Genomic DNA, 57671 nt, shown 5'->3' with positions numbered 1-57671 from the left:
GCCCGCCAACACCTCCCGGCACGCGTTCGCGGCCAGCTCCGCTGCCGTCGCATTCTCGAACAGCCCCACCGTCGACACCCCACTGCCACGGACGAACTCCGCCTCCTCATGGCCGAGGGTGGGGAACTCCGGCAGGTCGATGGCGTTCTGCTGTGTGTCGGGCAGCAGGCAGTGCACAGCCCCGATGCCGATGGCGGTCATGGCGTCACCGCCAGCGCGTGTTCGGCGAGCAGCAGCTGACTGATCTCGTTACTGCCCTCGATGATCTCCATGAGCTTCGCATCGCGATACGCCCGCGCGGTCGGGGTGCCGTCCACCGCGCCGGCGGAGGCGAGCACCTGCACGGCCGTCGCGGCACCCCGCGCGGCGCCGCGGGCGGCGACCTGCTTGGCGGCGACCACGGTGGCGGCGAGATCCAGCGAGTTGGTGTCCCAGCACAGGCTGGCGTGTTCGCACATACGGGTCGCCACCTGCTCGGCCACGAACAGCTCAGCGAGGTGCCGGGCGACCAGCTGGTGCTGGGCGAGCGGCTTGCCGAACTGTTCCCGGACCCGGGCGTGCCCGGTCGCGGCGACCAGGCAGGCACGCAGGATTCCCACGCACCCCCACGCCACCGACAGGCGGCCGTAGCTCAGTGCGGACGTGACGAGCCAGCTCAGCGGCTGACCCGCACCGCGCAGCACGTTCGCCGCGGGCAGCACGACCTCGTCGAGGGTCACCATCGCGTGCCCGGCCGCGCGACAGCCGAGCGGTTGGGCGATGCGTTCGACCCGCACGCCGGGCGAGGTGGTCGGCACCACCACGGCGGCGCCGCCGTCACCGTACCGACCGACAACCACCAGCAGATCGGCGTAGGCGGCACCGGTCACCCACACCTTCTGCCCGGTCACCACCGCACGGTCACCCTCGACGGTGACCCGGGTGCGCATGCCGGTCAGGTCACTTCCCGCGCCGGCCTCGCTGAACGCGACCGCCGCGGTGTCCCCGCCGGCCAGTCGGGTGAGGTACTCGCTGCGCTGCCCCTGGTCACCGAAGCGCTGGATGACCCAGGCGGCCATCCCCTGCGAGGTCATCAGGCTGCGCAGGGAGCTGCAGATGGCACCGACCCCTGCGGTGTACTCGCCGTTGTCCCGGCTGGAGAGCCCCAGCCCGCCGTAGGCGACGTCCACCTCGGCGCAGAGCCGCCCCTGCCCGGCCAGCTCCCGGATCACCGATCGGGGAATCTCACCGTCCCGGTCCCAATCGTCGGCGCGGCCGGCGACAAGGTCGGCGACGGTGCGGGTCAGGTCGTCACCCACCTGCCGCCTCCGAGCGCAGTCGCCGCACCAGTGCGGTGATCCGATCGACCGTGCGGAAGGTGTCCAGCCGCAGGTCGTCTCCACCGACCACCACGCCGAAGTGGTCCTCGACGTACGCCACAAGTTCCATCGCGAACAGCGACGACACCAATCCGGAGGCGAACAGGTCGCGGTCCGGCTCCAGGTCTGTCTTCGTCCGGGCCGACAAGAAGGCCAGCAGTTCCGACTGCACCCAGGCGTCGGTGCTCTGGTCGATTGACGCGGTCATGACGGGGTGCCTCCGTACTCGAAGAAGCCCTGGCCGCTCTTTCGGCCGAGCTTGCCTTCCCGAACCATGCGTTGCAGCAGCTCCGCCGGCTGGTACCCGGCGTCGCCCGTGCGTTCCTGTAGGACCCAGAGGGAGTCCACTACGTTGTCCAGGCCGATGAGGTCGGCGGTCGCCAGCGGGCCGGTGCGGTGACCCAGGCAGCCGACGAAGAGCGCGTCGACGTCGGCTGGGGTACTCACCCCCTCCTCCACGAGGTGCGCCGCCCGGTTGATGCTCCACTGGAGGATGCGGTTGATGACGAAGCCGGGCGCGTCACCGACCACGATCGGTTCCCGGGTGACGCTGGTCAGCAGGTCCAGGCCGCGTTCCAGCGCGGTGGGACTGGTGCGCCGGCCCCGAATCACCTCGACCGCCCGGATGATGTACGGCGGGTTCATGAAGTGCGCACCGAGGACGTCGGCCGGCCGGGCCGCCGCCTCAGCGAGTTCGTCGACCGGGATCCCCGAGGTGTTGCTCAGCACCGGAGTGCCGGGTGCCACGACCTTGGTGACCTCGGCCAACACCTCAGCCTTCAGGTCGGCCCGTTCGGTGACGCACTCCACGACGGCGGTGGCCTCGGCCAGGTCACCGACCAGCCCGGTCGTCACCAGCTCGCCGGCCTGCGCACCGCGCGGCAGGCCGCCCATCATCTGGCCCAACCGCGTCAGGCGGAAGACCTCCGACCGTGCCCGGTCCAGCTGAGCCTCGTCGATGTCGATCAGCACAGTGGGTATGCCGTGGCCGACCGCCAACGCGGCGATGCCGGTACCCATGGTCCCGGCACCGACCACGGCGAGCCGGTGTGCGAATGCGGTGCTGGTCACGGCGCCCCCACTTCGATCTTCTCGGCGGACTCGACGTCCTCGGCGATCAGCTCGCCGAACTTGGTGGTGGTGCGGGCGAGGAAGGTCAGGCAGCGGCGCAGCAGGTCACCGGTCGGTGCCGGGTCGAGACCGCGGGCGGCGAGCCACCGCCGCCACGCGACCGCCTCCAGGCCGCGCTCGCCGAGGGCGTGGCCTTCCAATTCGTAGAGGGCCATGGTGGCTAGGAGTTCGTTGCCGGTGGCCAGGGAGCGGTCGGCGACCCGCCGCTGCCACTCCTCAGGCGTGACCGCAGTGGTGGGAAGCCCGACCTCGGTGAGCAGCGCGAAGAGGCGTTGTGGGCTAACCGCGACCTCGTCGGTCAAGTGGTACACCCGACCTGCGGAGCCCGGGTCGAGGGAGAGCTCGGCGATCGCCCGGGAGACCAGGTCGACCGGGGCCATGGGCATGGCCCGGTCGTCCATCGGGTGCGCCCCCACCGCCAGGCCGCTGGCGGCGATGTGCCACACCAGGTCCTTGTGGTTGCAGGCGCCGGTCTCGGTGGAACCGAGGATGAATCCGGGACGGAAGATGCGGACCCGCATGCCGTCGGTCTCGCTCCGTTCGAGGATCCGCTCGCACACCCACTTGCCCACGCCGTACCCGCCCTGCTGGGGGTCCAGCGGCTGCTCCCGGGTCTCCAGGATCCGGCCGTCCGCGCCCAGCGCGTGATGGGTCGCGGCCACAGTGGAGACGAAGCCGAAGTCCGCGATGCCATGCCGGCGCATCCAGCGCAGCAGTTCCACCATCGTCAGCACGTTGTCGGTACGCAGCACCCGGTAAGGCTCGGTGAACACCACCTTCGCGGCGCAGTGCACGACCGTGCCGACGCGTCGAGCCAACTCGCCGTCCCGGTACGTCTCACACAGGGTGCCCACGTCACTGAGGTCGCCGAGGACCAGGTGGACCCGGGACCGGTCCGGCGCCGGCAGGAGAAGGGAGGTGGCAGCAGCGTCAAGCCGGGCCCACGCCTGATCCTCGTCCTCGGCACGCACGATGCAGTAGATCCGGCCGGCACTCGCCTTGAGCAGCTCGTGCAGCAGGAACGTACCGAGGAAACCGGTAGCGCCGGTGAGGAGCACATCGGTGCCGGCGGCCGGGCGCGGGTTGACCTCGCCCAGGGGCAGTTGCAGATCGAGGTCGATCAGCTCCCCGTCGCCGTCCGCGATCGGATCGATGTCGTCGGCCCCCCGTGCGGCACCGGCCCGGACCCCCCGGACGATCTCGCCGATGCGACGGACCGTCGCTCGGCTGCCGCCGGCGCGGTGCAGGTTCACCAGCACCCCCAAGCGTCGCTGCACCTCCAGCGCCATCTGCACCGAAAGCAGGGAAGAGCCGCCCAACGCACCGAATTCGTGGTCGACGCCGATGCCCTCGACGCCGAACAGCTCACGCCAGATCGCCAGCAGTTCGTCCTCGACCTCACCGGAGCCCGGGCTGGCCGGCATCGCCGGAGCGGGTCCGGTGGCCGGGGCGGAGGCCTCCGCAGCAGACGGGTACCGGTCGAGGATCCAGTGCCGCCGACGGGTGAACGGGTACGTCGGCAGCGCCACCCGCCGTCCGGTGCCGCGACTCAGTGGCTCCCAGTCCACCCGTACGCCGTGCAGCCAGGCGGCGGTGACAGCCGCTTCGATCTGTTCGTCGTCCGCGTCAGCAGGCAGGACGTATCGATCGGTACCGGCTTCCCCGGCCCCGACCTGGATGAGGAACCGACCGGGCGGTACCACGTCGGGAACCCTGTCGGTGACCTCGCAGTCGGCGCCGAAGACCTGCCGGAGCCGCTCCACGACAGCGCTCGACGATCCGCCAGCCACCACGGTGACCGCTCGTTCGGTCGAGGTAACGGTACGTGCGGCCGGCGGCCGGGGCAGCCGTAGCGTGGCCGCCAACCGCTCCGGTGGCGCGACGACGGCGCGGCGCACATCGAAGTCGTGGCGTCCCACCCGCAACGTGTGCGCGACGTCGGCCGGAGGCAGCTCACCCTGTTCCAGCCGGTCAGCGAGATTACGGGACATGGCGTCCAGTTCGCTGCGGTTGCGGGCGGAGAGCACCAGCGTGATCGTCGGCCGGACGGGCGCGCTGGGCCGCACCGGCGCGGGGGGCGGCGCCAGGACCACGGCGGCGTTGGTACCACCGAGGCCCATCGAGTTGACCAGGACGAGTCGCGCCGGGTCGGCGGTGTGCCCTGCCTCGGTGCTGACGAAGAACGGACTTTCGGCGAGCATGCCCGGGTGGCGCGGATGCCGGAACAACGGGTGCGGGGGAAGGTTGCCGGTCCGCACGACATGCACGGCCTTGATGAGGCCCGCGATGCCGGCAGCCGGCCCCGGGTGGCCGATGTTCACCTTCACCGAACCCAGCCCGCAGTAACCGGTGTCGGCACCGTAATGACGCAGGCCATCGCTGAGCCCGCGCAGTTCGATCTGGTCACCGAGCGCGGTGCCCGAGCCGTGGGCCTCGACGTAGCGTAAATCGCGGCCAGAGGCGTCGGCGACCCGCAGCGCCCCGCTGACCACGTCGGCGACCCCGGACGGGCTCGGCGCGGTGAAGCCGGAACGGGCGGACCCGTCGTTGCCCACCGCGGAGCCGCGAACCACCGCCAGAACGTTGTCGCCGTCGGCGAGCGCGTCCGTCAGCCGCCGCAGCACCACGACCCCTACCCCGGAGCTGAACGACGTGCCGGTGGCCCGGGAGTCGAAGGCGCGGCAGAAGCCGTCCTCCGACATCAGCCCACCGGCCTGGTAGCGGTAGCCCATCACCGGCTCCAACACGGTGGCACCACCGGCCAACGCGATGTCGCACTCGCCGGACAGCAGGCTGAGCACTGCGTAGTGCAGGGCGTACAGCGACGACGAACAGGCCGTCTGGACGCCGACGCTCGGCCCCCGCAAGCCCAGCTTGTACGCCACTCGGGAGCTGAGGAAGTCGCCGAGGCCACCGAGGTGCAGCCCCATGTCGTCCACTGCGGCAGCCAAGCCCGACTCGCGCACCTTCGCGGCGAACACGGCCGAGGAGTACGTGCTCGACGCGCCCCCGGCGAAGACGCCGGTCACCGGCCCGTCGGGACGGGCGGGATGCCCGGCGGACTCGAGCGCCTCCCAGCATGCCTCGAGGAACAGTCGCTGCTGGGGGTCGATCAACTCCGCCTCGGCGGGCGGATAGTTGAAGAACTCCGAGGCGAAGTCCGCCGCATCCGGCAGGGTGGCGGCGACCCGGACGAACGCCGGATCCCGCAGGCTGTCGTCGCTGACCCCGGCCGTCCGAAGAGTCTCCTCGTTCAGCGGCCGGGTGGACACCACCCCGCTGTCCAGGTTGCGCCAGAACGTCTCCGGTGTGGTTGCGTCGGGAAACCGGCAACCGACTGCCACGATCGCGATGTCGGTGCTGCTCACTGGCTGTCCTTCGGGTCACGGCGGGCGCGATTGAACAGGGCTGAGCGCTCGCCGGGCCCCACCTTCGCCCGGGTCACCGGAGCACGGCCACCGCAGATGAGGTCGGCCTGCGCCACGACGGTGGTGTGCTGGAACAGGTCGGCGGCGTCGAGCCGGCCGTCCGCGAGCGGATTGAGCTGATCGAGCAGCAGGATCAGCAGCAGCGAGTCGCCGCCGGCCTCGAAGAAGGACACGTCCAGTGGCACGTGCGCCACGTCGAGGACCTGTTCCCAGGCGCGCCGCACCTTCTCGACGATCTCTGATTCGACGATTACCACGAGCTCTCCTTCGTGACTCCAGCGTTCAGATCGGTGGTGAGGTCTGTGACGCAGCGCTCGAGGCTGTCGAGCAGGGCGTCGATGGTCGCGGCGTCGAACAGGCCGGTCGCATAGGTCGCGGTGTACGAGACGCTGTCCGGTAGGTCGGTTGCGACAAGCTCCAGCTCGTACTTCAGGTGCAGCGGGACGAGCTGGCGGAACCGCACGGTGGCGTCCGGCCCGAAGTCGGGGACGGCCGGAGGGGCATCCAGAGCGGCGAGGTACACCGGTGTGACAGGTGGGCGGCTCAGATCCCGCCCGGGGTGGATGGCGGCGGCCACCACGTCGAACGGCACCGCAGAGGCGCGGTAGGCGGTCATCGCGCTGTCCCGCACCCGGCCCAGCAGCTCTCGCCAGCTGGGCTCGCCCCGCAGGTCGACCCGCAGCACGAGGGTGTTGACGAACATCCCGACCGCGTGCGCGGTCTCGCCCGTCTCGCGGCCCAGCCACGGGAACGCGAACAGGAAGTCCCGCTGCCCGCTGGACCTGGCCAGCACCGCCCCCAGGAGGGCCGCGGTCGTCATGAAGGTGGTGACGCCCAGGTCGTTCATGGTTTCGCGCAGCCGCGCCGCGAGCCCCTCATCGAGGGTGCGAATCCGGGTCGCGGCGGCAGTCGATTGAACGGCGGGTCGTGGCCGGTCATGCCGCAGCTCGATGTCGGTGGGCGCGCCGCGCAGGTGAGCCACCACCGACTCCACCGCCGGCACCGGGCGACCGGTTAGCACTGCGCCGGGATGAATCGCCGGCGGCAGGTCAGCGGTGGCCCCGCCTCGGCGGGCCCGGTAGACCGCCGCGATCTGGTCGAGCAACTCGGCTTGGCCCCAGCCGTCGATCACGATGTGGTGGATGGCCAGGATGAGCAGCACCCGCTCCTCGCCGACGATGAAATCGGCGCGGGCCGGTGCCTGCTCCGCCAGGTCGAACGGGCTCCAACAGGCGGTCGCGAGGTGCGCGGCCAGCCGCTGCTCGTCCCAGCCCCGCGCGGAGGTGATCTGTAGCGGTGGAGGCGGGCCGTCGGTGGTGTAGACCACCGCGCGTGCTGTGGTGTCGAGCCTGAACCGGGAACGCAGCGCCGGATGCCGTGCGAGCACGTGCCGGGTGGCCTCGGCGAGCAGTTCCACGTCGCGGTCACCGAATCCGGCGGAGTCGAACTCGAGCACGGTCGGTGCGAGGTACGCAGAACGCAGTTGCTCCACCCGGTCGATCAGCCAGAACCGGCGCTGCGCCGAGGAGGCCGGGTACACCCCGTCGGACGCCGGGGCTGCGGCTGCCACGGATCGCCCGCCGGCGAGGAGCCGGCCGAGACCGGCGACCGTGGGTTCGGCGAGGAACTCCCCGAGCGACAGCGGGTGGCCCACCTCCCGTTCGGCGGCGGCGAGCATGTTGACGGCCAGCAGCGAGTGGCCACCGAGCACGAAGAAGTCCGTGTCCGACGCGAGCGCCGGGGCGTCGACCGGACGCCGGCTCTGTCCGGTGCCGGCCAGTGCGGTGGCGAAGATCCGCGCAGCGCGCAGTTCGTCCCCGTGCAGTTGCACGCTGGTTGCGGCCGCGTGGGGCAGTCGCACATCCCGCATCCCACGCAGCGCCGTCAGGTCGGCCTTGTCGTTGACGGTCATGGGGATCGCCGGCACGGCGTACACGTCGGTCGGCAGCACGGCCGGCGGCAGCCAGCGCTGCAGGGGGCGCAGGACATCCTCCCGGCTCGACGGCGCGTCGACGTCGTCGAGTTCGACAAATGCCACGAGTCGACGAGGTTCCCCCTCGGCGAGGACCACCGCGCCGCGGATGCCGGGTTGCTCCTCGATGAGCCGCGCGACCTCGTTCGGCTCCACCCGGTGGCCCAGAATCTTCACCTGGTCGTCCACCCGCCCGAGGCAGAGGATGGCGCCGTCCTGGCGCAGCACCGCGCGGTCGCCGGTGGCGTACATCCGGGCGCCCGGCTCGTCGCAGTACGGGTCGGGCCGGAACGCCGCCGCCGTCAGCTCCGGCTGCCCGAGGTAGCCCAGGGCGATGCCGGTACCCGCCAGATACAGCTCACCGGGGACTTCCCTGGGCAGTTCCTCCCCATACGGCCCGAGCACGTACGCGCGGGTGTTGGGCAGCGGACCGCCGATCGGCGGCCGTTCCTCGGCGAGGTCGACCGGTGCGAACGTGCCGATGCAGGACGCCTCCGTGGGGCCGTAGATGTTGCGGACCTCGACCCCCCACGCCTCGCTGCAGTCCCTGGCGAGCTGACGGGTGACCGCCTCACCGCCGAGGTAGAGCGTGCGCAGCGTGGTCGGGCCACCTTCGTCACTGTCCAACATCGCCCTGGCCAGGCTGGGGGTCATCGAGGTCACGGTCGCCCCGAGCGGGCCGCGTATCAGGCGGGTGAGTGCCCTCGGGTCGCGCCGCTCGAGGTCGTCGGCGTAGACCAGGGTGGCACCGCTGACCAGGGTGCGGAACGCTTCGAAGGTCGCCCCGTCGAACGCCGTCGACCAGGTGCACAGCACCCGGTCCTCCACGGTCAGCGTGGTGTCGGCGGCCCACCACAGCGCCGTGTTGAGCAACCCGCGATGCGGTACGAGCACCCCCTTGGGCCGACCGGTGGTGCCGGAGGTGTAGATGACGACCGCCGGGTCGTCAGGTTCGGTGCCCACGGCCGCCGGCAACCCGTCCGCCCCCCGCAGGTCCTCCAGAAGCGTGCGGTCCACGGCCAGTTCGTCGAGCATCGACCGGCCCGCCTCGTCGGTGAGCACCACTCGTGCGTCGAGCTCGCTGAGGATGTGGCGCAGCCGATGCTTCGGGGTGTCCAGGCTCAACGGGGCGAATGCCGCGCCACTGCGCAGAACGCCCAGGCAGCCGGCCACGAGGGCGCCGCCGCGCGCGGCGAGCACCGGCACGAAGTGACCCCGACCGGTCCCCCGGCCCTGCAGGTGGGACGCGACCGCGCCGGACCAGGCGTCGAGGCCAGCCGACGAGAGACTGGTCTGGCCGACGCGCACGGCGGTCATGTCGCGGGAGCGCAGTTGCGCTACGACCAGGTCCGCGATGGTGGTCACGCCACTCCCCCGATCATGGCCGCACGGGCTCCAGCGAGGTCGCTGACCGGGCCGACCAGCACGCAGGGCGGCACGAGGTCTGGCTCCCGTCTGGTGAGGGGCAGATGGCACACCCGTTGGTCGGGGTCGGCCACCGCGGCGGCGAGCAACACCTGAAAGTGCCCGGCGAACTCGACGGCGAGATCGGAGGAGTACATGTCGTCGGCATATTCGACGGTGCCGACGATGGCGTCCGGCCGTTCCTCGAGGATGAGGAGCAGGTCGAACTTCGCCGTCCCGGTGGGAAGCTGGACCGGCGCCCGCCAACGCGGTCGGACGGAGTCCCAGGCCGGCATGTTCTGCAGCGCGAAGCCGACCTGCACCAGCGGGCCGTTGCCGCCGATCTCCGCACTGAGCTGGTCGAACGGGATCAACTGATGGGTCAGCGACCGGAAGGCCTCCTTGCGGACCTCGCCGCAGAGGGCACTGAACGAATCCTCCGCCTGAGGCGCGCAGCGCAGCGGAACCGTGTTGACGAAGAAGCCGACCAGCTTCTCCGTGGCCGGATGGGGCCGGTTGGCCGTGACCGTACCGACGAGGAACTCGCCTCGTCCCGACCAGCGCCGCAGCACCTCCTGGTAGGCCGCGAGCAGAACGACGAAGGGGGTCACGCGCAGCCGGGCCGCGAGGCGGTGGACGTCGGCGCGCAGCGGGTCGCCGACCTCGAACACCACCTGCCCGCCCGGACGGGTCTGGGCCCCGCCCCGGCGTGCCTCCCCCAGCCCGAGCACCAGCGGACTGGCGTACGGGCGCAACTCGGCGGCGCGGGCGGTGAGCCGCTTGCGGGCGGCGTCGCCCCCGGTGACCTCACCGTCCCAGACGGCGAAGTCGATGTACCGAATCTCCGGCTCGGCCAACTCGACGGGACGCCCGGCGAGCACCGCGCCGTACGCATCCTCCAAATCGGCGAAGAACACCGACAGCGACCAACCGTCGATGGCGATGTGGTGGAAGGTGATCAGCGCGGCGTCTCCCCCGGGTACGCCCTGCCACACCCGGCAGCGCACCAGAGTTCCACCCGCGAGGTCGAATGGCTCGCACGCCGCTGCGGCGGCCTCGGCGTGCAGTCGGTCTTCGGGGTTGGGGTCCCCCGTCAGATCCACCACGTCCAGACGAGGAGTCACGCTCTGCGTCACTTCCTGGACGGGCTGACCCTCGACGAGGTGATACCGGGTTCGCAGCACCGCGTGTCGGTCGACCACCGCGGTCAGCGCGGCAGACAGCGCCGCCGGATCGAGCGGCTCGAGCCAACGCAGGAGAAGCGGCACGTGGTACGTGGCGGCGCCGGGGTCGGCTGCGTCGATGAACCACAGGCGCTGCTGGGCGTGCGACAGCGGGGCCTGGGACAGACCGGTGCGTCGCAGGACTGGTTCGACATTCGCTGTGATCACGATGATTCCCGCTGAAGATCGAGGTGACTGGTGAGGGGCGTCCTCGCCCCGGATCGAAGGGACCTGGCCAGGTCGGCCATGGAATCCGCCAGCAGTACGTCCGCCGCCTCGACCTCGACCGACAGTTGTTGCTGAAGTCGCGACATCACCTGTACGGCCAGGATCGAGTTGCCGCCGAGGTCGATGAAGTTGTCCCCGGGGGATACGCCGGGCCGGCCGAGAACCTCGCGCCAAATCGCCCGCACCTGTTGGAGTACCGGGTCGTCCGTGTCCGGCGTCGGCTCCAACTCCCGGGCCTCGGCGTCGAGCAGTGCCCGTAGGTAGTCACGGTCGACCTTCCCGGTGGCACCGACTGGCAGGTGGGTCAGCTCGATCCACCGCGCCGGCACCATGTAATCCGGCAACCGCCGGCCGAGTGCCTCGTTCAACGCGGGCATGTCGACGGACGCATTGGCCGGGGGCAGCACGAAGCCGACGAGCATGGCCGAGGCCCCCTCCCCCACCCGCTCGACAAAAGCTGCGGCGGCCAGGCCGGTGCCGGTCGCGGCTCGCTCGATCTCCTCCAGTTCAATGCGGTAACCCCGCATCTTGATTTGGCGGTCGCGCCGGCCGAGCAGCTCTACTGCCCCGTCGGATCGCCGACGAGCAAGGTCACCGGTGCGGTACATGATTCGTCCGGTCCGTGGGTCCGGAACGAAGCGCTGAGCGGTCAGGTCGTCCTGGCCCAGGTATCCGGTGGCGACGCCGGGGCCACCGATCCACAGTTCGCCGACCTCGTCGTCGCCCACCCCATGCCCATCCTCATCCACGATGGACAGGTCGGTGTTCTCCAGTGCGAAGCCCACCGGGACCCGATCGAGGCCGTCCAGGGTGGCGGGCGTACAGGTGAAGAAACTGGCGAAAGTTGTCGTCTCGGTGGGCCCGTAAACGTTGATCAACCGCTTCGGCGGATCGGCGGCCAGCACGGCGCGTGCCGCGCCGATCTCCAGTTGCTCGCCACCCACCAACAGATCCCGCACCGACCGGAACGCGTCCGGCCGCTCGCGGGCGACCGCATGGAACAGCGATGTGGTCAGGAACATCGTCGTGATCTGGAGCCGCCGGGTCTCCTCGACCCAGCTCTCGATCCCAAGGTCGGTAAGGGCGGGCAGCACCACGACGGTGGCACCAGCGCACCAGGTGCTCCAGATCTCGAAGGTCGTCGCGTCGAACGCCGGGTTGGAGGAGTTGGCCACCCGGTCGCCGGGGGCCAGCGGGCAGTAAGGCTGGTCCTGCACCAGTCGGCGCACCGCCCGGTGCGGGATGACGACACCCTTTGGCCGGCCGGTGGACCCCGAGGTGTACGCCACGTAGATCGGATCGTCAGCGCTTCGCGTGCGTGATGCACCGGCCTCGCCGACCTGCCCAGTCCGCCGGGTCCACTCGACGGTCAGCGCCCCGTTCTGCACGTCGACCACCGCGCGGGCGGCCGTCTCGTCGAGAATCGCGCTGATCCGCTCGGCCGGCGCGTGCGCGTCCAGCGGTACGTACACGGCGCCGGCCCGGACGATGCCCAGGACAGCGACAAGCAGATCGAGCGAACGGGGCCCCCGTACAGCGACGTACTCACCGGCAGCGACACCGCCGCCGGCCAGCCGGTCGGCGACCCCACCGGCGCGCTCCCACAACTGCGCATAGGTCAGGACCGTTGATGTGCCGTCGCATGCGGCAGGCGCGGCGGGTTGGACGGCGGCCCACTGCTGCACCAGGCATGCGACATTCTGATCTGCGACATCGTTGTCTCGATTCACCTCGGCGCCCCCATCCGCTCGGTCAACCCGACGCCCAATGGTGGAATCGACGTGCACCGTTCAGGCACCGTTCACGCATCGATCGTGCACGGTTCAACACGTTGGGGTAATGCACTCAGGCGAAGGAGCACCTATGATCTGACCGATACCCAGGCAGGTCAGGTTGATCAATTCACGTGTCGCCAGGTTAGGTTGGTCATGTCACGTATAGCGCTTCTCGGCCTCGGCCGTATGGGCAGCCAGATGGCTCTCCGGTTACTCGACGAGGGCCATCAGCTGACCTTGTGGAATCGAAGCGGGGTTCCCGACGTTCTGCGAGGAACCGACGCCACCGCGGCGCCGACGCCAAGTGAGGCGGTGCGAGGGGCCGAAATCGTCATCACGATGCTGACCGACGGGGCGGCGGTCAGCGACGTGCTCTTCGGCTCGAACGGGGCTGTCAACGGGCTGAGTCCGGAGGCGGTGCTGGTCGACATGTCCACCATCGGTCCCGCCGCCGTCGCTGAGTTGCGCGCGCGACTCGCACCACAGCTGCGGTTCATCGACGCACCCGTGCAGGGCAGTACGCCCAAGGCCCGCGCCGGCGAGTTGGTCATCCTTGCCGGTGGCGCTCCGGTCGACGTCGACCATTGCCGACCTGCCCTCGAGTCGCTCGGAAAGCTGCGTCATCTGGGAGCACTCGGGGCGGGTGCGGCGGCGAAGCTCGTGGTCAACCTGGCTCTCGGTAGCTCGTTCGTTGTACTCGGCGAGGCGCTCCGGCTCAGCGATCGGCTCGACCTCGATGCCGAGATGATGCTGGACGTGCTCACCGGGACCGCCGTGGGTTCCCTGGTCCCGAGGTTGCGCGCCCGCCTGTCGAACCCTGACGCGCCCACACAGTTTTCGGTGGGCCTCGCCGCCAAGGACCTACGCCTGGTCGGTGCCACCGGAGCGCTCGACGACGGCGCGGTCGCAGGCGCGGAGCGCATGCTGACCGCAGCAGCGGACGCCGGCTACGGTGAGATGGACATCACAGTCCTCCCCGCTTTTCTGCGCGGCGGGAAGGATCACTAAAGCGATTCGGGCGATTTTGTGTCATTGCGCGACTAGCAGATGGAACCCAGGGGTGGGGGTTCATCTGCGCACTCACAACAGACGATTTTCAGACGCTATCGCCCGCATAAGCGGGTAGGGTCCAGCACCGGACCGCCGCTCAGCGAGCCGTGGACTCTGTCAGAAGACTGTCGCTGACTCTGAGTGCACCGTATCCGTATAACTTGGAGACGATCAACGGCGCGAATGCGCAACAGGCACGGGGGGATGTTCCATGGAGTTTTCCATTCTTGGCCCGCTGGAGGTGCGCGGCGCCTCGGGTCTAGTCGATCTCGGCGGTGACCGACAACGGAAATTGCTGGCAATTCTGCTCGTCAACGCCAATCTCAGCGTTCCGGTCGAACGGATGGTGGACGAGCTGTGGGGCGACCCACCCAGAACGGCTCGGCGGCAGGTCTACAACGGGGTCGCCGCGCTTCGTCGGCGATTGGTGGAGGCCGGCTTCCCATCGACAGCCCTTCACACCGAGGCCGGGGGCTACCGCATCCGACTCGACGAGGCGGTCCTGGACGCTGACCTGGTCCGCCAGCGGATCGCCGAGGCCGACCGGGCGGTAGCCGAGGGTCGCACCCAGGAGGCCATCCACCTGCTGGCCGCCGCGGTCGGCCAGTGGCGAGGCAACACCCTGGACGGTTCGAGGACGCCCCTGCTCGACAGCGTGGCGGCCCGCTTCGATGAGCAGCGAATAGGCCTGGTGGAGAGGCTGGCCGAGCTACGGCTCGCCGCCGGCGAGGGCTCCAGCCTGGTCAGCGAGCTCAAGGAATACGTCGCTCGCTACCCACTCCGGGAGTCCTTGCGGGGCTCCATGATGCTTGCGCTCTACCGTAGTGGCCGACAAGCGGAGGCCTTGGCAATCTTCGATGAAGGCCGCCACCGCCTAGCCGAGGATCTCGGTCTCGACCCAGGTGTCGAGTTACGCCGGATCCACACGGCCGTGCTGCGAGGCACCGGTCATCCGCCAACCCGGAAGGCCTACGAGCCCGCGGCCCCCGCCGCCACGCCATCCACCTGCACCTCTTACCTGCCACCGCGACTGTCCGACTTCGTCGGACGGCAGGATTCGATCGCTCAGGCGATCGAGGTGGTCGAGTGGGCTGCCGAAGCCAACCGCCCCACAGTCGTGGTCATCGATGGCATGGGCGGAGTGGGTAAGACCGCATTCGCCGTCCACCTGGCTCATCGACTGGCCGAGCGGTACCCCGATGGGCAGTACTTCGTCGACCTGCGAGGCTTCAGCGCTCGGCAGCATCCGCTCAGTCCCGAGGCAGTGGTGGACGCACTGCTGCGTCAGGCAGGACTGCCACCGGCGCTCAGGCCCTTTGAATTCGACGCGGAGGCCGCGCGGCTTCGGGCTGCGTTGGCGGGACGTCGCGTGCTGATGCTCCTCGACAATGTCGCGGACACGACCCTCGTGCCGGCCCTGCTGCCGGGAACGCCGGGTTCTCTGGTGCTCGTCACCAGCCGGAGACAACTGATAGCCCTGCCGGACTCGCACCCGGTGAGCCTTCATCCGCTCGGGCCGGACTGCGCCCTGCAGCTGTTCAGGACCACCTGCGGCCAGAACCGGGTCACGGAGGAACTCGCAGCGAGCAAGGAGGCCGTCCGGCTCTGCGGACACCTACCCCTCGCCGTTCGAGCAGCGGGCTCCCGCCTGCGCCATCGACCTATGTGGACCGTTGCTGACCTGGTCAGGCAACTGCAGCACCCAAGTCAGCGGCTGCGCCTGCTCGGGCCTCACGAGCAGACCGTCTCCGACACCCTGCTCGCCTCCTACGACCGTTTGAGCGACGCGCACCAACGCCTGTTCCGGCTCCTCGGCCGGCAGAGCGGCCCCCGGATAAGCGCTCGGAGCTGCGCCGCAACAGCCCGCATGCCCCTCGCCGCGCTGGAGCAGGGGCTCGAGGCGTTGGCCGACGTCAACCTCATCACCGCCTGCGATCGCAAGCGCTACCAGTTGCATCCACTGCTACGTGATCTCGCGATCGAGCTCAACGACCGCGCAGAATCCACTACAGCGGTGAGCATCGAGACGATCGGACACGCGAGCTTCGGTCGCAGCCCAGCAGTCTCGTGTCGATCGGCGGCAGATGGCCAACATCCAGCAGACGGCTCCGCCGCGTGACCACCCCGGGAACCGTTGTGGATCGGCGCTGACGCGCCGCTCGGGCGGTACCTACCGACCCGATCACGATTAGTAGTGATACTCGACCAACGTCACTCGGCGTTGGGCGTCGCGCGGGCAGAGACGACCACCGCGTTGATCATCGATGGTTTGTGAGGACAACCGAAGATCGTACGGTTTGAACCGTCCCGGATTCTGTGAGACTCCACAGAACCGGGGCGGTTGACCGCTCCGGAGATCAACCGCGCTGCATGCCGGCAGGAAGACCGCCCGGCTCTACTCAGCGCGGAAGCTCTGCGGTGGCGGCACGTGTTCCGTCCTCCACCGGTCACTCACCCCGACCCGATACAGACAGCGCCACCGGGCCCGCTGGGTCGGCCCCGCTTCGGACCGACCCAAGGGCACGGTCGGTCTGGACCTGTCTCACCAACCCTCCGCGTTCCGAGGCCGATCCGCAGCCGCAGCCGCAGCCGCAGCCGCAGGGAGCATGTCGAAGATGCGGCACGGCAGCGACGGCCATCTCGGCGAGGACGGCTTTGCTGCCATATGTGTTCCACCAGCCGCCGTAGATGCCCCTGACCGCAACGGCCGGGCTGATGAGGGCTGACACATAGTTCTCGGCGAAGATTTGGCCTGTGTTCCACAGCGCGTCGGACGCTGGCTTCACCGGAACCCGGGTTTAGTGATGCCAGCGCATCGCCCTCGACGCTGGCGCCGACCCGGCGGTGGTCACCGGTTGGATCGCGCAGACCCAGACAGAACGCGCCCGCGCGGAAGCAGACCTCCGCACGATCGCGGGCACCACTCCGCAGCGAATGAGCCGAGCAGAAATCACGGCCCTGATAACCGCGCTCGGCGACATCACCACCGTGCTCCGCGACGCGGACCCCGCCGACAAGGCTGAGGTGTACCGGCAACTCGGCCTCCGGCTCGCCTACCAGCCGGAAACGCAAACGGTGCGCGCTGAAGTCGATCTCAGCGCACACCGTGGGGTTATGGTTTGTGTCCGAGGATCGACACGAACCGATACCCAACACGGGTTGCGCCTTATCGGTGCCATCCCGATCGGCTGATACTCACCCTACCCGTACCGAAAGAGCTCGGCCGACGTCTACGCGAATCCACACGCATCCGGAAGTCGGCTCCGCCTAAAAGGGGTGAGCCGGCCTTGACACCGGACGGAGGCGGAGTGAGAGGACGATGTCCGTCATGGTCCCTCGGCATCAGCGGCACTGCGAGCGCTGCCGTCACCGAGCCCAACATCTGGCGATCGGCCTGGTTCCACGGGATCGAGGGGGCCAGCCCACCCAGATCGAGCAACGTTTTCGACGCCACTGACCAGCATCTGAGCAAAGCGATCGAGGGTATCCGCCAGTCCTTGGCCTGCGGATACCTCGATCGTGGAGACAGCCCAACTTGAACCGACAGCCCCTTATTACCAAGAGTAGCTATCCCGGATCTATCATCAGCTGTCGAAAGTAGGCGCCGAGCTGCACTACCGGAGGTCCACCGGGCTCATGGAGTCACCGACGGCCTCGTCCACCGTTACCCCAGCGAGGTCGTTCATCACCATGTTCACCAACTCCTCAGGGATGTCGTGGCGCCCAGCCTCTCGGATCTCCTCGTAGATGAGCCGGGGCGTCCACGCGGCCGGACTTCGATCGACCATCTCGATGATTGCCTTGACCTTGGCCCAGGGGACCTCGTCCGGTCCGCCGTAGGTGCTGTAGAGGTGGAGCGGCCGAAACAGCCGTCGGCCGATGTCTTCGTCACGGACCACCTGTATCTCCCTAGCCTCGGGAGACCGACGCTAGGGAGCACGCGGATCGCGGGTCCATGACGGCGTGCCGGCATGTTTCTGCCATAGACATGCGGAAACCTGCAGCTCTGCGGTGTCTAAGCTGAGGTTCTGTCGCGCTGGGGAGGTCTGTCGGCCGTGGCCGTCCCTGTCGGCGTCTTCGACCCCTTGCCGATGTTCCGCCAGGGGGTGGTGGCAGTTTTGTCCGCCGCTGGCTACGACGCGGATGACCCTGAGGATGTGGTGGCGTGGGCAGGTCGGGCGTCAACCGGGGTGGTTCTGCTGACACTCGGCACCGACCAGGACTGGCAGCTGCTAGGACGGCTTCACGAGCGGACGCAGACGGCTGTCGTCGCCCTATTCGATGAAGTCGACGCAGTGACCGCGGCACGTGCGCTCCGGGCGGGAGCGCGGTCGGTGCTGCCCCGGCAGGTCACCGCCGCAGCGCTGTGCCGCACGGTCGAGGCGACTCTTGACGGACAGGCGGTGCTGCCGTCGAACACCGCGACCGTACTCGCGGCCGGCGAAGCGACCGGCGAACCTGGCGAAGCGATGCCATCGGAGGAACAGCGGATATGGCTTCTGCGCCTGGCCAACGGAACCACGGTGGCGCGGTTGGCGGTCGAAGTCGGCTATTCCGAGCGGGCGATGTACAGGTTGCTGCAGGCGTTGTACGAGCAGATGGGAGTCGAGGGCCGCATGCAGGCGATCATCCGTGCCCAGGCCCGGGGTTGGCTCCGCTGATTGCACTCAGCACCGGGCCGAGCCGGCCCGGTTGGCGGCCGCACGTCTCGAGTTGCCGAACCAAGAAGTTCAGGAGCTCTTCCGTTCCCCTGGCCGGCGGGTCGGTGCAGTCTCGGGCAGCACGGATGGCGTTGACGGAGGCACGCAACGCCGTATCACTGTTGAGCGCACGCCAACAAAGCGCGAGCCCCCGCATCTGCAACGCGCTGATGTCTTGGGGGTCCCGGCTGCGGCGCTCGGCCTCATTCTGCAGGTCCTCGAAGCACCGATGGGCCTCCTCGACCCGGCCGTCGAGCGCGATTGTCAGGGCTCGGAGAGCGGGAACGATCAGCGACCGATGCTTGCGTCGTATGCGGTTGGCGGCATCGATCGCAGCCTGCGCGGCGGCTAGGTCGACGGGCTCGATCCGCAGGTACGCCATGCACCGGACGGTGTGCGCCTGAACTTGCAAAAGCAGGCTACGTTGGCGACGGGCCCGGGCGAGCACGTCGTCCGCCAGGATCAGCGCCTCGTCGGGCCGGCCGCGATCGAGAAGGAGGTCTGCCTTCGCGTCGTCGCACGCGGTGCGCAGCGTGCTGTCCGGCTGGTTCTCTGCTTCGTCCCGGGCCTCCGCGATGCACCGCTCAGCGTTGGCGAACTCGCCAAGCTCGGCCGACCATCGGGCGAGCTTGAGCGCGATGGCGACGGCGCCGTCCGAGCCGATTTCGCGGGCCAGTTTCAGCGCCCGTTGCGCCAGCGGTACCGCCTCGCGGTAGTTACCCCAGCGGCGGTAGCAGTCGGCAAGCCCTTCGCTCGCAGCGAGTTGATCGTCCGGCGTCTCCCGCAGGTTCGCCTCGGAAAGCGCAAGCCCGAACAGTTCTGCGGCCTTCTCCGCCTCGCCCAGATCCCAGTGCGTCGCAGCCATATTGATCTGAATGGACAGACGGTCGGAGGGAACACCTTTGGATTCCGCAATGTTCAAGGCGTCCTGAAACGCTTCGATCGCGTCGTCGAGACGGCCCCGTGATCGATAGAGGTCGCCTAGACTGTTGAGGTTCAACATCTTCGGTCTCGGGTCGGTGAGCAGGTTCCGAATGTGCTCGCGGCGCCCGAGAAGGAGTGCCTCGCTGTCCCATCTTCGGAGCAAGACGTCGAGCTGCTCCATCTTGGAGAGCGCAGCCTCGTACCGTTTGGCGCGCCGTAACACGTCGATGAGGGCGAAGTGCCCATGCAGGTCATCGACGCCATTGACGTCATCGTCAGCCTTCAGTCGGCATCCGAGCTCACGTGCGGCGCTCCACAACATTCGCCGCCAGTCCTCCCCTTCTAGCGGAGGCTTGCCGCGCATCTGGTACGGGTCTGAGGGTGGCAGGCTGTAGAGGCCGTCAACCACCGTGACCAGTCGTTGATCGGCCAGCTTCTGCAATAACGAGGTTGCGTGTTGAGCGGGGAGCCAATGCTGGACCAGGGCGGCAATCGCCTCGGGCGCCACCGGCGTCCCGAAGGCAGCCAGAGCCGCCAGCAGCCGCCGTGAGTGTTCATGCAGCTGATTCTTGAAGGCGTCCGCGAGGAAGCGGGGCACCTCTTCCGGCGGTCGGGCAGTAACCTCGTCGACCAGTGCACCGGCACCATACTCGCTGCCGACCGATTGGACGATGACCTGGGCGAGCCAGGCGTACGAGGGGTTGCCGCCGAGCCGTTCGCGCAGCGTGTCGGCCTGGGATTTGGTCAGCTCGGTCAGGCCTGTCCCCACCGGTTCATTGAGCACACGGAGAAGGCGGCCGAAGTGCGGCTGATGTAAACCCTCCACCGCGATCTGTTTGGCTGCGCCCGGCCACGTACAGCCTAGTGTCGATGACGGGCGGGCGCTTGACACGAGAAGCACCTTCGCAGCCCTGCCCGGTGTGGTTGCGATGGTATCGAGTGCTTGGTCGAACTCGGTGTCGACGACAGCACCGGTCTCCTGATCGAGCAATACTTCGGCCTGATCAATCATGATCACGACCGGTCGGTCGAGTGCATCCAGAGCGGCGTTCAGACGGATGTGCACCGTCTCGCCGGGCCGCAGCCGGTCGTCCGTAGTCCCGTACTCTAGGCTTTCCACCAAGGTCATGGCATCTGGTCGACGAACGGCAGCGGCGTGGTGTTCGACCACCCGTACGCCACGAAGCCGCAACTCAGCCGCCACCGCTCGGGCGATGATGGACTTGCCGACACCGGCCGGGCCGAGTAGCAGTGTCACGGCCGGACCAGGGGACTCCAGTGCCTCACGGAGCTGCTTCCTCGTTCCCTCGTGACCGATGACCGGCCGAATGAGCAGGGCATGCGATCCCCCGGCGACGGCGAACATCTCCGGAATGAGGCGCATCGGCTGAACGTCGGGCCGTCGATAGGACAGAAGACCGCGTGCGAGCAGACCCGCGAGCCGCAGGCACCACCAGCGCCCGACTGGGCCCACCGATTCGTACGTGCTGTGCCAAACGGCCTGGGCGAGGAGGGACACCTGCATCTGCTTGTTCCAGGGCCCCCGCCATGTGGCCGCGAAAGGCGCCTCGCCTGGATCACAGAGAGCCCGGATCACGGCGGCAAGGTCGGTCGGCGCATCGGTCGGTTGCTTACCCGGGGCGAGCACGAACTGCAGAAGGCCGTTGAATGCCACCTGATCGAGATTCGTGACCCGATGCGCGAGCAGGGAGACGAGCAGCGTGGCCAGATCCCGGGTCAGCGGCGCGCTGGATTGAAACGTGGCAACGTCGATCAATCGATACCGACCGGCGCTCGGGTTGCGTCCGATGTTCGCCGGCACCAAAATGTTGTCCTGGTGTAGATCGCCGTGCACATGGCCGGTGATGCGGGGCTCCGGCCGCGCCATCGAGAGTGCAGGATCGTTCAGCAGGGCCAGCGGATTGGGGAGCGCCCCGTCGTCGTCGGTCATGAACCACCGAACGTCGGCGGGAACGGCCCAGCCGCTCGTTAAGTCCCCGAGCTCGCTCCGAAGCAACTCGGGAACCGTCATCTCGGGCATCTGAAAGGCCGGACCCGTCCACTCCTCAAGCAAGCCCCGGCGTACCTGATGGCATACGTCACCGAGTTGGTGATCCCGGATCCTCGATAGGACCGTCATGCTGTCGAGGTCGTCCCCGGCAAGGTGCTGGAAACTGACGAGTTCATCGGTCGGGCATCTCACCGGGTCGAATGCGATGCCGACCATGTGGTTCCGCGGGAAACTCGAGACGACGCCGTGCTGGTTCGCGGCATCGTGCTGGGCGTTCTCGGGCGCAGCGGCGCCCGGTGGGCTGACCTTGGCGATGCATCGTTGTGGCACCTTGTGGTCAGCGTGCGCGTGTTCGACCACGACAGCGACGAGCTTGGCGCCAGTGAAACCATGTGCCTGCCAGCCGCTCGAGTCCGGTCTGATCGTTAGATTGCGATCGCCGAACGCTGCCCGAACCGCATCCGCCGGCACCTTACCCAGTGCCTCGGCAAGGGGGTCTTGTTGCGGCACTGCAGGTCCCCCATCTCTTTGACAGCGGCGTGCCGCGAGTGTCACACATCTGCCACCGAGCCGATACTGGTCGTCACGGCGCGACGGGAGCCCTGTCGGAAAACAGACAGGAACTCAGGTCCCGGGCTGCCTGTTGAAGCGCTCCTCGAGCGCCTGCTTCCGATACTCAAAGTCGCGCTGGTCGCGATCGTGGTACCGCCGGAAGAACCACACCGGCGTGCGAGCTTGCTGTCGGCGCAGGATGAAGAGCACGTCCTGGAGCTGGCGGGCGAGGGCATCCCACTCCGGTCCCGGCATCAGCCGAGTCGTGGACGACTGGGCGCTCAGTCCGTACACCATCTCCCGGACCCGGGTCCGCTCGCGATTGCTCGACAGCTGGACGCGGTAGGTGTCGAGACACAGCATCAGTAGACCCAACGACGGCACGAACCAACCGCCGATGAGTGCCGACACGCTCATACCGGTGAGCAAGCCTATGATCACTCCGGTCAGTACCCACAGGACAGCCAGGCCAGCCAGCAAATGGGCGTAGCGTTGACGCACCTTGGAACCCCAGGCGAGATTCTGCTCGAAACAAAACAGAGCACCATAGGGCACGGGGACCTCGGCGACGACGTAGTAGTCCCTGAGCCAGCTCTCCTCGCCGTGGAAGCGGCTCTTCAGCTCACTCAACTGGTCCTCGGGGACAGCTGGCCCGACGAGGACAGGGTTGGCAGGGAGGTTGAACAGCGTGCAGTCCATCATGTCCTGCAGGACTGCACTCAAGCGCTGGTAGCGCTCCGCCCATGGATTCAAGACGATCGCGTACACGCCAGTCCACAAGGCACCCGTCAAACTGACGGCGGACGCGGTCATTGGTGCGATCTTGGCGACGATGCCGAGTGCGGCAACAGCCATGGAGAAAACCAGCGCGCCAGTGTAGACCCGTTGTGAACGCTCATGCGTGACGGCGATGGCGCGCTGCAAGTCGAGGATCCGGGCGCTGTTCTGTCGGGTCGCCAGATCCGCCATCAAGACCTCCAGCAGCCGGGCCGATGACTAGAACCTAGTGACGAGGCAGGCCTCGGCATAGTGCGAGCCGGCACTTGGGCACGGGCCGCTGCGGCTCCAACGTTCCCGGCAGCTCCCCGACTCTAGGCCACGTCGTGCAGCCTGGCCAGGTGCCCACGCTCCAGAGTCCCTGTCTCAGACAGCGACCGTCGGGAGGCGCTTCGACGTCCCGGAGCTCTACTCCGGTAGAGCCATCTCCACGCCGCGGCCGACGCAGAAGCATTCCTTGTCGGAAAATTTACGCATCTAGGTTGCTTTCAACGCAGCCTGAAGGGCCGCCCTCGCAGAGGCTTCCTGCTCGATCGCGTAGCCCCGATGCAGGCAGCGTTGCGCGAAGGCGCCAACCTGATCTGGGCGCTGTGCAAGCTGCTGTAGATGGCTGCGGCTGTGGGTGTTGAAGGGCCGGCCTTCGTCGTGCGGCACGGTGCCGACGTCCACGACGTGGATGGTGGAATCCGGCGGCAGATTGTCGTGCATGCGGGCGGTGATGCGGACGCCACCGAGGTCGGCGTCCGCGCAAATGACGACCGCGGAGGTCTGCTGCGTCGCCTGGACGATCATCGACACGACGGCGTCGGGCGGCTGCCCGTGGCACCAGATGACCGGCAGGTCGGCCCGGGTGTCACAGACCGTTTCGGCCGCCTGCCGGTTCTCCACGACCAGCAGGACATCGCCCGGTCCGGTGACGGTCAGTCGCGGCAGCATGTGGGGACTCAGCCGGATGTCGTGCGGCCCGGGCATCGCCGACAGGTCGAGGATGGAGCCGTCGGTCGTGTGCAGCAGGATCGGGCCGCCGAGCCCGATGTACGGGTTGCGGGCCACGCCGAGTGCGATGAGTGTCTCGTGGTCGAAGCCCATCGAGGCGAGCAGATGGTTCACGCCGTCGCGGGCTTTCGTGTCCTTGGCGTGACTCTGCACAAAGGCGCGAAGCGAATCGTGGCTGCGGCCCTCGGCCAGGTCGGTGGCCGCGCGCACTGCCCACAGCAACCGGTCGGGATGATCGGTATCACGGAGTGCCCGGCTGACATCCGGCCAGTCGTCGGCGAGCGCCGACGCGATCTGCTCCGCCCTGGTGCGAAGGGTGCTGGTGTCGTCCCGACGGCGGCTTCGACGTTCCTGTTCGGCTGCCGTGAGGTCGGGGTGCGGGTACACCCGGCGTGGCGGCTGGGCCAGGGCGTTGCCGTTGAGGGTGTAGCCGATAGTCACGCAGCCAAATTCGGTGAGCTCCAGCATGATGCGCAGCGCGTCGGTACCGAACCTGCTGCTGACACCGGCCCAGCCGTGCTCGCTGCGGATGACCCAGCTCCAGTCGCTGTCGCTGAGCAGGCCCTCCGGTCGGCGGGGGGCCTCGCTCGGATTTGCCGTGCGGAGCCGTGCAGAGCGCGGTCTCGGTCGGCCTCGGCTGTCGCGGGGGTAGCGGCCGCTGGGAGGCAGTGGTGCGTAGGCGACCAGGCCCGGATAGTCGCGGATCCAGCTCAGGGTGATCTCGGGATCCAGTTCCCCGTCGGTGGTGCCGTCGGTGTCGGTCATGTCTGCGGCTCCGGCCGGAACGAGGTCATCCAGTCGGAGAGCAGTTGCACCCGGGCGGTGTCGGCTTCGCTGCCGATGACGACCGGTGCCTGGTTGTACGGCATGACGTCGGACGGGCGGCGCAACTTGATGTAGAGGCTGGACGCGCCGATCGCGTACCTCTCCATGTCGTCCTGCAGGGCGCCGACGACGCTGATCGCCCGGTCGCGGCCGATGTCTTCGAACAGGGCGACGGCGTCGCGGCGGTGTGCCGCGCCGAGGTTGCGGCCGAGTTCGTCGAGGACCAGCAGCAGCGGCCGGTCTTGGGCGCCGGCGAGTGCCGCCGCGCAGACGAGCTTCACTGCTTTGTCGTCCATCTGGGCGGTGTTGCCGCGCAGCCGGTACGACGACGGCGGCTTGCCCTCGCCGCGCCGCCACCGTGGGGTGATCGTCCACTGCCACGGCTTCTCCGGGTCGGCGGGGGCTTCCGGTTCCGGGAAGTCGAGGTTGCCGCCGTAGCCGCCGTAGGTCTGGTCGAGCCGGTCGAACTCGTCGGACACCTGCCGCAGCTTCGCCTTGATCGCTTTGGCGGTGGTCGACCGCAACGCCTCCGACGTTCGCCGAGCCTCGCCGAGCGCGGCCTTCGCTCCAGTCAGGGTGATCGTCTTCGCCTGCCGCTCCCGCTGGATCTGGGAGGCGTTCTCCCGGTCGACACGCTCATGATCGGTCAGGAAGTTCCCAACGATCCGCAACACATCGGGGATCAGCCGCACATATGCACCTCCGGTGCGCCGGTCGGCGCGTTGCTCGTCGACGACGCGCAGTTCCTCCGGCCGGTTCTGCTCCGGGTCACCGGGCGGAAAGCACGCGGCGCGCACCTCGTTGGCCAGCCGCGCGCACACCTCGTCCCACTCCGCCGGCGGCCGCATCGCCTCACTCTCGTCGAGCGTGAGCAGATGCTGCTCGGCGGTATCCACCGTTCCGGTCCACTGCGCGTTCAGGCGGGGAAGATCGAGATCTGTACGGTGCTGGAGCAGTGCACTCCACTGTCTGCGGTTCTCTTCGAGTTCCTTCTTCAGGGTGGCCAGAGTGCGGCTCGCCGTGTCGATCTGCTGGGCCCGGGCGGCTTTCTCACCGAGAGCGGCTTCGTAGCCGATCTTCGCCTGCCGCAACGGTCCGTCGAGTTTGCTCAGCTCCACTTCGATGGCGGAGTTGCGATTACGGAGCTTCGTCACCTTGCCTTGAACCGCACCAGCCTCGGCCTCGGCTTTCGCGCCACGCAGGTGCGCGTCAGCGCGGCTCTTGGTCCGTTCGGCCTCACGGATGCCCTCGTCAGCCTCGTCGTCCTCGCCGGCGGCTTTCTCCAGTTGAGCCTGAGCGGCTCGGATTCGGCCAGCACGACCGGTCAGGGCCTCCGGGAGACCGGCGATCCCGTGCACACCAGCCACAGGATCGATATGACCGTCAGCACCGGCGCGCTCTGCCAACGCCGCGAGGAATCGCCCCACCGGCAGGTCGGGTTCCGCGGCGGCCGGCAGGCCTGGCCCGAGCAGGTGGTCGGCCGGGTCTGCTTCGACCAGCAAGCTTCCAGGTAACGCGGCCAGTAGTTGGACGGCTTCCTGAGCTTGGTGGTGAGCGACGGCGACCGCGTGCCGATAGGGCAGCAGCCGAGCTTCCCATACAGGCCGCTGCTGTTCGGTCAAGGAGATCGTGTCGACCAGCGGCGCAGCGGTGATGTCGTTCGCCCGTAGCAACCGGACCTGGGCAACCGCGACATCCTCGCCCTTCTCCGCCGCCGACAGCGCCGCCTTGGCAACCCGCAGCGCGTGCTCGGTACGGCCTTTGATCCGCTCCGCTGCCTGGACCATTCTCCCGGCTTCGGCGATCTCCTCCTCGGCCTGTTCAACGGTGCGCCCGTCAGCGACGGCCGCGACGGCTTGAAGGGTGCGCAGCTGTCCACCGAGGGTTTCGATCGAGCCGACGTTCTGATTCTGCTCGACCTTCAGCGCGCTCTCAACGGCCTTCTGATCCTCGTACGTCTTGATCCGGGTTCGGCAGCTCTCGTCGAACGCCTTGTCGTCGGACAGCCGATGGACCTTCTCACCGGCTGTCTCGATCTGCGCGTCCAGTTCCTTGCGCCGACGTTCCTTCGCCTCGACGTCTTGGCCGATCCGCTCGGATTCGTGGAAGCCGTCGACCAGGTACCGGGCGCAACGGCTTCGCCAGCTGTCACGCGCCTCGGCCAGCAACGTCCGGGCACGCTCCCGTGAAGCGATGCCGTCCTCCACCACCTTCATCCGGTCGTCCCACAGCTCGTACTCCTCCTCGGCCCGCGCAGCCCGCCCGGCATGTTCGTACTCCTCGGCCCGGGACTTCTGTTCCTGTTCGATCTCGGCGGTCAGGCCGGTCAGCGCACCGATGGCCTCGAAGATCCGCTCCGGGGTCAGCTCGTTGAGCGGCTGGGCGAGCAGGTTCGCGGTCGGGCTGGCCCGTACCGAGGTAGACAGGAAGGACACACACCTGACCGTCGAGCCGTACAGGGTACGGGCGAGCCGGTTGGCGCGGATGTCGGTGCGGCCGTTGCTGCGCGGCAGAGCATCCCACAGGCCATCGGCGCCGCCGGCCCGCTCGTCCTCCGTGTCACCGAACGGCACGTGCAGCCGATGGGCCCACCGCAACTCCACGTGCGGGCTCTGCCGGTTGATCCGCAGCCACACCGTCAACGCCGACGCATCCAGCTCCTCCGCCGTGGTGGCCTGCGGCGGCACGAACACGCCGATCAGGTAGCCGCGGTCGGCGTTGGCGTGCATCGCCTCCTGACCGGCGAGCTCGGCGGTGAACAGCAACTCGGCCGCTGCCTGCGCCCCCGACTGCAACCGCCATTGCTCGTCGGCGTGCAGCAGGCTCAGACCGGCGATGAACGACGACTTGCCGGCACCGTTGGAATCCGAGGGCCCCTGTCCTGCCACGGTGATCAGCCCACGAGCGGTGATCGGCACCGGGTGAGTCGACAGCCGCGAGATGTTGACCATCTGGATGCCAGCGAGGACACGCGCTCCGACGATGTCCTCGACGACTCCGTCCGACGGCACGGCTACAGACGTCAACGCTGCCCTCCCACGCGGTTGTGCCGGCGTTCCCGGATCGCTGCGGCCAGCGGATGGTCTGGTGCCGCAGCGAGAATCAACTGGTCCTGCAACTGCTCGCGGGCGGCCGGCGTCAGCCGCGACAACTGCGGGCCCGGGACGTATCCGCTGTCGTGGTCGCCGCCGCGAACCGTTCGGAGCAGCCCACACGCGGTCATCCGGCCCAGGGCCGCTCTGACCTCGCCGACCGGCACCTTGCTGTCACGGGTGACGTCTTGCAACGTGGTTGGGTGCGGGCTCTCCCAGGAGTCCGCGGCGATCTGCTCCTCGCTGCGCGGGATCGCCACCGAGTAGACCAGCACCAGGACCAGAACGGCCCGGTCGGCGAGCGACAGCGGCTGCCACCCGGTCTCGGTGAGCTCAGTCCGTACGGCGTCGTCGAACCCGGACGTGAAATGCAACTGGTCGACCGTCACCAGTGTCCGGCCGGTTCGGCGAAGTAGCTCTTCCAGCCGCTCACGGCTCGTCGCATCGCTCAGCGCGGGCAGGAACTGCCGGTGCACCGGGCCACTGCCATGCTCCAGCAGCGCGTACGCGGCTTCGACCAACTCCCGCTGCCGATCGGGCAACGTCCCGAGCACCTCTTCGAAGATCGAATTCGGGCGGTTCACGACCCCTCCGACCTGTCCTCAGCGGTGTCGGGGATCAACCGCCACAGCTCCCGAAGAGTGCTCAGCTCCAGCGAGCCAAAGGATGCGATCCGAGGACCGATCCGTACTGTGTCCGCTCCCTCCAGCAAGACCCAACCGGATACCGCAAGGCGCCGGAGTCCTGCGGACAGCAGTTGCTGACGACTCACCCTGTTGCGGGCCGGCACCAGCCGTTGCAACACCTGACCGACATGACCGGTGGAAGCCGGCAGCCCGGGCCACGGATCCGTTGCGGGATCGGGCCAGCAGCACCGCAAAGTCGCGGCCAGCACTCGCAGGGTTCCCTTGCTGTCCATCATCGAGGAGCCCGACACCCCGTACTCGATCAGAACAGCCGGTCCCGCGCCGTCAGGCAGGTTCGGGATCAGCCACACCGCCTTGGCGTCAGCCTCCACCAGACGACGCAACCCGGCCGGTGTCGGTCCACCAGCGGAGACCTGCTGCGGACCGCCGGACCGGATCCGCGCCCACCACAGGGCCGCATCCCGCTCGTTCACGCCGCCTCCTGCTGGTCCCGGCGGAACCAGCCGTCGGAGACCCACGTCCGCGTGGACGTCACATCGACACGCCACCCATCGCCCCAGGTCACCGTGTAGGGCAGCTCCGGGCGTAGATGGATCGCGGTCACCTCCGACAACACTCGCCGGCTGGTCGGCCAGTCACCCGCGTCGGCGAGAAGCTGCGCCACCGTGACCACATCCCGCCCGGCAAGCAACTCCTCCGCGCGCTGAGCCAACAGCGTCGCCTCTGGGTCGACGTCGACCTCCGTCGGCGGAGGCTCCTCGTCGACACGCGGTCGCGGCGGCGGCACCCGACCACTGTCGGACTGCAGCCCTTCCTCCACCGCGTCCAGCAGATCGTCGGCGGTGAAGAACGGATCCGGCGCGTCGAACAGCAAACCGTCCAGCGCCTGCGCCAGCCCCTCGGTACTGCTGTCCCGCGCGAACGTGCGCCACCGCTCGGTCGGCAGCAACCCCAGTGCACGCGTCTTACCAGCGTGCGCCAGCAGCCGCCCGGCCGCGGTGTTCAACGCGTCGCGATAGGCCGCCAGCGCCATCCGGAGCTGCGTGCACTCCGGCAACAACTGCGGATGCCGGTCCGCGGCCGCGTTGTGATACACCCGCGCCTTGTCGACCAGGTCGCTGTTACCCAGCAGCGGCTGCGCCTGCGTCCGCAAGGACTCGACCGTCGCCGACTTCGCCAACTGCATGATCGGATTCGCCAGCAGCCGGAAAACCGTCGTCATCTCCAGCAACTGCTCGCGCACCACCTCCGGTGTCGTGTCATCGTCGTCCAGCGCCAGCCGGGCCATCGACAACATCCGGTGCAGCTCCGCCTGGCCCCCGGTCTGCGACAACCGGCGCAGAAAGAGCAACATCACGTACGGCGCGAACGTCGCCTGGTAGAACATCTCGTGCGGCCGCTCGTTGACGCGGGTCACCGCACGGTACGACCGCAGCACCTCGAACCGGCGCCGGACCACATCCGCCGGCAGCGCCGGACATGCAAGCACGGCCTGTTCGATCGTCATCCCGGCTGGCCCCGCGTCAGCGAACGCCTGCAAGATCGACTCGTCGACCCCGACCGAGTCCGCGTCGTCCACCATCGCGTTGGCGTTCCGCGCCAACACCGCGAAGACCTGCCGGTAGATCCCGAGAACAGCCGATTCGGCAGCGTAGTCATCGAACGTCAAGGCCGCTGCATCGCTCATAGGAGGTCGACAATATCGCGGCATGCCAGCAAGCAGGAGAACCTACCTACGCCAGAGCTACCGGATGCTCCCCCGGCCTTCGACGGCAAGATCATCGGACGACCTCGCCCTCCAGTCGCCCGGTGACGATTAGCGACGGACGGCTCGACGGTGATGCACTGAGCCTTCCCGCGCGACTGCACGGCCGATCGGGGCGACACAGCCGGACCGGCGCTACCCGCGTCGCTCGGGATATGGTGAGTCGTTTCAGTCGGTCTGGAGGCCCAAGGGGCGGGCTTGTGGGCTGGTCGACGTGGGGCGTGCAGAGCGAACTGCTGGAGGAACAGGTGGCCGACCTCGACACCCTCATGCATCAGGTATGGAGCCCGGAAGTCCGCCCCTTGGCCGAGGAAGCCCTGCGCTGCTACAACGCCGGTGCGCTCAGGGCCAGCATCGCTGCCACCTGGGCAGCCGTCACTGCGGACATCATCACCAAAGTCGCGCGTCTCGCTGACGAAGGCGACACCCTCGTCGCCGACTTCCACAAGAAGATCACCGATGCACAGGAGAAGGGCCTCACGTCCGATGGCGTCCGGGCGATGCAGACCATCGAACGTGACCTGCTGGCCAAGGCCGTCGAGTTCGAGCTAATCGACTCGGTCGACTGCCGTGAACTCGAGCGAATCCAGCAAGACCGGAACCTGTGCGTCCACCCGTCGTTGCGCGCGCACGGCGGTGCGTACACGCCGTTGCCGGAAGTGGCTCGCGGGCATCTCGCCGTCGCCATGACGATCCTTCTGGTCAATCCGCCCACCCAGGGCAGCAAGGCGTTGAAGGAGTTCTGCGACCACATCTGCGACCCGCACTTCCAGCCAGCTCTGCCGCACATTCAGGTAACCTACTTCGACCGAGTCCGGGCCGCCGGCCGGCGCAGCAACGTGCAGGTCGCTGCGAAGGCGGCGCTGCTCGAGACAGACCCAGCCGGCAGGATGCCGCCGCACGAGCACGCCGACCGGATGGCAATCGCACTGGAGGCCTTCGCCAGTCGCGACCGCGACCTCGTCCGACAAACCTTCGCCGGGTTGAGCGAACGGTTCCAGCGCAGCGACGGTCTGATCCAACGCCGTGCCCTCATCCGGCTCTGCGACACCGACTACTTCTGGGAAGCGGTCAACCCGGCGCTCGCTGGCCGGCTGGAGAGCCTGGCGGTACCGCCTGCACCGTTCAGTTCAGCAGGCCCGCTATCGACCGATTACGCATACAGTCTCGCGATCGTGCGCAGCCCCTACGTTCGCGAGCAGATGCCGAAGGTCGAGGCGTCTGTCGCGGAGCTTCCCATGCATCACAAAATGCAGGTCATCGCCATCTACCCTAATCAGTACTTCGTACCGATGACCATCCAGTTCATGCACGATGCCGGTAGCTGGGTCATGGGTGGGCAGACCGGCCAGCTGTTCGTACAGCACGCCACGTTCCTCACCCTCGAAACGCTGCAGGCTGGACTAACGGAATGGGCAGAGAATCACGAATGCCGCACCGCGAACCCGATGCCGGAACTCGCCATCCGCCTCTACCAGCTCACCGCCCACCTCGGCCCGGAACGCAACCGCCTCTTCCGCGACTTCGTCACCGCAGTCCAGGCCCACGAAGAGCCGGGAAGCTTCTACACCTACCCCGGCCTGACTGCGGCCCTGGATGCCGTTGCCTGATGTAACGCAAATCGCGCAGGCGACGGCTGGACAGCGTGCACCAGCGCCGCCCCGCCGTACGCGAGGCGAACCCGGCCGGCGGAGAAGCAGGGCGTTACCGACATAAGGACCGCCTTCGCCGTGCACAACTCCTGGGATGTGTACGGATTCGCAGGGGACCGATCTCGGCGGTCGCCGAGCTCATAGGCCGCGAAGGTATTTGAGGACTTCCAGGACGAGTGTCATGGTCGCGCCGAAGGCTGCGCCGCCCGCGATCACCGCCGTGGAAGGGTCAGCTCCGCTGTGGTGGAACAGCACGGCTGCGACGACCCCGACACCGCCGGAAATCACTACGGCGGCCGCGACAGACCGGTGTTCGCGGGAGAGGTTGCGTCTCGTCATCGGGCACCGCCGAACAGCCGGCGGACTGCCACATCGCGGGTCTCGGCGACCCGGGCGGCCAGGTCGCGCGCCGCCACGACCTCCTCGTCAAGTGCGCGTAGCGCTGCGACCAGCGACTGCTGCCGAGCCTGTGGCGGCAACGGGATCTCCATCGCCGCGACGTCCGCTGCGGTCACGTATGCAGTGACGGTAGCCCGTACGAACGCCTTCATCCCATCCGTGCCCGCTGCGGAGCGCAGATATGCGTACAGGTAGTAGGGGTTGAGGACGTCGGGGTCTGAGACTCGCAGACGCAGCAGGTTTGTGCTCAGGAGCCAATCCGACTCGGTCGGTCGCACGATGGCGGGTGCCGTAAGTGCCCCGGTCCGCACGCAGAGCACATCGTCGGTGCGTAGCCAGTAGTCCTTCAATGCCTTAGCGGTCGCTCGCGGGGCTCGCGGCGGTTTGTCCGCCACGATTCTCCCGTCGCGCAGGTGCCGCGGCAGGACGATGGGGACTCCCTGCTCGTCGGATCGCTCTTCAGCTCGCAGCCGCGAGTATGAATAGCCCGCTTTGACGTCGCAGACGTCGCCAAGACGGACGATCTGCGCGCCGAGCGGCTGGGAGGCAACGACCGCTGCATCCTCGGCCGCCCTGCGGCAGTGGAAGGCCCGCGAGTAAGTCGCGCCCAGGCCGGCGCGGGCGGCTTCGGCGTCGGGGGCACGGAGCCCTATCGGGCCTGGTAGGTACTCCGCCGGGTTGAGCGAGTAGGACTCCGGCCGGATGACGGCCTTGGTGACGGCGGCACTCAGACCCTCGATGCCCGGGTGTGGCCGACCGGCCGCACGGTCGGCAAGGAACGACCGCCATGCTCTCAGGATGTCGGCCTGGCCTCCCTCATCGAGCAGCGTGCGACCACCGTTTGACACACCGAGGTTTACCGCGTCGACGAACAGGATCGGCTGTTCCGACCCGGGTGCCCGCCGGACGATCCAGACGCTGGTTGCAATGGACGTGCCAGCGTACAGGCCGGGTGGAAGGGCAATGACCGCTTCCACCATGGAATCGTTGACCAGCCGGCGGCGGATTTCCCGCTCGCGGGCATTGGTCGAGACGGCGGCTATCCGTGGCATGATGATTGCAGCCCGGCCATCGTCGCTCAACTGCTCGATGCAATGCAGGAGCCAGCGAAAGGCGGATCGGGCTGGCGGTGGTGGGAATGGCTGCCAGTCGGTGTTGAGGCGCCGGTCGAGCCACGAATCGCTCCCGAACGGCGGATTGGCAAGGACGTGCGTGACCGTTGCGCGCCGAGCTTGTGCCGCCGGACGCAGGTCGGCTGGTTCGCCTAGAGCCAGCAGGGTGAGTCCAGAGAGGCTTAGAGCAGCGGCATCGGGGCCGAGCCCGTGTAGCCGTAGGCTCCCCGGCCGTGCCGCCACGTCGGCCGCAGCGATGAGCAACTCGCCAGCTCGCAAGTACGGGTCGTAAACGGACTCGGCAGAATCGTCGATCACCGCCTTGGCAAGGAGGGTCGCAACCGTGCGCGGGGTGAGGAAGCCGCCCGGGGGCAGGGCGGCTTCGTACGCGTCGACGAGGGTGTGCACGTTCGAAGCGCCGAGTTCCGAGCTGCCGGACATGAGTCCCCGGACCTCAGGGACGCTTTCCGGGGTCAGCCGCCGCAATGCGGCGAAGACCTCGGGCGAGACGCTGTGACGCCGCGCCGCCTTCCCGGCGGTTGTCGCGATGCGGTCGATGAGCCATCGCGCCCCTTCGGCCCCTGCATTCGGTGTGATCAGATCGTTCAGCCCGGCCCAACCCTGCGGGTCCCGCTCGCGCAGAAAGATCAACGTGAGGCGCAGAATGAGGTTGTCGATCTCGACGGTCATGGGATCGCCGGGCAGGTTCATGCCAGGCATGTGGCTGGGCGTCGCCGCGGCGAGGCTCCGCCGGATCCGGTCGGCGTAGCTGCACTCGGTCCCGTCGTCGGCCGCGCGAATCGAGCCGTGTACCTGGCGGGACTCGAGCCACTCCAGCACCTCGGGAAGCGCAAAGCGGTTCTCCCCGACGGGACGTGGGAAGTCGCGGCGCTTGGCCCATGAGGTCACCGCGGCGCGGCTGACCCCGGCCAGCCTGGCAATCTCCGAACGTGTGACTTGCTGCATCTCTCTCCCCGGCCGTCGCTAGTGGACTTGATCGAAGGTAGAGGACACCGGGGATACCGGCAACCGTGAGCACCCGCCAATGCTCACCTGCCTCCTGGTTGACAGAAAGCCACGACCAGGGGCTTCGTACGGCATTTACCGCAGAGAACGAGCACCAAAAAACTTCGTTAACTCCCTAGGTGTTAACCCGCCAAGGGGCGGGTTGCCGAAACGGTAGGTGACGCTTCGCCGCATTCAGCCCGAATCGTCGCAGTGGGGCCGGCCGGCCCCGCCCATGCGGAGCGGCTGGAGACCGTTCCCGGCCGCTCGACATCCGGCTGTCGGAGGTACGGCCTCGGCTTGGAACCACCGGCGGCGAGCCAGGTCGCCGGGCTCAGGTTGGCGGCTGGCGAGTCGCGTCACGCGGAGACGGTTTCGTGGGGTTGGATTCAGGGCGTCGCCGTGTGTCTGGGAGCGCCGCCGTGAATCCGTATGATCAGCTTGCTGGCCTTGACCTGCCGACCCTTCAGGTGTTGGAGGCGGCTCTGGCGCTGGGTGGCCTGGTCACCGAGACGGAGGTGTCGGCGTTGGTCGGCGCCGACGCGACGCCGTACCTGCAGCGTGCCGCCGATGCAGGGCTTGTCGCGCGGCTGCGGGGCCGGCTCACGGTAAACGGCGTACTGCGGGAGGTCTTCGCCCGTCCGCTGGGTGTCGGCCCGGCCGCTGGTCAGCTCGCCGCCGTGTTGAACGTCGATGATCTGAAGGTGGTGGCGAACAACCTCGGGCTGCCCACGAAGGGCCGCAAAGCGGACCTGCTGGAGGCAGTGGCGGAGTTCTTCCTCGACCCGGACAACGTGCACGCTCTCGTCAAGCGGATGCCGGCCGCGACGCGGACGGTGTTGGAGGAGGCTGACCGCGACGGTGGACGGATCCGTCGCCATGGCGGAAGCGGCATCGCACACCGGAGTCGGTACACGAACCGCTACCGGCAGGTGCATCCGCTGGACTGGGCCGAGGAGCACGGGCTGGTCTACCGCGTGACCTGGGAGGACTATCAGCTGGCGGGTCAGGTCGCGCTCGCCGTTCGAGGAGCGGACTACCGGGCTCCGTTCCAGCCGCAGGAACCACCGGTCGCCTGGCATACGCCGAATCCCCCGGCAGTGCGCCGCGACGCCCAGGCCCAGGGCATCGCCGTGGTCGGGCTGCTGTCGGCGCTGCTGGACGGGGCTGGACGTGAGCCGCTGGTCACGGTCAAGGCCGGCGGCGTGGGCGTGCGCGAGCTGACCCGGACGGCGAAGACGCTGGGAGTGACGGTTCCGACCGTGCGGCTGCTGCTAGCGGTCGCCCAGGGGGCCAGGCTGGCCGACCTCGACGATCGCGTGGTCCCGACGGCCGCGTACGACCGCTGGCTCAAGCTCGGTCTGGACCGGCGGCTCGCGGTGATGCTGAAGGCGTGGCACGAGCTGGACTATCTGCCGTCGTCGCAGACTGGGCCGTGGGTTCCGGAGCACCGCCAAAGCTGGTCTCCGCAAGCCCGGATCGCCGCACTGCGCGCGTTGGGCGACCGGGCGACGACGAACCTCGAGCAGGCCGCCCAGTGGATGTGGTGGCAGCAGCCGCTGACCTTCGACGGCACCACGACCGTGCGCGGCCTGCTGGACGAGGCCTCAACCCTGGGGATCCTCGGCGCGGGCGCTGTCAGCCCTGCCGGGCAGGCGCTGCTGGCCGACACGGACATCGCCGAGGCAGTCGGCGACCTGGGTGAAGTCGCCCGTACCGCCCGGCTACAGGCCGACCTGACCGCGGTCGTGGCGGGAACACCGAGCCCAGAGCTAGCTGAACTCCTCGGTTCGACCGCCGTCGTCGAGTCCCGCGGCATAGCCACCACCTGGCGCTTCAGCCCCGCGACGGTACGCGGCGCGTACGACGCGGGCTGGACCCAGCAGCGCCTGACGAAGGCCCTGACGAAGATCGCCGAAGGCGGACTGCCGCAACCACTGGTCTACCTGCTCGCCGACGTCGCCCGCCAACACGGGTCGGTACGAGTAGCGCCCTTGGCAAGCACCCTGGTCAGCGACGACACCGCGCTGCTGGCGCAGATCTGCGCCGACAAGCGGCTGGACAAGCTCAACCTGCGTCTGCTCGCCCCGACCGTGCTGGCCAGCCAAGCCACCACGGCTGACACGATGGCCGCCCTGCGCAAAGCCGGCTACGCGCCACGCCAGCAAAACGCCGACGGCCGCGACGTCATCGAGAAGGCCCGCCGCCACCGCGCCTGACGGGCTGGAGAGCACCATGCTGATCGTACGCGCGACCAAGAAACTCCTCGATCACACCCACCCGCCTCGGGCTGTCGAAGGAGACCACGACACGACCCTGCTGGGCCCGTGGTACGCCACCGCGTTGTTCTGGCGGCCCCGGCTGGCGCTGCTGGTCAACGAGCGAACCCTGCTACCGGTCCTGCTGCCCCTGGCACCAGCGCGCAGCCTTCCCGCCCGCGTCCCCGACGAGATCGCGACGGTCCTCGACGCCCACCATGTGCCCAGGGCCTTCATCGCCGACGAGCTACGGCACATGCAGGACTGCCGATTCGCCACGACGGCCAACCGCAGCGTCGTCGGGATCATGAACGAATTCACCAAGCTCGCCGAGATCTACACCGACGGTTCCGCTCACCCCAACCTCGTCACACTCTCGCTGCGGCTGGCCACGACGCCCTGCAGCCCCCTGTACGCCACAAACGTCAGCCCCGACCGCGAACTGGCAGCGCTGGTGCGCTCCACCGCCGAAGCCAAGTCCTCGGGTGCCGCGTAGCCGCCGAGAGAGCGAAGGGGCGCCCGGCACGTCTCGGGCGCCCCTTCGCACCAACCACCGCTCATCGGTGAGCCGGGGGCGGCTCGGGTGAATCCCAGATCCGTTCGAATTCGTCGGCCACCCCGGGCCGACTCCAGACCACCCGGAGACCGTCCTCAACCGATTCGATCTCCTCGGCCAAGGGTCCGGAGACGACGAATTCGTGAGGGATCACCCGGCCGGCCGCGTCTTTCCGGTCTAGGGGGTCCGGGAAACGCAGCGCCACCCTCGCGCCGGCCCGGTGGCAGATCTCCGTGTCATCCCCCGCACCCGAGAAGGCTTCCTCGTACCCAAGGAGCGGATCCTCGAGTCCTCCCTTGAGGAGGAACCGGAACCCCCAGGTCCGCCCGCGAGTGGCCCAGATGATGCTCATCGACGGCTCCGTAGCAGGACCTGCTCCCGTTCACCTCGGTCCAGGTCCATCCGGAAGCCGGACAGCGTGGCGGTGAGGTGATCATGTCGGGCCAGCGCTTCGGAGTTGATCTTCCGAAGCTTGTCCCCGGCCAGTTTGGCCGCCTCGTCCACGAGATCGGAATCGACGAAACTCAGCAGATTCTCGATCCGAGCAGGCAACCAGCTCTTGCGTGCGATCAGCGCGGCAGCCAGAGTTCCGGCGGTGCTCAGCAGACTCTCGGCCACCTTCCGGGGGAGCTGCATCGCCTGGGACCACCGGACGTGTCGCACGAAGGGAAGAATGGAGGCCACCGGCAGGATCAGGTCCAGGCCAATGCGCTCGGCCACCTTGATCTTGCCGGTCTCGAACTTCGCGGACGAGAGCAGCACGAAGTCTTCACCCACGGACAGCGCGTCGCTCACTTCCACCAGCCCGGCGATCACTTTGCGTAGTTCGTCTAGGTCGTCGCCGGCCTTGTCGGTGAGGAGATCCCGGAACTCGTACACGTCCATATCCGGGAGGAGATCGGCCTTGGACAGCGCCAGCAGCCAGATCCGCGGGAACTCGACGAGCGGCTTGCCGTCTTCCAACAGCTCATCTTTGATCGACAGCAGTCCGGTGCGAAAATTGGACAGCAGCGACTTGAGGTACCGCTCCTCCTCGCCGGCGTTGTCCAGCAGCTTCTGAGCGTCCACCAGAAGGAGGGCGACGTCCGAGCTTAGCAGGGATCGGAACGTGTCGACTCGGCGCTGGGCCTCCTCCGGCCCGTTCGCGTTCTGCTCGAACCACTCACCCGGGTAGTCGTGCCAGATGACGCGCAGGGCGTCGAACGGCCTTGCCTTCACCGCGTTGTCGGAGGAGTCCCGCATCTTGACGGAGAAGGCGTAGGACGTGGTGGTGAATCGGGTTTGCGCGGGCCGCCGCGCCGAGTTCTTCATGCCGAGGTAGTTCTGATGCAACCGAGTGTGCTGGCCGACGTCGTCTGCCACGACGTCGAACAGATTCTTCTGCAGGTATTGGGCCTCCTGCGTGGCACCGTAGAACGAGGAGAGCAGAACGGTCTTGCCGCTGCCACTCTCACCGAACACTGCGATGTGCTGCTCCAGCACTCTGCTCAGCTGCATATCAGGATCTTACGGAAGCAGGCACTCCGCGACGCACCACCGACCATCCTCAGAGAGGCGCCCCGGCAGCGGGGTACGGGTGACGAAGCCCCCGCGCCCCGACGAAGTCGTTACAGATGACGAGGGGCCCCGCTTCGCGCCTTCCGCGGACAGCCGTACGTCTCGGCGCTGACAGCATCTCCGTGCGGCAGTCGCAGCGGTGACTGGTGTCACTGGTGCATGTAGATGCGCCTCGCTTGGGCCTGCTCAGGGGTCGAGACATAGGCGGAGCCGACGCTGAGTTGTTCGATCTGCTGGCTCAGATCTTGGCCGTCCCTCCCCCGGAGGAACCCCGCCACGGCCTTGGACGCGGGATAGTTGGTACGGAATACGATCTTGGTGCCTGCATTCCCGAGCACGTCCCGATGGAAATCGGCCGCACCCTGGCTCGCCACGATGACCGACAGACCGTATTTGCGGCCTTCCTTCATGAGTTTCGGCAGGGTGACGTCCTTGGCCAGGCGGTGAGCCTCGTCCAGCACGACGGCGAGCCTCATCCGGCCGTCTTGCTGCCACCGGAACATCTCACGGTAGATCTTGCGCAGGATAAAGGCACTGGCTGCGAGCTGGACCGTCTCCAAGCTGAGCCGGCTGAGGTCGATAACGACACCGGCGTTCCAGGCGGCAGGGAAGGCGCCCGTCGGGCCTGTCGAGAACAGCCCGAAGTCGGTCAACGGGCGGATGCGGTCTCGGGCGTTTCGTCCACGCGCCCCTTCCTCGACCTGCTCGACCGCGTCGGCGAACTCCTCCATCGTGGGAACAGTGATCGAGGCTCCTACGGCGTCCGCGCCGGACAGGTAGGCCTCCCTCAACGCTTTGTACACGTGGCCGCGCTGGATGTCGCCCAGACCACATACGTACGCGATGACCTCCGCGACCTCCCATGCGGTCTGGCTGATCTGGCCAGGGTCTGTGCTGTTCAGTTCGAAAGGGCTGAAGGGCAGGCCTGCGGCCGCGTCGAGCACATGAGCGCCAGCGGGTGGGGCGGCCGCCATGTCCCCGTGGAAGTCCAGGATCAGCGAGGGCAGGCCCTGGCGGGCAAACTCGTGAACGACGCGGCGGGTGGTCACCGACTTGCCCTGTCCGGGAATACCGAGAATGAACGCGTGCGGGCTGCCTTTCGTACTGACCTCCCAGTTGACGGGGGCGCCACCACCGTCCTGTCCGAGCTCAACGCCAATGGCACCGGCTCCTGCAGCCGTCGGCCCCGAACGGGCCTCCTCGTTGGCCCGTTCGTGGTGGGATTCGCTCTCCGCGGAGGCTTGCGCAGCGGGCGCCGGCTGCGGGCGAACCGTTTGTTTCACGGGGTCGGCGTTCCCGTCGGTCTCCCGCGGGCGTCCCGGACTTCCCGTGTGGGCGGTGGGAGGCTTGGCGGAAGGTGCCGGGCGGGGCTCCCTCGGCACTATCCGCTCCGCTTGGCGGACGTCACTGATCGCGGTGAACCCTGCCTTTCCGAGGTTATCGGCGGTCAGCACGCTGATCGGTACTCCACGATGCTTGGCGGGGAACCCGGCGCTGCCGCGCAGACTGACCACGTAACCCCGCTTGGTCAGTTCGGGAGGATCGGCCAGTTCCTCCAGCCGGTCGATGTTGCGGTGCACCTCGTCCAGCTTGTCGGCGGCGATCAGGCCGTATCGGCCGGAACGCTCGGCGTAGTAGTGCAGCAGTCCCACCAATCTGGCCCGCTGCAGGGTGGCGTCCAGGCGGGGCGGGTCCGTGGCGAAGAACTGGCGCTGCAACACCCGTTCCGTGTTCTCTAGCTGGTCGACAATGCGATCGGCGAGATGTTGTGGTAGCACCGCGTCCCGCCGAGCTTTGACCTCGACGCATTCGATCCGCAGCGAGCGCTGCGTGATCCGGATAAGCAGTAGGTCACACCGGCGCGCGGGCTCGTCGTCGGAGCCGGCCTGAGGGCCGAAGATTTCGGGATGCGCATCGACCGGCACGATTATGCGTCCGTCGAGCTGGTTGCGCTGCTCCAAATGCGCGATCAGCGCTGCGAGGCTCACCGCCTCGTCCGCCAGCGTGTTGTCGCCGAGCAGCCGCAGCGCCAGTCGGCCGGAGACCACCATCAGCCGGCCCAACACGTTGGAGGCCCCGCCGCTCTCCGGCGACAGACCGAGACCACGCATTGCGTCGGCGAGGATGTGCAGCACCTCGTCGTCGTGGCCGGTGGTGATGGTGAGTCGCCGGCCCATGCCCTCTAGGAAGTCGGGGGCGTAATCCAGCAGGTACCTTCCGCCGCCGAAGCCAATGGACTCCGAGGCCTCGAACAGCTCGTATCCGATCCCGTGGTCGATGGTCGCGACCCAGTCGGCGCGTTCGTGGGCGGCACGCAGCAGGTCCAACTCGGCCCTGCCGAGGCTGACCATGATCGCGGGGATGGTGGTACCGAGACCGAGTGAGGCGGCCACCGCAGCCTGGTGTGCCCGGTGTGCCTCGACGATTTCCGACTCCAGTCGCCCGGCACCACGAGCCTTGAGCGTTGGCACGATGTACCAGTTGGTGGCCTCGTCGCCGATTCCGCGCAGGGACGCGGTCGACGTGAGCAGGTCCTGGAAGGACGCGGTGCGCGAGCCCGCTTCCGTCGGCGGATCGGTGACCCGGGTACGGGCGAGGTCCTGGATGACGGCGAGGTGGTGGCCCTCGTGGTCAGCGGTCAACCGGTCCAGGTCACGTACCGCCAGCCCCATGGCAGGGGTGAGATGGGACGGAGACCGGTCGGTCTCACTCGACGCGACCTCGAGCTGCAACCTGCGTAGTTCGCTGACAGGATCGGTGTACGACAGTCGATCGCTGTACGCGATCACTTCCATCCGGGGCGCCGCGGAAGTCTGGCTCTGCTCCTCGGGATCGCGAGCCTCGCTCGGCAGGACGATAGGACGCAACGCCCGCTGCAGTGCTGCGCCCGACCCGGGGTTGACCGACATCATCCGCATCGCGCCCGTGCCGGGGTGTGCCCTGCGATAGCTATGGATGCGGTTGGTGAGAGCCTGCGCAACGGCCGACATGTCCGGGCTCGCCCGAGAGATGTCCAGCGCCGCACAGATTACGTCTGAGGCGGCCTCTGGCTCTGCTGAGTCCGGTGGCAGGTAGAGCACGGCTCCGTGGGTGAGCTCCTCCGCGTACACCATCGGTCGGCCGTGCGGATCCACCACGGTGAATGGCAAGTTGGCCGGTGTTAGCCGGGACACTAGCGCGAGGTCGATGAGGGCTTCCCGCTTGGCCTTCGTGGATCCGGCGGCAGCCTCCGCAGCCCACTCGCGAAGCAGTCGATCGTGGGCCGCCACCCACGCGAGGCGCAGCGGATGGGTCGGCAGCAGGACCAGCCCGTGGACGTCCTCACTCGCGGTACCTACTCGGACCGTCAAGGTGTCCATCACGAGCAGGTCAGACCGTGCCTGGGCGTCAGCGACTGTGTCCAACGCCCGGCGGTAACTCTGGAGATAGCTGCGTGCCTGGTTGCGCAGGTCGTCGGTCCACTCCAACGTCTCCACTAGATCCCGCGGCGCGGAGTCGCCTATGGCGGCGAGGAGCCTACGGCGGCGGTCGGCCAGAGCCGGCGGGATCCGGAGCGGCCGCGACGACACCTCCACGGCGTTGACGGCCTCGCTCAGCGGGGAGTGCGCGTCGAAGGCCGCCTCCTCACCCTTCGACCGAATCATCCGCTCCTGTAGCGCGGCGATGACCCGGGATACCGGGATAAGGACCATCCGGCGGCGACCGACCCGAAGGGTGAACACCTGACCGGCGCTGTCCCAGGCGGCCCCGTCCTCAGCAAGACTGCCGCCGGCCTCCACCGCCGTTCTCAGTACCGCCTCCGCCAGGGACGGCGCACCGGCCTTGCGAGGATTGCGCTCCGGGACGTGGTCGTGGAGTTCGATCTCAAATTGGTCGCTGTCTGCGGCGGCCGGCCTTCCGTCCTCCAGATCCAGGTCGTTGCCGTCGGCGTCCTGCGCCCGCACCCGGATCACGAAGAGCGTCCCGAGCGCCAGATCGTCCTCGGTGGCGTCGACCCGCAGGGTTGCCCGTCGCCTGCCCCCTCTGACTTTGGTGGCTGCAACCGGAACAGTGTCCGGCGCACGCAGGTCGGCCGGGGGCAGGACCTCCACCCGCCACGTGGCCACCGACGTGACTTTCGCTGGTTCGGTCGTCCACTTCACCACCACGGAGCCCGGATTGTCGGGGGACACCTCGCAGTACAGCCGGCCGCCCTCGCCGACCCGCAGCTTGCACTGCGGATCGAGCGACCCGTTCTCCCGACGGAAAGGGGTAACCGCGATGTCGCTCAGCGCCGTCTGCTGGGTCTCGGTCAACGGCCACTGATCGAAGGTCAACGTACCGGCGTGGTGGTCGCCGAGCTGTCTCGTCCAGCTGATCGGATCGGAGAGCTCGCCGGCGTCCTGCCGCTCGAAGAACGACAACAGGGACTCGCGGACGTCACCCTCCTTGACCTCGGCGGCCACGAGCCGGTCGGCGACCCGCGCCGTCGGACGGAGGGGACGAGCCAGCATGGATACCGCTTTGGCGTTGTGTCGCAAGCGCCGCTCGATGCCCTGCTTGCCGAGATCGGGGATGAGGCCGACCCGCCATAATTCACGGCCCACCGTGCCGATGCTGGGGTCGGCGACCACAGCAGCGAGGAATCGGGCCCACGGCTCGACCCGACGAGCGCGGCCGAGGACGCGACGGACCTCGGTGACGGTACTTGCCACGGCGGTGGAGGCCAGTTGCTTCTCCAGTGCGGCCGTCGCTTTCTTGAGCAGTTCGATCAGGGGCACAGGCTCGAAGGAGTTGTCCAGTGAGCTGGCAGCGTGGCTCGTGCCGGCCGGCACCAAGAGGAGCAGCGGTGCCCGCTTGCGGTTTCGCAACTCGACGGCCCGATCCGGGGTGATCTCCAGCGTGTCCTGCGGAACTCCTTTGGTGAGCACGTGGATGTCGACCGGGTCGGCCAGGCCGGCGGCGACCCGGGCGGCCACGGCCCGCGCGTCGGCGACAATCAGGTCGTCAACGCGCACGCAGTGTCCGGGCTGCCGCCGGAGCATGTGCTGACTCAGCTGCTGCGCCGTGTAATCGATCAGCGTCGGTGGAAGCTCGGAATTCACACTGCCTCCAGCGGGTGCTTGACGAACTGGGCGGAGAAGTCGTCGCTGAGACCGTCAAAGCAGCCCAGCAGCTGAAGCCGGCGCTTGAACGCCTCAAGGTTCGATGCCGCGGCAGCGCGGTTGTCCACGCTGTCGAAGGCTGCAGGCGGGCGGTCTATGAGAATTCCGAAGCGAGCGCGCAGTTGGAGTAGCAAATCGGCGATAGGCATCGAGGGCCGGGTACGGCGCCCGTCGCTTTGGGTGAAGCAGACCAGCAACAACGCGACGATCAGGTCATCGGACGGCGCGTAGCGCCAGGAGCGCCGGGACGTCAAGGCACCGGTGAGCAGGCCGTAGGGCTTCTGGACGCCACCGGTGGACCAGAACCACCGGATCTGGTTCTCCAATCCCTTTCCCGCCAGGCCCTCGATGAGCAGCTGGGTGAGCTGCTCCACCGGAGGGCGCGCGGCCGACGCGGTGATCCTGGCGATCAGGTCGAGGTCCTCGTCGGTGCCGACGCTGCTGTCACGGGTCTCCTGCTCAATTGCCTGCATTTTGATGACGGCATAAGCGCTGACCAGCGGGTTGTCCTTCTCCCGGACCATTTCGACCAGACTGTCTGCCATCGGCAGCGACTTCATCTCCTGCCCACGCTTACCGAGCATCGCCACCGCGTCGCGCAGCGAGCGCAGCAGCAGCCGGTCGGGCAGGAAGCCGCGTGTGATCTCCAGATCACGCTGGACGCACTGGCGCGCCAGTTCATCCGAGGCCGAGCCGCGCACCCCGGTGAAGTCGCAGTACAGCTCCAATGGATTGACGCCCGTCAGGTCGTCCCCCATGTCCTCGGACTTCTCGCCGGTTTTCAACAGGTGGCGCATCGATCGGGCGACGCGCAGCGGCAGCTGGAAGAGCCGCAGGGAGATCAGCGCGGCGAAGCGGTCGATGAACGCCGACGGCGTCAGCCTCCCGCTGTACGCCGTCAGGTAGTCCAGCAGATCACTGGCGAGTTCCCGAGTCGCACCCGGCACGGCACTTCCGCGGAAGTCCCTCGTCTTGTCGAGGGCGCTGGACGGCTCGAACTGTTCCAGAAAGTACAGCGACAACAGTGCATTGATGTCGATGTCGGACTTACCGTCGTACGTCGCGACCCAGGTGGCGGGGGTGCCGATGTGCACACCGCCGCCGACAGCATGCCGGAACCGCTCGTGCAGGTTACTCTCGGGCGCCTCGACGCTCCGGCGTTGGAGTTCGTCGATTAGCAAGTCGTAGACGAGAGTTTCCGCGTGGCGGTGCCGGCTGCGCGACTTTGGCAGTCCGGCGCGGTAGCTCGCGATCGTCAGCGGCAGTACGTAGTCCATCTTCGAGCCGGACCGACCGCGGCCCGTGGCGCCGATGCGGACGACTGAGGAGCGGAGCCAGCCGTCCAGGACCTTGCGGCTTTGGTCGGTGTCGAAGCCGTCGAGGCGGCTGTCGGCGGCCAGAGCACGCAGGTAGTGATCGTAGTCCTCGGCATTCGTTCGCGACGGCGCGATTCGCCCCTGCTTGACGATCAGCTCCCACAGATGCGGCAGAAGACGGTCGATGTCGATGTCGTTGAGCTCGACCATGGTGAGCTCGGTGAACTCCAGGCTACGCAACTCCTTGGGAAGGGTGATGGTCATGCCGGCTCCAACCTGATCCGTCGGTCGTCGATGATCGCGCGGCGTGCCGCCCCGGCGGGGTTGACGATGCGCACCGCGTGTGCCGGACTATGTCGTAGTGCCGCGGCGAACGTCTCGATTTCCTGCCGCACCGAGTCGGAGGCGCTGTCACTGATCAGGTCGCCGTCAGTAAGGCGCAGCACCAGTTCGGCGGTGTCCAATGTCAGCAATAGGGCAGCACCGTCACGATGCCGCAGGCGCAGGGCGTCCGGAGCCGACTCGACGTACTCTGACGGCCGGGAGACCTGCTCCAGACTGAACTCCGAGGCCGGGATCTCTTTGAGGACAGCCCAGGTTCCACCAGCGCCCTGGTCCGCGACAGCGAGGTTGTCTCCCTGATAGCCATGGGCTCCGAGGAGTCGGCTCAGGCCAAGCAGCACCCTGCCGCGCATCAGTTCCCGAGCCTGAACCGAGGACGCGTCCAGGGCGGCCTGGAATTCGTCGAGGTAGCGGTAGGCGCGCACCGTCGAGCGCTCCAGCCCCGGGTTCCACAGGCCGAAGAACACCTGACGCTGGGCGCGTTGCCGGTCTCGCTCGGTGAAGCTCGCGGGATCCGCCGTCATCTGCCGATCCGTCCGAGAGGCGCGCTCCACGTTGGGGGCGACGGTGTGGGCCGGGTCCAGGTCGGTCCACTCCTGCACGAGGTAGTCGACCGAGCCAGGGTGAAAGGCCAGGTCCTCGACGAGCGCGTTGTCCGCCCTGCGAAGGTCCATGCCCTGCTCACGCGCATCGTGGACGCTGTCACACGAGCGGTCGCCGGTGATCAGCCAGGCCAACGCGGAGCGCACGTCGCGGAACGTAGCTCTCCGGTGGCGGCGCAGGTGGGAGGTGGCCACCAGCTCCTCTACTGCGTCCCGCGCCGACCCGCGCAAGGACGTGGCATTGCGCAACATCGGGCAGATTTCCCTCGACAGGCATCCTTGGCAGACGGCCCACAGCCGTTCCTCGGTGAAGGTGTCCAGGATGCGACCCGCAAGACTGGTGTCGTCAGGACGGGACGCGAGCGTTCGCCGCTTCAAGTCAATCAGGGCGACCCCCTGGTTGCCAGGCAGGCTTCCGGCCAACTGCCGACGTATCTCAGCGGCCTCGTCCTCGTACAGGTCCTCGTTTTCGTTGAAGAACTGGAGCAGTCGACCGTCGTTGATCGCCAGCAGGACCGTGTGGCGGGCCGGGTCTTCGCCTGGCGCGGGATCCAAAGCAGCACGTATCAGCTCATCCGACGACTTGCCCTCATGGGATTCGCTGGCATCGTAGACCGCGACGTACGTGTGGCCGTCGACCCTGAGCCGCCATCCCGCCGCGTCTTGTCCGATGACCTCGGCGCCACGGCGTCGTAACTCCTCGCCGACCTGCACGAGAAAGGACGTCTTGCCATCGCCGGGGTTTCCGGTGAGCAGCACGAGACGTACATGGCCGTCAACCACGGCGGGCAACAGCCGGGTGTCGAGCAGCGTCGGCACATAGGTGTCGCGGGCGAACTGCTCGTCCAGACCGCGATTGCCGCTGTTGCCCACCGTGCTGGCCCGGTAGAGGCCGCGCAGGTGGTTGACCGTCTGGTTGACGAGGTTCTCACCAGCCACCTGGGGAATCTCGTCGAGGAGGCTAAGTTGCCCGGCCAGTTCGCCGGCGGACGACTGACGGCGAGCGGGGTCAACGTCGGCCGCGGTGAACAGCAGATCGAGTATGGCCGCGCCGAGCGGCCCCCAGGACTGCCGCTCATCGTCCGTCAGCGCGATGAGCTGATCCCGGCGGTCGTCGTTGCGCGCGGGGTCACCCGCGTAGGGATAGCGTCCGAGCATGGTGTAGATCATCGTCACGGCGAGCCCATAGAGGTCGCTCTGCGCGGTGGCGCCCAACCCGGTACGCAGTTCCGGTGCCATGAACGGCGGTGTCCCGACCACGGTGGTGCCTTGTACCGGACCCGAGACACCGAAGTCGATGATCTTGGCATGTCCGTCAGCGCCAACGATGACGTTGGCCGGCGACATGTCCCGATGCACCACATTATGGCCGTGCAGGTAGGCCAGGCCCGCCAAGATGTCGAGCGCAATTGCGCGATACTGTTCGGCGCTGGGCTGGCCGGCTTCGGCGAACTTTTTGAGGTTCTCCCCCGGGACGAACTCCAGCACCAGGTAACCCGGCGGGCGCGTGTCCATGTCGTAGACCCGCGCACAGTTGTCGTGGTTGATCCGGTCAGCGACGGCGTACTCAAGTCGTGCGAAGTCAGGCGAGACATCCTCGTGGAACTGCTTGATCACCCGCAGCGTATCGGTGTTAGTGTCGCGAACCTTCCAGGTCCGGGCGAAGCCACCGTGGCCGAGACTCTCGAGTATCTCGTACCGGCCGGCGACGACCGCACCGACCTGAAAGACCAGCTGACCATCGGAGGGTTGCCCGAGACCCTGCGCAGACGCCGCCCCGGGGCGTCCCGGCGGTACCGTTCCGGATTGCGCCTCCTCGATGCGCCGTACCGCGACGGCCGCCTCGGGGCGACGCTCAGGGTTGGCGTCGAGGCAGACCTGCAGCACCTCGCCGATGACCGGGACGCCCATGATCGCCGAACGAACAGCCTCGACGTCCGGTTCGGGGGGCAACTCGCCGAGCACCCATCCGGCCAGCGCGAGCGCCAGCGCGTAGACGTCAGACACCTCGGTAGCGAAGCCGATGTAGCTCCTGCACTCCGGCGCCCGGTACGGCACCCCCGCGTCCGCGTCCACGGACAGATCCGGCGCGATGGTCTGCGCGCCGTCCACCCTGGCAAGGAAGAAGTCGCTGAACTTAACCCGCAGTCCCTTGCCGAGAAAGACCCGCGACGGGCACAACCCACGGTGCAGCAGACCCTCCTCGTGGACCTCTGCCAAGCCCCGGAACGCGTCGGCCACCACGTCGATGGCAACCTGCCGAGGCGGAACACGCCCAGACCGCGCGGGATCGTTGATCCGCACCGACGTGGCCAGGCTCTTCCCCTTGGCCGGCACGACCGGTACGACGACCCACTGTCGTGCCTCGTCCTCGAAGCTCGGGTGGATCTGCCAGGCCCGTTCCCGTTCTTCCAGACGATCCAGAGCAAGGCGCTCCCGCTCGATGACCGGCTCTGGCGCGGAGTCCGGCCCCCACCCGTGCATGGGGTAACAGCGCAGGATCACGGTGCGTTGCCCATCCCGGGCGTGGAAGCAGCGGCCATTCCCCAACGGCGCGAGCTCCTCCACTACCTCGTACGGACCAATCCGCTCGGGACGCTGTTCCCGATGTTCCAGCCCTTCCAGGAACACGACGATGTGCTCGCGGACAGTCTTCAACTCTGGGCCAAATGAGGCGTCCCAGTTGATCAGCCACTCGGCCGCCTCGGGCAGCCGTCGCACCACGTCGCCATCGGCAAAGGAGCTGTCCGGCAGGATCCTGACCTGGTCATGGGAGAGGATCACACCCGACACGACAAGGTGCCGCCCCCGGCCAACTCCGCTGTAACCTGGCACACGCCTGCCAAGTTGCCCGGCGAGCACCCGAGCGAGGTGGCCGACCCGGTCTAGAGGGTTACGCCGCTCCTGTCTGCGCACCCGCCAGATTTGGTCACCCAGGACGACCTCAGGCCCCCATGATTTCTCCTCCAAGACGAACACGGCGCGCTCCCCCACAACGACTAGGTCGAGGTCGTCGCGGGTAGGTCCGCTGAGCTTGCGCCCCGCAAAGATCTCCCATGCCGCCGGGAGGTCACGTGCCAGCGTCTCCGCGGTCTTTTGCTCGCCCGGCCCCTGGTAGTCGCCCATCACCGTTAATCGCGCCACGGATCACCTTTCGTAGTCGTCAGGCCACGTCCAGCTGCGTACGCTCTCGCACTTCTGCAGCCGCTCAAGGACCGGGGTGTCCTTGGTGTACACCGCAAGAAGCTGGTCGCGGGCCCGCGTCATCCCGACGAGGCCCACTCGCGCCCAGTTAGCCGAGCCGACAGGCGAGGTCTGCATGTCGGGGACAGTCTCGAGACCGACCATGACGACCACGTCGAACTCGTAGCCCTTTGCACCGTGGACAGTCATGATCTTGACCGCTGGCGAGTCCGGGTCGAAGGATGACATGGCGGTGCGGCTGACCACGACGTAAGGCACTTCGGCCTCGTCCAGCGCGTCGCGCAGCCGACGGGTCATGCCACGCCACTGCGACATCAGGATGGCGATGTCCCCGGCCTGTCGCTCCCCCGAGTCAATCATCCGTCGCACCTCCCATGCGACGGCAGCTGCTTGCTCGTCCCAGGTGGCCGCCCAGATCAGCTCGACGGGCTCCCCGTCCGGGACTTCACCGTCCACTTCGGGCAAACCAATGTCGGGGTACGCGGCAGCGGTCGCGGTGAGGATCTGCGGGGTGCTGCGATAGGCGCGGTCCAGTCGGAGGTATTCCACGTCCCTTCCGGCCAACGCCGAGTAGGCGAACCCGTCGCGGTACAGGGCCTGCCGCTCGTCCATCCCGATGGTCGTGCCACCACCTCTGGGCCGCACAGTCTCCAGGGCGAATCCGAGCCAAGCCTCGCCGAAGTCCTGAGCCTCGTCGATGAGCAGGGCGTCTACGTTCTGGGGAATCCCCCGCCCGCGAGCCTTCGCCAGGTCTTGCAGGGCACGCCCGTCGTCCTCTAGGTCGATGCGGTGACCCTGGCCGTGGGAGAACCTCCCGAACGTCTCGACCTCGATGTTGGAACAGTCGGCGACGAGCCCGCCCAGGTAGGTCGCCAAGGTCCGGTTGTAGCAGAGCAGCACGATCCGCCAGTCAGGGTGATGGGCGGCGAGATGTCTCGCCCGCCCCGCGAGGACGAGCGTCTTGCCGCTGCCCGGCGGCCCTGTCACGACGAGGACATCGGCGACCGGGCCGGTGGCCGCGACCGCCTGCTGCGCGTCCAGGCTGACCCGCCGCCGGAGCCGATCGCTCCGACCGGGGTCGGCCGCGCCACGCCGAGCGCGCAGGTCGAAGGAGAGCGAGGGCGCCAGAGCGGATCGTAGGGCTTCAGCATCCCTTGCCGAGATGGGCCTGGGCTCAAGGTGACTTAGCCAGTCACCGACTTCCAGGTCGACAGGGCTCATCGCCTTTAGACGCGCACCCGCAGTGATCACCTTCTCCACGCAAGCGCCGAGGAGGACCAGTCGGTGCGGGTGTGCCACCTCCAGCACCGGCGCCACTTCCCGAAGCTCCGCTATCTTCCGGTTCAGACGGACGAAGGGCTCCCGCACCCCCGGACTGGTGCCGTCGATGTCCACGTCGACGATCAGGACACCCCGCCGCTCGTCGACGACGATGAGGTCCGGCCGGTCGCTGCCGTCTCCCCGTAGGACGAAGACATCAGGGTCGAGGATTCGGATCAGCCGCTGCAGCAGTGCGTTCGTAGGTCCCCCGGACGCCATGCCGCCAAGTCGCCCCCCACTCATGTTCCCTCCGTACCGAACGCATCCTCTCCTCGTAGCCCAGAGGTGCGTGCAGCGACATGCTAGTACGACGGGTGTCTTTACGATGGCCTCGTAGCGCCGCCTGACCCGACCTTCTGAGAACGCAGCGTGACTGGAGGGACCCACGGGTCCCCGTGAATTGTTGGTCCCGCTGCCCCTCAGAAGACCGTCAGTCGGATCCCAAGCGTCGAGAATCCACCCGTGCTCGTGCTGCTCGGGTAGTCGATCGCAGCGTGAGGTCGCACCACCATGATGCGCTCCACATCGCCGTCATCGACCATCGGGGCACGTCAGCGGGCAGGTGCGGCCGCCACCAGGCCCAGTATTCGTGCCACACCGAAGCTGTCTGGATCGGAGTCGGATGCCGTCGCTGAAGACGCCCTGCGGTCCTCGTGGCCGAATCCATCAGCACTGAGCCTTCCACCTCACAGCCTCCACATTCTCGGCCTCACACCAATCCTCCTCCGGGCCGGCACTGTCGGAGACACGACAATCAAACCGCTGAGGCACGACCTGGGCACACGCGATAAGTATCGCCGGGGCTGAGTGTGCCCGGCAGGCGGTGCGGCAGGCCACCCTGAGCGGCTGATGCATAGGCCGCTGTGATCGCGTGTGCGACGACGAGCGCGGATCGCGCCAGCTCTGCTTCCAGGGCAGCGGAGGTCACCTGGCGGAGTACATCATCGGCGAGGGCGGGTAGCCAGTCGTCGTGGGCGTGGCGACTCCCTGGCGTCTCGGCCAGTCGCCAGGTTCGCCGCCCGGTGGGGCTGTCATCGACGAGGGTGTCGTCGTTCAGGACGACCGTGCCGTGTGTGCCGGTGAGGCTGTAGGTGTTCCTCCGGTGCGGGGCTCGCCATGAGAGCAGGATGTGGGCTTCGATCTTGCCGCTCATGTCGAGCACTAACTCGACGTGGTCCTCTACCCCCGGGGTGCTGTATCCCATCGTGCAGCCGACCAGGTGGACATGCATCCCGGTCAGCCATTCGGCAAGGTATACGCAGTGCGTGCCGTGATCGACAAGTACGCCTCCCCCGGAGTCTGCGGGGTTGCGGCGCCACGACGGGTTCCAGTCCGGAGATCCGCTTGCCGATGTGGGGCGTTCGATTCTCATGTCGATGCGCTGCAGGGGTCCGATTCGTTCGGGAGCGCCGAGTTCGCGGAGACGCTGTAGCAGCGGCGAGTGTACGTAGTTGTGGCCGGGGTAGATGATCCTGTTACGTTGCCGGGCAAGCGCGATCAACTTCGCTCCGTTGCCGGGGTCGAGGAAAGTGGGCTTCTCACAGAACACGTGGGCGTCGCGCATGAGCGCCTGCTCGGTGTATGCCTCGTGGCTGGTCGGCGGCGTGCAAATCAGCGCCAGGTCGATATTCACGTCGATGTCGTCGAGAGTGGCTGCCACGGCGGCGTGCGGGAAGCGGGCTCGCGCGGCGTCGCGCCGTGTTGGCGTGGGGTCGAGGATGGCTACGATCCGGGTCTGAGGCATGGTGTCGTAGCACCGGGCGTGGGCTTCGCCTGCCCGCCCGTATCCGATGACACCAACGTTGATCATGTCGGGGCCTTGTAGCGCTGTAGCACTGACACGAGGGTGTCCACGGCTGCGGTGAGTTCGGTCTCGTCGGCGGTTAGCGGCGGGTAGAGCCGTAGGGTGTGCCCTCCGGTCATGACCAATACTCCGGCGGCTACGAGCTGCTGGAACACCTCGCGCAGCTGCTCCTTGCTGGTGACGTTCAAGCTGATCCCGATCGCCATGCCGATACCGTGGACGCTGCTGACCAGCGCCAGCCCGGCGAGGTCCTGGCGCAGCCGGGTGAGCGTCCGAGCCCCCACCTCGCCCGCTCTGTCTGCCAGCTGCTGCCTGTGTACGGTCTGGGCCACGACGGCGACGGCACGGCACGCCAGCGGAAAGCCGCCGTAGCTGGAGGAGCTGGCGCTGGGGGCTCCGAATGGGCCCCGCTGCATGAGGTCCGTCGAGGCGCAGATGGCGGAGACAGGGTATCCGTTGCCGAGGCCCTTGCCGAGTACGACGACGTCGGGACGTACGTCTGGTTGGTCGCTGGCGAGGATGGTGCCCGTGCGGCCCATGCCGGTCATGGACTCGTCGGCGATGAGCAGTGCGCCATGTTCGTCGGCGAGGCGGCGCAGGGCACGGAGGTAGCCCGTAGGCGGCACCACGTTGCCTGCCCGGCCTTGAACGGGTTCGACCAGGATCGCTGCGAGGGATCCGGTGGACTGCTCACGCAGGATGTCGCGGGCGAGGTCGATGCAGGCGAACCCGCAGGCTGGCGAGGTCAGGCGCAGGGGGCAACGTGAGCAGTTCGCGTATGGGGCGCTGATGCTCCCGGGTGCGGTGGGTCCGAGGCCCGTGCGTGCCCCGCTGGTGTGCGCGAGGCTGCCCAGTGTGCGGCCGTGGAAGGACTGCCAGAAGGAGAGGATCTCGAAGCGGCCGGTCGCGGACTTCGCCAGCCGGATGGCCGATTCGACGGCCTCGCTGCCGCTGCTGTACAGCTGTATGCGGTCAAGGTGAGCCGGCAGCAGGTGCCGCAGCAGGCGCGTCATCTCCAGCCGGGCGTCGCTGGCGTGCGCTCCGATCATCCAGCTGCCTATCTGTCGGGTCAGGGCTTCGACATACGCCGGATGCGAATGGCCGAGGAGGTTGACGCCGGCGGCGCCCATGAGGTCGGCGATCCTGCGCCCGCTGGTGTCTGTGAGGTGCATCCCTGCCGCTTCGGTGACGGCGAGACCTGCCCACCGGACCGCCTCGGAGATGCCCGGTCCGAGGACGGTCATCTCCTCATCCCAATGCGCCTGGCCGCTCACGACGTCGTCTCCCTGGCGTTGGTGGACGCCACCCTGAACCCGCCCGCGGGGTGGCGATCGGTGGCGAGCATGCGGTTGCGGGTGAACGAGTTCGCGCACTCGGTGGCGTAGTAGAAGGCTCCGCCGCGGATGACGTATCGCTCCCCCGGTCGGGTGCTGGCCATCTCGCGTCCGTCGTCGTGGCGATAGGGATAGCCGAATGTCGGTTGGTGTCCGCTGTGCCCCCAGAGGCTGCGGGTCCATTCCCAGACGTTGCCGATCAGATCCTGGCAGCCGGCCTCGTTGTCGCCGTCCGGGGAGAACCTGCCGGGGGCGAGGACCGCGCCGATGCCGGTGGCGCGGATGTTGGCCCGACGTGGATCGGGTACGTCTCCCCAGGGGTGTCGCCGGCCTCGGTCGTTGCCTGCGGATGCCTCCCACTGCGCTTCGCTGGGCAGGACGATGCGCTGTTCCGGAGCCAGCGCCCTGGTGTGATGCAGGTGGCGGGTCAGCCAGGCGCAGTAGCGCGAGGCGTCGAGCCAGGACACCATGACCACGGGAAGGTCGTCCCGCCACAGCGAGTCGTCGGCCTGCCAGTGGTCGGGGCAGGGGCCGCCCTCGGCTGCGAGGAAGGCAAGATATTGGCGGTTGGTCACTACGGTGCGGGCCAGCCGGTACGGCTGGAGGCGAACTGTGTGTCGTGGGCGGCAGTCGTCCTGTCCGTCCGGTGCGTCGACGCCGAGGATCACCTCGCCGCCGGTGCACGGCAGCAGGTCGGGTACCGCCGGTTCCTTCAGCGCTGCTTCGTGGACCTCGCGTGGGATGACGCCGTCGGCCAGCAACTGACGCAGCGACGGCTGCCGGTCCTGCCGTGACATCGTGTCCGCATAGCTGCGGACGGCCTCGGCGCGCTCGCTGGCCGCCAGCCGCAGGAGGCTGGCGCGCGCGAACGGGGTAGATGCGGCCAGCGCGGCGAGTTCGGTGACCGCGTCGAGGCGGGAACCCGGGTCGGGCGATATGAGATCCTCGCGGACGTAATCGGGCAGTTGCTCGCTGACGTACCGGGACGTGATCGCAGCCTGGCTCGCGCCGACGGCGAGGTGAGGGCTCCCGCCTGCGGCGACGACGCGTTGCCGGGCGAGGTCCAGCAGGTGCGGCACTGCCTGCTGGGTTCCCGAGGCTGCGAGGTCGCCGAGGACCGCAGCGAGGGCATCGTGGCAGGTGCTCTCGGGCCTCGTATCCGCGGCGGATGGCGATGCGAGCACGAAGGCGCCCGCAAACGCGGGGGCGAAGGCGCCCACCGTGTCGCGAGTGGAGACGAGGTCTGCGCAGACGATGACCGGCTTTCCCGCTTCTGGAAGAACGACCGCCGACAGCTCATCGATCCGAAGCATGCTGTTGGGGCGTCCCGGAACGGAGCCGGGCAGCGCCAACGCGGTGATATCGCCGTCGCGACGGGTGAACGTGACAGCGTGGCCCGCCAGGCAGACCAGCAGCACATCCTGCCCGCCGAGAGCCTTCCTGGCATCGTCGATGGCGCGGCGGGCGGCGGCAGGGTTGCCGAGTCGCCGGTCGGCAATCACGATGATCTTGCTGTCGAAGTGGTGATCGAGCTGCCAGCGCAGCTCGGCCTGCATCTCGCCGTGCGCCGCCCAGCCGATCGCTGGCAGGTGCCGGTAGGTGGTCGGCGCGAGAAATAGTGCGCCGATACTTACAGGTATTCGCGGAGCCATGTCACCGTCTCGCGGTACACGATTTCGCGTTCCTGCGGTTCTTCGAGGCAGTGATCGCCGTCGGGTACCCCGACCACCTTGTGCGGTCCTGAGACCAGGTCGGCTGCGCGCACGCTCTGCCCGAATGGCACCTCGTGGTCGGCCTCCCCGTGAACGAAGAGCACCGGCGTGGACAAGCCACGCAGCGGTGCGCTGATGTCCTGCACGTCCTGCAGCTCGTCGAGGAAAGCCACGCCGATCTGCTCGCCGTCGAGATCCACATAACCGTCGCGCCGCGCCGCGCTGAGGTTCTCCTCACTCACGTAGGATTCGAACGCGCCGTCGAGCAGCCAGATGGCCGGCCACAGCAGCACGACCGCCCGGTATGCCGGGTCGTAGCCGGCCAGGCCGACGGTGGCGCCGAAGCTCTCCCCTACCAGCGCCCATGCGGTCGGCTGATACCGGTCATCGGCGAAACTGCGGACCGCTCGCAGGTCCTCAACCTGTCGGGCGATGGTCATGTCCCGGTAGCTGCCGGTGCTTTCGCCGCAGCCGCGGAAGTCGAAGCGCACGGACGCGATCCCGGCAGCGCCGAGACGCGCGGCAAGGTCGGCGTAGAGGTCAGCCGGCCCGTCCTTCTGCCCACCCGGTCCGCCGTGCAGCATCATGACCATCCGTTGCGGCGACCCGGTGGTCGGTGTCGCGACGACGGCAGCGAGCTCGTCATTGCCCACACCGATCCGGTGACGTGTCTGCTGGATCATGAAAACCTGCTCCTCATCTCTCGGTGGCGCGCAATCAGTCGCCGCCGACCGTCTGGCTGGTGAACCTGATTCTCGGACGCCGGTACGCGGCCAGCCACAGCCACGGCATGAACAGCGCTCGGGTCGCATAGCGCGAGGTGGCCTCCGCTTCGGACTGCTCGCCAGACAGCGACAGCTGCCGTGCGTTTACAGCGGCTTTACGCGCGTGCCCGTGTGCTCTGAGCAGGCGCCCCCGGAAGAGGTTCAGCCGAGCATCGGTCAGGTCGATGCGGACCAGCTGACGGACGTCGCGGTATTCCTCAGCGATCTGCCGCGCCTGACGAAGCAGCAGACCCGAGTCCGCGAACGCCCGCCGCATCAGACTCACCTCCGCCAGATCCCTGATCGCGTATGCCTTGCCCCGCTCCCAGGGCAACTGCTCACAGGCTTCCAGGAACCGGCGCACCGTCTGCTCACACGAATCCAGCTCGCCCAGATGCCAGTAGGCGGCTCCGACCAGCGACTGTATGTCGATCATGTTGTTCGGGTCGCCAGCTGCCCGGGCCATCTCCTCGGCATCTTCCTGAGGGTTCTTGACCACGGCGAGGGCTTCGGCCGCTTGGCCGGCTCGGAACAGTGCGAAGCCGACGCACCGGAGCTGTCGGGCGATCTCCCGTGCCGAGCCCGCGTCCCGGGCGATACCGAGCCCCAGCTGGGCTGTGCGAGCCGCCTCCTCAGCCTCACCGCGCACCGCGTGCGTAGATGAGATCACTGACAAGGCCAGCGAACGCTGCTCATCGTTCCCCAGCGCCGTCGCTGCCTCGTACGCGACCCAACCGAGTTCGATACGGTCGTCGAACAGACCCAACGTGAAGAAGATGTCCAGCGTGACCTCGAACAGCTTCACGCACTGCTCATACGCCTCATGCCGGTGAAGGTCGCGGACGAGCAGCCGTATCGCCTCGATGTGCGCGCCGGCGCCGGCCGCGTCCTCCCAGTCCTGGCTGAAGCGGGCGATGAAGTGCTCCGCCAGCCTTCCCGCAAATGACACAGTCTCGCCGGACGCTGTGCGGTTGAGCACGAATAGCCGCAGCGCAGCCGAGCATGTGTACACCGTCACGCCGTGCTGCTGGCGCGACGAGAGCAGCCCATCGGACCACAGCCGCTCGACGAGGGCGCCCACGTCTGCCGCCGGGACCGCGAGCGCCACTCGCAGCTGCTCAGCGTCGGCGCTGCCGCCCAGGTACGCGCACACACGCAGCAGGCTGCGCCCCATCTCGTTCACTTCCTGCCACACCACACTGAATAACGCATCAGCCAACTGCGTCGACCCGCTCTCAAGCTGACCAAGCCGGTCCGAAAGACTCCGGCCGTCTCGCGAACAGGCCAGCACGAACAGCTCAATCGCCCTCGGATTACCGCCGAGCAACCGATGGATACGCTCGAACGTGGCAGCATCAGCGCCGACGATCTCCGGAACGCTACGGCGCCGGGCCTCCCGAAGCAGCAACTCCTGCATGTACTGCAACTGAAGCTCCTGCAGCAGCACCCGCGGCGCCGGCAGTCGACCGGGAGTGTTGGCGCTAACGATGGCCAGCGAGCCGCTCGGCAAGGTCCTGAGGAAGTCGATCAGATGCTGCGCATCAGCGGCGGTCAGCCGCAGGTTGTCGACGACCAGGACAGCCGGATGGTCAGCCAGGTGGGCACGTAGCGCCTCGGCCTTGTGCTCGGCGGAAGTAGCTGACAAAGCCGGACTGTGGGCCTGACCCGGTTTGACGGACATCCCAGCTCAGAGGGGCTGTGTGCTCCTCGGGAGGATGTTCATCATGGAAGG

General features: G+C 67.9%; 37 protein-coding genes (1 of these 37 running past the window's edge). 7 read left to right on the top strand and 30 right to left on the bottom strand.

Annotated features, from left to right (window positions below):
• The 9 genes in view from ACLQ2T_RS21605 to ACLQ2T_RS21565 are tightly spaced (each overlapping or abutting the next) and all read right to left on the bottom strand, a layout consistent with a single transcriptional unit that may run on beyond the window.
• Positions 1-201 carry the 5' portion of a 3-oxoacyl-[acyl-carrier-protein] synthase III C-terminal domain-containing protein gene (locus ACLQ2T_RS21605; protein ID WP_425768166.1) on the bottom strand. It extends 765 nt beyond the left edge of the window, so the window shows 201 of its 966 coding nt (coding positions 1-201); it begins with the start codon at positions 199-201; the stop codon falls past the left edge of the window.
• Positions 198-1298 (bottom strand): acyl-CoA dehydrogenase family protein, encoded by a 1101-nt coding sequence (locus ACLQ2T_RS21600; RefSeq protein ID WP_425768165.1) that lies wholly within the window; start codon positions 1296-1298, stop codon positions 198-200. The genes ACLQ2T_RS21605 and ACLQ2T_RS21600 overlap by 4 nt, the downstream gene beginning before the upstream one ends.
• Positions 1291-1566 (bottom strand): acyl carrier protein, encoded by a 276-nt coding sequence (locus tag ACLQ2T_RS21595; protein WP_425768164.1) that lies wholly within the window; start codon positions 1564-1566, stop codon positions 1291-1293. The genes ACLQ2T_RS21600 and ACLQ2T_RS21595 overlap by 8 nt, the downstream gene beginning before the upstream one ends.
• A complete protein-coding gene (locus ACLQ2T_RS21590) occupies positions 1563-2429 on the bottom strand; it encodes a 3-hydroxyacyl-CoA dehydrogenase family protein (RefSeq protein ID WP_425768163.1) in 867 nt (288 codons plus the stop codon). Before ACLQ2T_RS21590 ends, ACLQ2T_RS21595 begins: the two co-directional genes overlap by 4 nt.
• The gene (locus tag ACLQ2T_RS21585) at positions 2426-5857 is read right to left on the bottom strand and encodes a thioester reductase domain-containing protein (protein ID WP_425768162.1); all 3432 of its coding nucleotides are present in this window, start codon (positions 5855-5857) and stop codon (positions 2426-2428) included. The genes ACLQ2T_RS21590 and ACLQ2T_RS21585 overlap by 4 nt, the downstream gene beginning before the upstream one ends.
• Entirely contained in the window at positions 5854-6174 is a 321-nt protein-coding gene (locus tag ACLQ2T_RS21580; RefSeq protein ID WP_327025207.1) for a phosphopantetheine-binding protein, read from the bottom strand. The genes ACLQ2T_RS21585 and ACLQ2T_RS21580 overlap by 4 nt, the downstream gene beginning before the upstream one ends.
• Entirely contained in the window at positions 6168-9254 is a 3087-nt protein-coding gene (locus ACLQ2T_RS21575; RefSeq protein WP_425768161.1) for an amino acid adenylation domain-containing protein, read from the bottom strand. Before ACLQ2T_RS21575 ends, ACLQ2T_RS21580 begins: the two co-directional genes overlap by 7 nt.
• Positions 9251-10684, bottom strand: a complete 1434-nt coding sequence (locus ACLQ2T_RS21570; RefSeq protein ID WP_425768160.1) for a condensation domain-containing protein — start codon at positions 10682-10684, stop codon at positions 9251-9253. The genes ACLQ2T_RS21575 and ACLQ2T_RS21570 overlap by 4 nt, the downstream gene beginning before the upstream one ends.
• Positions 10681-12429 (bottom strand): non-ribosomal peptide synthetase, encoded by a 1749-nt coding sequence (locus tag ACLQ2T_RS21565; protein WP_425768159.1) that lies wholly within the window; start codon positions 12427-12429, stop codon positions 10681-10683. The genes ACLQ2T_RS21570 and ACLQ2T_RS21565 overlap by 4 nt, the downstream gene beginning before the upstream one ends.
• Here ACLQ2T_RS21565 and ACLQ2T_RS21560 point away from each other — a divergent pair.
• The 3 genes from ACLQ2T_RS21560 to ACLQ2T_RS21550 all read left to right on the top strand — a co-directional run bounded on the left by ACLQ2T_RS21560 (position 12406) and on the right by ACLQ2T_RS21550 (position 16761).
• The gene (locus tag ACLQ2T_RS21560; RefSeq protein WP_425768158.1) at positions 12406-13527 is read left to right on the top strand and encodes an NAD(P)-dependent oxidoreductase; all 1122 of its coding nucleotides are present in this window, start codon (positions 12406-12408) and stop codon (positions 13525-13527) included. The genes ACLQ2T_RS21565 and ACLQ2T_RS21560 overlap by 24 nt on opposite strands.
• Positions 13528-13780: 253 nt before the next feature.
• On the top strand, positions 13781-15688 hold the full coding sequence (locus ACLQ2T_RS21555) for a BTAD domain-containing putative transcriptional regulator (protein WP_425768157.1): 1908 nt from the start codon (positions 13781-13783) through the stop codon (positions 15686-15688).
• A 725-nt stretch (positions 15689-16413) separates the two neighbouring features.
• Positions 16414-16761: a hypothetical protein gene (locus tag ACLQ2T_RS21550; protein ID WP_425768156.1), complete on the top strand. Its 348-nt coding sequence runs from the start codon at positions 16414-16416 to the stop codon at positions 16759-16761.
• Positions 16762-17183: 422 nt separating this feature from the next.
• Here ACLQ2T_RS21550 and ACLQ2T_RS21545 read toward each other — a convergent pair whose 3' ends face one another.
• Positions 17184-17468 (bottom strand): hypothetical protein, encoded by a 285-nt coding sequence (locus ACLQ2T_RS21545; protein ID WP_425768155.1) that lies wholly within the window; start codon positions 17466-17468, stop codon positions 17184-17186.
• Positions 17469-17624: 156 nt separating this feature from the next.
• Here ACLQ2T_RS21545 and ACLQ2T_RS21540 point away from each other — a divergent pair, with 156 nt between their 5' ends.
• Positions 17625-18230, top strand: a complete 606-nt coding sequence (locus ACLQ2T_RS21540) for a DNA-binding response regulator (protein WP_425768154.1) — start codon at positions 17625-17627, stop codon at positions 18228-18230.
• Here the strand turns inward: ACLQ2T_RS21540 and ACLQ2T_RS21535 are convergent.
• The 7 genes from ACLQ2T_RS21535 to ACLQ2T_RS21505 form a co-directional block, all read right to left on the bottom strand.
• Positions 18196-21714 (bottom strand): tetratricopeptide repeat protein, encoded by a 3519-nt coding sequence (locus ACLQ2T_RS21535; protein WP_425768153.1) that lies wholly within the window; start codon positions 21712-21714, stop codon positions 18196-18198. The two genes, ACLQ2T_RS21540 and ACLQ2T_RS21535, sit on opposite strands and share 35 nt — an antisense overlap.
• A 114-nt stretch (positions 21715-21828) precedes the next feature.
• Positions 21829-22725, bottom strand: coding sequence for an S-4TM family putative pore-forming effector (locus ACLQ2T_RS21530; protein WP_425768152.1), 897 nt, complete (start codon positions 22723-22725; stop codon positions 21829-21831).
• A 285-nt stretch (positions 22726-23010) separates the two neighbouring features.
• Positions 23011-24294 (bottom strand): DUF2399 domain-containing protein, encoded by a 1284-nt coding sequence (locus ACLQ2T_RS21525; RefSeq protein WP_425768151.1) that lies wholly within the window; start codon positions 24292-24294, stop codon positions 23011-23013.
• Positions 24291-27380 carry a hypothetical protein gene (locus ACLQ2T_RS21520; protein WP_425768150.1) on the bottom strand — a complete coding sequence of 1030 codons (3090 nt, stop codon included), beginning with the start codon at positions 27378-27380 and terminating at the stop codon, positions 24291-24293. Before ACLQ2T_RS21520 ends, ACLQ2T_RS21525 begins: the two co-directional genes overlap by 4 nt.
• Entirely contained in the window at positions 27377-28030 is a 654-nt protein-coding gene (locus ACLQ2T_RS21515; protein ID WP_425768149.1) for a hypothetical protein, read from the bottom strand. The genes ACLQ2T_RS21520 and ACLQ2T_RS21515 overlap by 4 nt, the downstream gene beginning before the upstream one ends.
• Positions 28027-28464 carry a hypothetical protein gene (locus ACLQ2T_RS21510; protein ID WP_425768148.1) on the bottom strand — a complete coding sequence of 146 codons (438 nt, stop codon included), beginning with the start codon at positions 28462-28464 and terminating at the stop codon, positions 28027-28029. Before ACLQ2T_RS21510 ends, ACLQ2T_RS21515 begins: the two co-directional genes overlap by 4 nt.
• A gap of 98 nt (positions 28465-28562) precedes the next feature.
• Entirely contained in the window at positions 28563-29780 is a 1218-nt protein-coding gene (locus ACLQ2T_RS21505; protein WP_425768147.1) for a hypothetical protein, read from the bottom strand.
• Positions 29781-30079: 299 nt separating this feature from the next.
• Here ACLQ2T_RS21505 and ACLQ2T_RS21500 point away from each other — a divergent pair, with 299 nt between their 5' ends.
• Positions 30080-31468 carry a hypothetical protein gene (locus ACLQ2T_RS21500; protein WP_425768146.1) on the top strand — a complete coding sequence of 463 codons (1389 nt, stop codon included), beginning with the start codon at positions 30080-30082 and terminating at the stop codon, positions 31466-31468.
• Positions 31469-31648: 180 nt separating this feature from the next.
• Here the strand turns inward: ACLQ2T_RS21500 and ACLQ2T_RS21495 are convergent, their stop codons facing one another.
• On the bottom strand, positions 31649-31849 hold the full coding sequence (locus ACLQ2T_RS21495; RefSeq protein WP_425768145.1) for a hypothetical protein: 201 nt from the start codon (positions 31847-31849) through the stop codon (positions 31649-31651).
• Positions 31846-33987, bottom strand: coding sequence for an N-6 DNA methylase (locus ACLQ2T_RS21490; protein ID WP_425768144.1), 2142 nt, complete (start codon positions 33985-33987; stop codon positions 31846-31848). Before ACLQ2T_RS21490 ends, ACLQ2T_RS21495 begins: the two co-directional genes overlap by 4 nt.
• 461 nt (positions 33988-34448) lie before the next feature.
• Here ACLQ2T_RS21490 and ACLQ2T_RS21485 point away from each other — a divergent pair, with 461 nt between their 5' ends.
• Both ACLQ2T_RS21485 and ACLQ2T_RS21480 read left to right on the top strand, forming a co-directional pair.
• Positions 34449-36245, top strand: coding sequence for a helicase-associated domain-containing protein (locus ACLQ2T_RS21485; RefSeq protein ID WP_425768143.1), 1797 nt, complete (start codon positions 34449-34451; stop codon positions 36243-36245).
• A 16-nt stretch (positions 36246-36261) separates the two neighbouring features.
• On the top strand, positions 36262-36780 hold the full coding sequence (locus ACLQ2T_RS21480) for a DUF6933 domain-containing protein (RefSeq protein ID WP_425768142.1): 519 nt from the start codon (positions 36262-36264) through the stop codon (positions 36778-36780).
• 61 nt (positions 36781-36841) lie between these two features.
• On the opposite strand, the gene ACLQ2T_RS21475 is transcribed toward ACLQ2T_RS21480, so the two are convergent.
• The 11 genes from ACLQ2T_RS21475 to ACLQ2T_RS21425 all read right to left on the bottom strand — a co-directional run bounded on the left by ACLQ2T_RS21475 (position 36842) and on the right by ACLQ2T_RS21425 (position 57584).
• Positions 36842-37192 (bottom strand): hypothetical protein, encoded by a 351-nt coding sequence (locus ACLQ2T_RS21475; RefSeq protein ID WP_425768141.1) that lies wholly within the window; start codon positions 37190-37192, stop codon positions 36842-36844.
• A complete protein-coding gene (locus ACLQ2T_RS21470) occupies positions 37189-38337 on the bottom strand; it encodes a TRAFAC clade GTPase domain-containing protein (RefSeq protein ID WP_425768140.1) in 1149 nt (382 codons plus the stop codon). Before ACLQ2T_RS21470 ends, ACLQ2T_RS21475 begins: the two co-directional genes overlap by 4 nt.
• 209 nt (positions 38338-38546) lie before the next feature.
• Positions 38547-43481 (bottom strand): helicase HerA domain-containing protein, encoded by a 4935-nt coding sequence (locus ACLQ2T_RS21465; protein ID WP_425768139.1) that lies wholly within the window; start codon positions 43479-43481, stop codon positions 38547-38549.
• On the bottom strand, positions 43478-45121 hold the full coding sequence (gene mads7, locus ACLQ2T_RS21460; protein ID WP_425768138.1) for a methylation-associated defense system protein MAD7: 1644 nt from the start codon (positions 45119-45121) through the stop codon (positions 43478-43480). Before mads7 ends, ACLQ2T_RS21465 begins: the two co-directional genes overlap by 4 nt.
• Positions 45118-48945 (bottom strand): protein kinase domain-containing protein, encoded by a 3828-nt coding sequence (locus tag ACLQ2T_RS21455; protein ID WP_425768137.1) that lies wholly within the window; start codon positions 48943-48945, stop codon positions 45118-45120. Before ACLQ2T_RS21455 ends, mads7 begins: the two co-directional genes overlap by 4 nt.
• 3 nt (positions 48946-48948) lie before the next feature.
• Complete coding sequence (locus tag ACLQ2T_RS21450) at positions 48949-50568, bottom strand: 3'-5' exonuclease (protein ID WP_425768136.1); 1620 nt, start codon at positions 50566-50568, stop codon at positions 48949-48951.
• Between the two features lie 511 nt (positions 50569-51079).
• Complete coding sequence (locus ACLQ2T_RS21445) at positions 51080-52135, bottom strand: Gfo/Idh/MocA family protein (RefSeq protein ID WP_425768135.1); 1056 nt, start codon at positions 52133-52135, stop codon at positions 51080-51082.
• Positions 52132-53403 carry an aspartate aminotransferase family protein gene (locus ACLQ2T_RS21440; protein ID WP_425768134.1) on the bottom strand — a complete coding sequence of 424 codons (1272 nt, stop codon included), beginning with the start codon at positions 53401-53403 and terminating at the stop codon, positions 52132-52134. Before ACLQ2T_RS21440 ends, ACLQ2T_RS21445 begins: the two co-directional genes overlap by 4 nt.
• Positions 53400-55115 carry a formylglycine-generating enzyme family protein gene (locus tag ACLQ2T_RS21435; protein ID WP_425768133.1) on the bottom strand — a complete coding sequence of 572 codons (1716 nt, stop codon included), beginning with the start codon at positions 55113-55115 and terminating at the stop codon, positions 53400-53402. The genes ACLQ2T_RS21440 and ACLQ2T_RS21435 overlap by 4 nt, the downstream gene beginning before the upstream one ends.
• Positions 55094-55858, bottom strand: coding sequence for an alpha/beta hydrolase (locus ACLQ2T_RS21430; RefSeq protein WP_425768132.1), 765 nt, complete (start codon positions 55856-55858; stop codon positions 55094-55096). The genes ACLQ2T_RS21435 and ACLQ2T_RS21430 overlap by 22 nt, the downstream gene beginning before the upstream one ends.
• A 34-nt stretch (positions 55859-55892) precedes the next feature.
• Entirely contained in the window at positions 55893-57584 is a 1692-nt protein-coding gene (locus ACLQ2T_RS21425) for a hypothetical protein (RefSeq protein ID WP_425768131.1), read from the bottom strand.
• Positions 57585-57671 lie beyond the last annotated feature (87 nt).

Origin of the sequence: Micromonospora sp. DT229, from assembly GCF_049844505.1 — a bacterium.
Taxonomy (GTDB): domain Bacteria; phylum Actinomycetota; class Actinomycetes; order Mycobacteriales; family Micromonosporaceae; genus Micromonospora.
This window is presented reverse-complemented; position numbering and strand designations above follow the sequence as displayed.

Coding starts and splice junctions, on each gene's coding strand:
- ACLQ2T_RS21595 (WP_425768164.1), bottom strand. CDS start 1,566: ATGACCGCGTCAATCGACCAGAGCACCGACGCCTGGGTGCAGTCGGAA.
- ACLQ2T_RS21555 (WP_425768157.1), top strand. CDS start 13,781: ATGGAGTTTTCCATTCTTGGCCCGCTGGAGGTGCGCGGCGCCTCGGGT.
- ACLQ2T_RS21530 (WP_425768152.1), bottom strand. CDS start 22,725: ATGGCGGATCTGGCGACCCGACAGAACAGCGCCCGGATCCTCGACTTG.
- ACLQ2T_RS21525 (WP_425768151.1), bottom strand. CDS start 24,294: ATGACCGACACCGACGGCACCACCGACGGGGAACTGGATCCCGAGATC.
- ACLQ2T_RS21505 (WP_425768147.1), bottom strand. CDS start 29,780: ATGAGCGATGCAGCGGCCTTGACGTTCGATGACTACGCTGCCGAATCG.
- ACLQ2T_RS21495 (WP_425768145.1), bottom strand. CDS start 31,849: ATGACGAGACGCAACCTCTCCCGCGAACACCGGTCTGTCGCGGCCGCC.
- ACLQ2T_RS21490 (WP_425768144.1), bottom strand. CDS start 33,987: ATGCAGCAAGTCACACGTTCGGAGATTGCCAGGCTGGCCGGGGTCAGC.
- ACLQ2T_RS21480 (WP_425768142.1), top strand. CDS start 36,262: ATGCTGATCGTACGCGCGACCAAGAAACTCCTCGATCACACCCACCCG.
- ACLQ2T_RS21475 (WP_425768141.1), bottom strand. CDS start 37,192: ATGAGCATCATCTGGGCCACTCGCGGGCGGACCTGGGGGTTCCGGTTC.
- ACLQ2T_RS21470 (WP_425768140.1), bottom strand. CDS start 38,337: ATGCAGCTGAGCAGAGTGCTGGAGCAGCACATCGCAGTGTTCGGTGAG.
- mads7 (WP_425768138.1), bottom strand. CDS start 45,121: ATGACCATCACCCTTCCCAAGGAGTTGCGTAGCCTGGAGTTCACCGAG.
- ACLQ2T_RS21450 (WP_425768136.1), bottom strand. CDS start 50,568: ATGAGTGGGGGGCGACTTGGCGGCATGGCGTCCGGGGGACCTACGAAC.
- ACLQ2T_RS21445 (WP_425768135.1), bottom strand. CDS start 52,135: ATGATCAACGTTGGTGTCATCGGATACGGGCGGGCAGGCGAAGCCCAC.
- ACLQ2T_RS21435 (WP_425768133.1), bottom strand. CDS start 55,115: ATGGCTCCGCGAATACCTGTAAGTATCGGCGCACTATTTCTCGCGCCG.
- ACLQ2T_RS21430 (WP_425768132.1), bottom strand. CDS start 55,858: ATGATCCAGCAGACACGTCACCGGATCGGTGTGGGCAATGACGAGCTC.